We start from the raw sequence: 53,796 nt of genomic DNA on the forward strand, positions 1-53,796 counted from the left end.
TAATTTAAGTGATGCACCACTAAGCGTTAACTTTTGCGCCGCACCTACGTTCCAACTACCCGATAGCATGAACAAGCTAGTGAGCTTTGAAGGACGTTGGTCTAACGAATTTCAACGCCAATCGGTTGATTTAGTATTAGGCAGCTTTGTTCGCGAAAACCGCAAAGGTAAAACATCGCACGACGTATTCCCTGGTTTATTAGTTCATAGCGAAGGCGCAGGCGAGCAACAAGGTGAGTGTTATGGCTTTCATTTAGGCTGGAGCGGTAACAACAAGCTACGCGCTGAGCTACTACCAGAAGGGCGCCGCTATGTGCAAATGGGTGAGTTATTATTACCGGGCGAGCTAACCCTTGCTAAAGGCCAAACGTATCAAAGCCCAAGTATTTATGGCTCGTTTTCGAGCGATGGCTTTAGTGCACTGTCGCGTAATTTTCATCGTTTTGTTAAAGCTAACTTACTTAGCCAGGCGCAGCGCGAAAAAACACGCCCAGTACATTACAACACGTGGGAAGGTATTTACTTCGATCACGATGTAGACACGCTAAAGCAGCTAGCCGATAAAGTAGCGCCATTAGGTATTGAGCGTTTTGTACTGGACGACGGTTGGTTTAAAGGTCGCCGTGGTGATTATGCTGGCCTAGGTGATTGGACCGTAGATTACGAAATTTACCCAGACGGCCTATCGCCAGTGATTGACCATGTAAACAGCTTAGGCATGGAGTTTGGTATTTGGTTTGAACCTGAAATGGTAAACCCAGATAGTGACTTATACCGCGCTCATCCTGATTGGGTATTAGGCTCAGAAAATAACGAGCAACTTAGCTTTAGAAACCAGCTAGTGCTTGATTTAACGCGCACTGAGGTTGTTGAATACCTATACAAAGCGATTGATGACATTTTAGTTGAATACCCAACAATTAAGTACATTAAATGGGATATGAACCGCGATATAAACCACGCGGGTAACTTCTCAGGCAAGCCTGCGGTGCATCAGCAAACACTGGCACTGTATCGCTTAATCGACCGTATTAAAGCGGCGCATCCTGGCCTTGAAATAGAAAGCTGTTCGTCAGGTGGTGCCCGTGTAGATTATGGTGTGCTTGCACACACAGACCGTGTATGGACGTCAGATTCTAACGATGCACTTGACCGTCTTGAAATTCAACGTGGTTGTTCGTTCTTCTTCCCATCGTCGGTTATGGGTGCACACGTAGGCCCTCGTGATTGTCATATCACAGGTCGTAATGTCAGTATTGAAATGCGTGCTGCGGTATCTATGTTTGGTCACATGGGTATTGAAATGGACCCACGCGAGCTGACCGATCACGAATACAATGCGCTTAAAGCGGCTATTGCGCTGCACAAAGAGCACCGTGAATTTATTCATGCTGCCGATTTGTATCGCCTCGATAGCGACGATTTATCAATTAACTTTGGTTTAATCGACGAGCAAAAATCAAAAGCGTTATTTGCGTATAACAGTGTACGCGAAACACCGCGCACTGCGCCTAATAAGCTTCGTTTTGTTGGTTTAGATGCAGATACGCAGTACACACTTAATTTAGTGTGGCCTGTTAAATTTGAAGAATACCGACCTTCGTCTATTGCCGCTGTTAACGGGCAAACTTTTACGGGTGAGGCGTTGATGGAATTTGGCCTACAAATGCCAATTTCATTCCCGCAAACATCGCTTATTTTTGAGCTTAACAAAGCTTAAAATATAGCAAGCAGTAAAAAGGGAGCTAATTAGCTCCCTTTTTTAATAATGTTTTTTAAGCTATTAGTCGAGTTTAGACTCAATCAGCTCAAGCGCTTCTTCTAAAATGGTTTCTACTGCTTTTTTAGCGCGCTCTGGATTGCGCGATTTAATCGTATCTAAAATATCAGCATGCTTTGCAACGTCGGCCCCTGGCACACCTTTAATGTGGTTGGTGTAACGAATACTTACGCGCAGCGCGGTGCTAATAAATTCAGTGAGCTGTACAAAAAAGCGGTTATTACTAGCTACTAAAATACTGGTATGAAAGGCAATATCGGCCTCAAGCGGATCGTCTAAGCCTTGGTCTGCATCGGCCATGCGGGCAAGTGCGTTGTCTATTTCAGCAAGTTGTTCGGCGCTGGCATTTTCAGCTGCTAGGGCAGCGGCTTGTGGCTCAAGTGCGACACGTACTTGCGTAAACTCTTTTAATAAAGAAAGCGACGGTTTACTGCTTAAAATCCAGCGCAGTACATCTGTGTCAAACATATTCCAGCTGCTTTCTGGCAGTACGCGGATCCCTTGCTTAGGGCGAGAAGATATTAAGCCCTTAGCAGAGAGCATTTTTACAGCTTCGCGTGTTGCACTGCGGCTCACATCGTATTTTACGCATAGGTCAGCTTCTGAGGGCAGGCCTTCGTTAACAGGGTAAACGCCACGCACAATTGCAAAGCCTAAATCATGGGTTAATTGTTGTGTTAAATTTTGACGAGGTTGGCTTTTCATTGAGCGTTATCCGAATGAGTTATTGCTTTATTATATATCATATATCATATTAATGTACGAAAGGATATGTTATAAACTTTGTTAAAGGCAAGTATTTTAACACAGCTGTAACAGTAATCCTCTTTAGCAAATAATTATAAATATTAAGAGGGGCAGTCTGTATTATGGAGAAACGCATTTGAATAATCACGCTCACTACCCCAGTATTTCTGGCAAAGTTGTTTTTATTACCGGGGGCGCTTCAGGCATTGGCCGTGCAATGGTAAAGGCGTTCGCCGCTCAAGCTGCCAAAATTGCCTTTATAGATATTAATAACGAGGCTGCCCAATCTCTTATAGCCTCACTGCCTAATGCTAAATTATGGTTTAGGCAGGTTGATGTAACCGACTCAAATGCTTTACAGCAATCTTTGGTAGATGCATGTGCTGAACTAGGCGCTATTAATGTACTGGTAAACAATGTAGCCAATGACCGCCGCCAAGCCAGTGAAGACGTTACAGTACAAGATTGGGATCAATGCCTACAAATTAACTTAAATCCGGCGTTTTTTGCCTCGCAAGTCGCTATGTCTTTTATGAAGGGCGAAGGCGCGGGGAGCATTATTAATTTTAGCTCTATCAATGCCATCATGGGGCAGCCACAAATGGCGGGTTATGTAACGGCAAAGGCCGGTTTAATCGGCATGACTAAAGCACTGGCACGCGATTATGGTGAATTTGGTATTCGGGTGAATGCTATTTTACCGGGTTGGGTTGCCACCGACCGCCAATTAGCCAGTTGGTTTACCGAGCAAGAGCAAGTGAAGTGGATGGAAGCCATGGCACTTAAAAAGTTAGTAACCCCTGAAGATGTAGCTAATTTGGCACTTTTTTTAGCTGCCGACGAAAGCAGTATGATCACCGGTCAAGGTATTAAAATTGACGGTGGGAGGCTCTAAGTTGCAGCACTTAAACCTTTTTATAGCCGTAGATTGGGGCACGAGTCATTTACGCGCCTATTTATGCAGCGTAAATACCACAGGGCAGTTAACTTTAATTGCTCAGCGCGATGGCCCAGGTGTGATTAGAGATAAACAAAACTTTGAACATACTTTAATTGGTGTCGTTGCACCATGGACCAGCGAATACGGCGTTTTACCTATTTATATGGCAGGGCAAATCACCTCAAGTATTGGCTGGAAAGAAACCCCTTATTTAGCGTGCCCCATAAACCCCGAAAGCCTACTTAGTGGCGCAATTAATTTTGATTGTGCAGGTAACAAAGTCAGTGCTTTACCTGGTACAAAATGCACATTACAAAACAATTTATTTGATGTAATGCGCGGCGAAGAGCTGCAAATATTAGGTTTTTTAAAACAAAACCCGGCCTATCAGCACGGCAACGTACTCATTTGTTTACCCGGTACCCATACTAAATGGGTGCTGTTAAAAGATGGCCAAATCATCTGTTTTAAAACCGCAATGACCGGCGAATTATACGACTTGCTATGTCATCAAAGTGTACTTATTCCTAACGACTGTGAAGCGGGGGAGTTTGATTGGCATGCATTTGAGCAAGGCTGTGAACTCACGTTAGGCAGTGACAGCGGTAATTTGGCGCACGGTATTTTTAGTGTCCGTACGCGCCAGCTTTCAAAAGAGTTAACACCAGTGCAAGCCAAGGCATACTTGTCGGGCGTGCTTATTGGTAGTGATGTACGCGCTGCACGCCATGCCAGTGAATGGCAATTGGTGAATAATTCTAAAGTAGTGGTTATTGGCACAGAGCAACTAAATACCTGCTTTACCCATGCGTTAAATTGCATTGGTGTGCAATGTTTAGAGTTTGACGTAAAAGAGGCTACGTTAAGTGGTTTTAACTACTTATTTAATAGTAATAAAGCCAAGCAAATATAAAAAGCCCCCAATATTGATTGTGCAATTATTGGGGGCTAGTTCTTAAATTAAGTAAGGGTTAAAGCTGCTGTTAAGCTGTTTTAGCCGCTTGGCTTTGCGTAATATAATGATTAAGCGTTGCCACTTGTGCTTCATTAAAGCGCAGCCCTAGTTTACTTCTGCGCCATAAAATATTGTAAGCGTTACCCGCCCATTCTTCATTTAGTAAGTAATCGACTTCTGCTGCAAATAAGCCATGACCAAAGTCTTGGCCTAAATCACTGAGCTGGGTTGCACTGCCTAAAATTAGTTTTGCACGAGTCCCGTAGGTACGTACAAAGCGTTTAAGAGTGATTTCTGGTAACCAACTATAAGTCGCTTTAAGCTCATTGGTCAGCGCTTCTACCGAGCTAAAATCGCCACCAGGTAAGGCGCTGTGTTTGGTCCACGCTTCACTCATTTGCGGGTAAAATTCTTCAAGCTTATTCACTGCAGCTTCGGCAAGTTTACGGTAAGTGGTAATTTTGCCACCAAACACACTTAACAGTGGTGTGTGTTTGCCTTCACTTGAAAGTTCTAACTTGTAGTCACGCGTTACTTTTTGTGCATTCACTGATTCGTCATCAAGCAGTGGGCGCACACCCGAAAAGGTATGTACTATGTCTTCGCGTTTAATGTGGTTTTTAAAGTAGCTGTTAGTAATATCGATTAAGTAATCGATTTCTTCATCACTAATTTTTACATCTTGCGCTGCGCCTTTGTGTTCAACATCGGTGGTGCCTACTAGCGAGTAGTCATCTTCAAACGGTATAACAAACACAATGCGCTGATCTTTATTTTGTAAAATGTAGGCTTGTTTTTCATCGTGAATACGTGGCACCACAATATGGCTGCCTTTAACAAGGCGAATATTTTGTGGCGATTTTTCTATCAGTGCTTCGTCAAATAATTTTGCAACCCAGGGGCCTGCTGCATTAACAATACCTTTGGCTTTAATAGTCTGTTGCGCCTTAGTTTGTTGTTGCTCAAGCGTTACTTGCCATTGGTTATCGATGCGTTTTGCACTTACACACTTGGTTTGCGTAGCAATGGTTGCGCCTTTGTTTTGGGCTGCTAAGGCGTTTAAAATTACCAAACGTGAATCATCAACCCAGCCATCTGAGTATTCAAACCCTTTGGTAATTGAAGGTTCTAATACGCTGTTTTCACCAAACTTAATGCCACGCGAGCCAGCAAGTGTTTCGCGCTTAGCTAGGTTGTCGTACATAAATAAGCCAATACGAATCATCCATGCAGGGCGTAGGTGGGATTGGTGCGGTAGCCTAAAGGTAAGCGGCCACATAATATGCGGGGCATTTTTAAGCAGCACTTCGCGCTCAGCCAAGGCTTCTTTTACTAATCTAAATTCGTAATGTTCAAGGTAGCGTAAACCGCCGTGGATCAGCTTAGAACTATTTGAAGACGTTGCACTGGCAAGGTCTGATTGTTCACACAATAGAACTTTTAATCCTCTGCCTGCTGCATCAGCTGCTATTCCAGTGCCATTTACACCGCCACCGACGACGAGTAGGTCGTATTCGTTATCTGCTAATTCCACCGAGCTAACCTTTTTATTTGTAATATAAATAAGACATATAACATCATAAAGCTGCGGCTCTTATTTGACAATAGATAACCGCGCTTTTTGCTTGTTAATTTTTAATCCTGATCTTTTTAAAACATACAGCGTACAACGCGCCATTTAAGCGCTGTTGTCGGTGTTTTGTAAGCCGCTAATTTTAATTAGCGGCTGGGCGTATTACGTTTGTTTGCTATCATCACTAGAGAGACAAACTTGCGCTACACAGTGCTGCCACTTTGCGTATAAATCGTTACGTTCGTCAGCGCTCATTGTTGGCTCAAAGCGACGGTCGCAGGTCCACATTTTTGCTAATTGCTCAGTTGACTCATACACACCGGTTTGTAAGCCTGCTAAGTATGCTACGCCTAAAGAGGTGGTTTCGGTCACTGTTGGGCGCTCTACCGTTGCGCCTAAAATGTTTGATAAAAAGGTCAGTACCCAGTTATTTTTAACCATACCGCCATCTACCCGTAACACGCTTGGGCGTAAGCCATCACGCTCCATTGCTTTTTGTAAGTCTTTGGTTTGATACCCAACCGATTGCAGTGCAGCAGCAACTATGGTGCTAATGCCAGAGTCGCGGGTTAAACCTAAAATAGCGCCACGTGCATTTGGGTCCCAGTAGGGCGCGCCTAAACCTGTAAAGGAAGGCACTAAAAATACCCCATGATCAAGCGGTACATCTTTTACTAACGATTCGCTCTCTCCGGCATGGCTTAATAGTTTTAAGCCTTCAACAATCCACTGCATCGTGGCGCCTGCCATAAAAATGCTGCCTTCAATGGCATATGTTGGTTTGCCATTTAGCCTGTAAGCCACCGTGGTTAGTAAGCGGTTTTCAGAGGTAAGTGCTTTTTCGCCGGTATTCAGCATTAAAAAACAGCCCGTACCGTAAGTACTTTTTGCCATACCTTGCTCAAAACATGCATGTCCTACAAGGGCTGCTTGCTGATCGCCGGCAATACCACATACGCGTATTGGTGCGCCAAAAATCTCATCGCTGGTTGAGCCAAATTCGTCGGCTGAGTCCATCACTTGGGGCAGCATAGATTCAGGAATTTCGAATAAATCGAGTAGTTCTTGATCCCATTGCTGAGTATGAATATTAAATAACATAGTGCGTGATGCATTGGTGGCGTCGGTGCGGTGCTCTTTACCACCGGTTAACTGCCATAGTAAGTAGGTATCAACGGTACCAAACGCCAGTTCACCTGCAAGGGCTTGTTCGCGTGCGCCTTCAACGTTGTCTAAAATCCAGCGTACTTTAGTGGCCGAAAAATACGGGTCTAGCAGTAAGCCGGTTTTATCGCTTATGGTTTGGCAAAGCTCGTCAGTGCTTAGGCTTTCGCAGTAATCGCTGGTACGGCGGTCTTGCCACACAATGGCGTTATAAATAGGTTTGCCGGTTTTTTTGTTCCACACTAAAGTGGTTTCACGTTGGTTGGTGATACCAATGGCAATAATTTCTTCAGGCTTAACGTTTTTATCTGCTAATACTTCGCGGCTGGTACTTAGCACGGTTTGCCAAATATCGTTAGGGTCGTGTTCTACCCAACCATTTTGTGGAAAATGCTGCGAAAATTCTTGTTGTGCTGAGCCAAAAACGTCTGCATCTTTTGTAAACAAGATGGCCCGAGAGCTTGTGGTTCCTTGATCAATTGAGAGTATGTATTTTGACATGATATTTGTGTTATTTATCTTATCTTATATATGACTAGATTGCCTTTAACTTACATTAATGGCAATGATTTTTTCTTAAAATAGCCGTTTAAAAAATAAGCACGCTGTTTTTGTTTGCTAACTCTTTTAAATAACAGGTGTTTTATAGCAGCATTATTTTAAGTGCGTATGCGGCTAAATATAAAAATAGCCGCCAAAGTTTGTGTTACTTGGTGCGCGGTTTAGCTTGTTGCCAATCCATACCAGTAGAAAAACGATTATCAAACCCATGCCATGCTGGCAGTGGCTTACCATTAACCACAGCTTGGTCGCCATTTTGTGGTAAGTCTAGGTATTCACATTGGCTGGTAATGCCTTTTACGTGGCAGTCCATCATAGCAAGTACAAAGTGTTTGTTGGTCTCGTTTAAGGTGCGCATTGACCACGATGGCTCGTAGTAATGGCCTATATCTAATTCGCTGCTACTTTGTGCAATAGCAGGTGCAGGGTGCGGCGCAATATTATGGCGCGCACTTTTGTAAGTAAGCAGGTACTTGTCGGTGCTGCCCGTTTGGTTATATAGGTTTTTAATGCCTTCATAACCGGATATATCATCTAAGCTACCCGCTACATAAAGCGAAGGCACTTTAATGTTTTGCATAGCACTGGCATTAAATAAGTTATGTTGCCCGCCCCAAGGCGCAAAGGCCACCATGGCTTTTATGCGTGTATCTACTTGTGGATTTTTATATTGCCCACCTGCACAGCTATTGAGTAATTGCTGCACTTGTTTAATTTGCGCCGAATCTTTTATACCGGTAAACATTGCAGTCGTTTGCTCGTTAAAGTCATAACAGCCACCAATTGTATTAACCGCGCCAAAACCACCCATAGAGTAACCAATTACGCCTGCGCTTTTGTTATCTACTTGCTTGCTGGCAAAGTTGTTTTGCTCGTTAAAGTAGTTAAGTACAAATTGTTGATCGCGTGAGCGGTTTATAAGGGTACTAAAAAAGCCCGAAAACGGCGCATTTTTAAAATCAACATCTGCATTGGTTGAGTCGGTATGATCTATGGCTGCCACAATGTACCCGTGCGATGCTAAATGTTCGCCCAAGTAATACATAATTGTACGATAGCCGGTATAACCATGTGAGAGCACAATAACAGGGTAGTGCTCTTTGTTATTAATGGCTACATCGCGCATGGCATCGGCTTGTAAGGTAAACGCTTTACCTGTACGGGTTATGTTGCTGTAGCTGGTTAAGGGTGCGTTTGCACTGTTTGCTGCTGGGTACCACACTTCTACTTTTAAAGGGCGATCTTTTTCCCCTTGGGTTGCAGGGTCAAACTGCGCGGGATTTATTAAATCAAGCGTTTGTACGCCAACGTTGTAACTACCTTTAGCAGCAAGCTCAGGAAGTACTTCGCTGGTTAAAGGTGGGTAGAGTTGCTCTGGCGTTTTTTGATCTGCAAAAACAGTACTTGCTGTTAAGCAGCCCGTTGCTAGCAGCAAGGCTTTTGAAAACGCCTTTAACGTGTGTGTGGTTGTCATTGTGTATCCTTGTTGTGTGTATTTTTTATTATTAATCTAGCTCATGGGCTTCAACGCTATCGCTGTATTTAAGCTGCCACTGCGCCCGAAGCGTATCCATTATGTGCATTACCCGCTGGCTTGTGCTGAGCGGTAATACATTGCTTTGTGTTTGTTGTTGTAAAATACATTTGCTAACGTGGGCAATTTCAAATTTAAAGTTTTCATCGTCATTAAAACTAAAGTCAAACTGCTGTACTTGTTGTGCGTTTAAATGAAGCTCTAGCGATTGTGCACCAACAAATTCAGCAATGCGAATATACCCGTGCTCCCCTAAAATACAGGCTTCGGTAGGGCCATTTTGTTGTAACGCGCTACTAAGCTGCGCAAATTGCCCTTGGCCGTAATTTATAAGGGTTACACTGCGCTCATCTACGCCGGTCGTGCTTTTGTGTACTAATGATTTAATTTGTTCAGGGGCTTTATTAAATACCACATCGGCAATTGATATAGGGTAAATACCTAAATCAAGTAATGCGCCACCTGCGGTCGCTGGGTTCATTAAACGGTGTGAGTCAGCAAAGTTGCCCGCTAGGCTAAAGTTGGCATTAACACTGTGTACTTTGCCTATTACGCCCTCGCTTAATAACTGCTGCAGTTTTACTATGGCAGGTAAAAAGCGCATCCATACACCTTCCATTAAAAAGCAGTTTTGTTGCTCGGCTAACTGGCTAAGGGTTGTGAGTTGCTGTGCATTAACAGTTATGGGCTTTTCGCTGAGTACATGCTTATCGTGCACTAAGCATTGCGCAATAGTTTTAAAGTGTTGCTCGTGGGTATTAGCAATATATATGGCGTCAATGTGTGGGCATTGCATAAGGGCCTGGTAGCTCTCATAGCCTTTAACTGAATAGTGTGTGGCAAATTCTTTTGCGCGTTGCTCGCTGGTCGATGCAGCGCCAATAAGCTGTGCATTAGCGCAATGCGCAATGCTTTTAGCAAAGGTGTGAGCAATATTGCCACACCCAATAATACCCCAATTAACCTTTGCCATGCTTATTCCTTAATGATGTTTAAAAAGACGTAATTTGTAATCCTGAACCTGCTGAACATACGTAAATGTCGGCATTTAAATTAAAACGCTCAAAGTAGTGCTGCTCAACCGCTGCTTTGATAAGTGGTACTTCTGCATCACGGCATAAACACACAATCGCACCGCCAAAACCGCCGCCGGTCATACGTACTGCACCGCGTTCGCCCATCGCTTCTTTACAAATTTCTACTAGGCCGTCGGTTGCTGGCACGGTTACTTCAAAGTAATGTTTAAGCGATTGGTGCGATGCCGCCATTAGCTCGCGCAGCGTATCAATGTCGTTATTTTGCAGCGCTTTAGTTGCTGCAATTACACGCTCGTTTTCGCTAATTACATGGTGTGCACGTTTGTATTCGTTTTCGCTTAGTGCATCTTTGGTTGCTTCAAGCGTGTCCATGGTGGCTTTACGAAGCGTGGCTACATTCATTTTTGCAGCTGCTTGCTCACAGTCAACACGACGTTGGTTGTACTCGCTATCTACCAATTTACGTGGGTAGTTAGAGTTAACAATAACAATGTTTAAATCATCGGGTACTTTTACTGATTCAGTTGCTAGGTTTTCACAGTCAATTAAAAGCGCATGGCCGTTTTCGCCTTTTGCCGAAATAAGCTGATCCATAATGCCCGATTGGCAATGCATAAAGTCGTTTTCGGCTTCTTGGCCTAGTAAGGCAATTTTTTCTTCGCTTAAACCAAGCTGTGCAATATGGTTAAACATACCACCAATGGCCACTTCTAATGCCGCCGATGACGATAAACCACTGCCTTGCGGTAAGTTACTGTCAATAAGTAAATCGGCGCCGCGTAAAGTATGGCCCGCGCGCTTTAGTACAAATGACACGGCACGGATATAGTTACCCCATTGCGATTGTCCTTCGCTAATGTCTTCATCAACACTAAAGCTGTCTTTTTCGCCTGGGTAATTTAACGAATGCACAGTAATGATGTTGTCGTCGCGCTCTTTAAACATAACTTGAGTACGAAACTCTAACGAGCACGGGAATACAAAGCCGTCGTTGTAATCGGTAAATTCGCCAATTAGGTTTACACGCCCAGGTGCTGCAGCAATACCTTGAGCAGGCGCACCGTACAGTGATAAAAAGTGTTGTTGAAAATCGTTAAGCGTCATCTGTGTGTCCTGCTGTTTTTTTGTAGTGTGTGGTACTGGCTGCTTGTAAAATAGAGGCAGCTGTTTCTGCGCTTAAATCGCGCTGGCTTTCGCCTAACATTTCGTAGCCAACCATGTGTTTTTTAACGGTGGCAGAGCGAAGTAGCGGCGGGTAAAAATGGGCATGTAAGCGCCAATGTTGCTCATCTGAGCCACGATTAGCCGGTGCATTGTGCCATCCCATAGAATACGGGAAGCTACAATTAAATACGTTGTCGTATTTAGTGGTTAATACTTTAAGCGCTTGTGCTAAGGCGTCTGTTTGCGCATCGTTTAGCTGGCTAAAGTTTTGAATGTTATCTTTAGTTACAAGCAGTGTTTCAAACGGCCATGCTGCCCAAAATGGCACCACCACAAGCCAGTGCTCGTTTTCAAATACGACGCGGGTTTTATCTGTTTGCTCTTTTTGCACATAATCGGCAAGCATCGCACTGCCATGCTTTTTATAATAAGCAAGCTGCTGGGTGTCTTCGGCTTCTATTTCGGTTGATAAGTGCGAATGCGCCCATACTTGGCCATGTGGATGAGGTTGCGAGCAACCCATGATCTCGCCTTTATTTTCAAACACCTGAACACATTCATAGTGTTGTGCAAGTTCTGTGTAGTTGTCTTTCCAGGTTTTTACTACTTCGTGTAGGGCATCGTGCTCAAGCTCTGGCAGTGTTTTGTTATGCTCTGGAGAAAAACAAATTACACGGCATTCGCCGCTTGCTTCATCAGCAATAAATAAATCGCTGTCTGAGTCTAAGCTTTGCGATTGCTCGCTCTCATTAGGGGTAAGTGCGCCAAAGTCATTTCTAAATACATGGGTGTATTTGTAATCTGGGTTGCTGTCGCCATTTGCACGGGTGTTGCTTGGGCAAAGTGGGCAGCTTTCATCGTGTTTTGGTAGTACGCTTTCGTTTACTGCTTCTGTAGCGCCTAACCACGGGCGGTTATTACGATGCGGTGATACTAATACCCAGCGTCCCGTTAGCGGGTTTTTACGTCTGTGAGTACTTTCTAATAAAGCCATGTTAACTCTCCAACCCACTTGGGTAATTAGTTTGCCAGCGCCATGTGTCGTTAGTCATGTCGCTCAATGTTAGTTCTGCGTGCCAGTTAAGGGTGGTTTGCGCTTTTGTGGCATCGGCGTAATTACAGGCAATATCGCCTGCTCGGCGCGGTGCACTTTTATAAGGAATATCTTTATTGGCTGATGCGCTAAATGCTTTGATCATATCAAGCACTGAATAACCTTGGCCTGTGCCTAGGTTGTAAGCATGAAAGGCGGTATCTGTTTTATGTTGCATAAAGGCCGCTACATGGCCCTTAGCTAAATCTAAAACGTGAATATAGTCGCGCACGCCGGTGCCATCTTTGGTGTCGTAGTCGTCACCAAAAATATTAACCACTTCGCGTTTACCTACTGCAGTTTGAGCAATAAATGGCATTAAGTTATTTGGGATACCATTTGGGCTTTCGCCTAATAAGCCGCTTGGGTGCGCACCAACAGGGTTAAAGTAGCGAAGAGCAATGCCCATAAATTGGCTGTTGGCATTACATACGTCTTGCATGGCTTGTTCAACCATAACTTTGCTCCAACCGTAAGGGTTAGTAGCGCGTATAGGGTGTTTTTCATCAATAGGTAGGTAGTCTGGCTCGCCGTACACAGTGGCCGATGAGCTAAATATAATATGGTTAACGCCTACCTCTTGCATGTTTTGTAGCATGCTTAATGTGCCCGACACATTGTTTTGGTAATAACGCAATGGTTGCTCGGTTGATTCACCTACCGCTTTAAGTGCTGCAAAGTGAAATACAGCCTCAGCTTGGCTGTGTTTAAGGGCAAGTTTAAACTGCTGCTCGTCTTGAATGTCACCTAAAATAAACTCAAAACGGGTACCGGTAATTTTTTCGAGTTGATCAAGCACACGGGGGCTTGCGTTAGATAAGTTGTCGTAAATAACTGGGGTAATGCCTGCCTCATGGAGGGCAATACATGTGTGGCTACCTATATAACCCATACCGCCTGTAACTAAAACTTTCATATGTTTTCTCGAAAAGTGTATTTATATGATAAATACTACTATTAAGGTAATTTAAAAACAATAGTTATGATTGCCCGTTATTTCAAATAAACGCTTAAAATTCACCCAAGCAAAGGCACAATAGCTATACCTACTTAATAAGGGCGCATAGGTTTATCAATTAATTCTATAAACTGATTCTACTGAGCCACTAATTATTAGTCGCTAAAAGTGGTGGTACTATTAGTAAATAGCAGTGAGCTAATGCGTGTGTAATTTGTCGTTAATGCAATGGCCAAAGTCTTAATATAAAAAGGAACGTTCAACATGAAAAAAACAATTTTATTAACTGGTGCCACCGACGGTATTGGCCTAGAGACCGCTAAAATGTTGTTAGCGCAAGGGCATACTGTATTATTACACGGGCGCAACCAAGACAAGTTAAATATCGTACAAGCAAGCTTAAACGCTGATTACCCGCAAGCAAGCACAGCCACCTACATTGCCGATTTAAGCGATATGGCGCAAGTAAACACCTTGGCTCAGTCAGTGTTAGCCGACTTACAAAACGCGAATAAAATACTTGATGTAGTTATTAATAACGCCGGTGTTTATAAATTGGCAAATATTACTACTGTAAATGGGCTAGATGCACGTTTTGCAGTTAATATGTTAGCGCCTTATTTACTTACTAAAGCGTTACTGCCTGTAATGAACACGCAATCACGTGTGGTTAACGTGTCATCGGCTGCACAAACCAGCGTTAACTTTGACTCGTTAGTGGGCAAAAAGCCGCTATCAGATAGCGCAGCCTACGCGCAAAGCAAATTGGCTATTACTATGTGGTCGCGTCATTTAGGTTTAGCACTTAAAGGCAGCGGGCCATTAGTTGTTGCGGTAAACCCTAAGTCGTTACTAGGTAGTAAAATGGTAAAAGATGCCTACGGGCTTGCTGGTGGCGACTTAAAACTAGGCGCTGATATTTTTTGCCGCGCCGCATTAAGTGACGAATTTAAAGATGCCACTGGCCTTTATTTCGATAACGATGCAGAGCGCTTTGCACCGCCACATCCAGATGCGCTCAACCCTACTAAAAATCAGCAGTTAGTTGATACGTTAGATAGCCTGCTTGCTCAGCTAAATGTTGATAGCTAGTAGCAAATTAACGCGAAAAGATTTTACTCATGCCTTATAAAACCTAGTTGTTTTTTATAAAGCCGATATGTGTTTTAAATGTTTTACCCTTTGTTGATCGTCAAAGAGTTCACCTAACGGTGAACTCTTTTTTTTGCGTGCAACATTACTCTTGTTGTAAACGCTCGTACAACCAATCTTTTAATTCTGAACGCTCATGTTTTAGTTGATTCATTTGCTCATCGCTAATGGGCGCATCTTTAAGCTCTAAAACACGAATCTCTTTATCTAGCTTGTCGTATTTATCTGCCTTTTTAGCAAATTCTGTGTCGCTTTTATTTAGCTCTGCAATGGTATTTAGGTACTGTGGAAAGTCATTGGTAAGTGAGTGGTCTTCGCCTAACATATTCGCTCCTTAGTAGGATAAATGAGTTACTTAAGTGAATTACTACCTTTTCATATATTACTCTGGGGCTTGGACAATAATAAATCAACCATAGCTAGCTTAAATTGATATAGCGCAGCGACTGGGTAGCATTTTGTTTAATGCCTACTTTTAAACAGTGATGGAGGATTTTTAAACTCTATTATAAATATTATTTTGAAACTGATTGTATGTTTAGCCTTATTATCATTTGTAAAGGGTGTGTCTACAATGAAGCTTCATTACACAATTACTTATCAACAGATAACAGAGGCAATACCCATGAAAGCAATGACAATTAATAATTTTGGTGGCACTGAAGAGTTTGTAGCAGCTGAGGTTGCAAAACCACAAGTAACAGCAGGTAATGTGTTAGTTCGTATTGCCGCAACAAGCGTAAATACAATTGATATGATGATTCGTCAAATGGGTGCTGACTTACCCTTTGCTCCAAAACTACCGGGCATTTTAGGGATGGACTTTGCAGGCACTGTTGAAGCTGTTGGCGAAGGCGTAACAGACTTTGCAGTAGGTGATGAAGTATATGGTTGTGCTGGTGGCCTAGGCGATTTACCAGGTGCACTTGCTGAGTTTATTCTTGCTGATAAGCGCTTAATCGCTCACAAACCTAAAAACCTAAGCATGAAAGAAGCAGCCGCTATCCCACTTGTAGGTATTACAGCACTTGAAGGCTTAACACGTGCAAGTGTAAGTGCAGGCCAAAAAGTATTAGTACACGGCGGCGCAGGTGGTGTAGGCCATTTAGCAGTACAACTAGCTAAGCATTTTGGCGCTGATGTTTACTCAACTGGCGGTAACGCAGAGCAACTAGCACTCATAGAAAGCTTTGGCGCTACAGGCATAAACTTTAAAGACGAAACCGTAGAGCAGTACGTTGAAAAACACACAAGCAACGTTGGTTTTGACATGGTATTTGACACTGTGGGTGGTGGTAACCTGACTAACTCATTTGCTGCAGCAAAGCTAAATGCACAGGTATCTACAACGCTTTCTTTATTAGAAGTAGATTTAAGCCCAGTACACTTTAAAGGCTTATCGTTAAACGTAATCTTTATGCTTATTCCAATGATCCACGACTTTAACCGTCAAGACCACGGCGACAAACTTACTAAACTGGCACAAATTGTTGAAGCAGGTGGTATGCGCCCAGTACTTGATGAGCAAGACTTTAGCTTAGAAGAAGCAGCTAAAGCGCATGACCGCTTAGCAAGTGGCCAAGCTATGGGTAAAGTTGTTATTTCTGTACAATAAATTATACCAATCCGCATAATTAAGTGATCTATTTTGAGGATGGAAAAGCGTGTTGATAGCAAGGCAAAAAATTCGCTATTTGGTTGCTCTAAATGAGAATTTTTTAACGTAGATAGCGACACGTTTAGCCCCTGAAAATGATTAAGTATTATTGCGGATTGGTATCATTAAGGCCGGCATCCTCGCCGGGCTCTTTCTTTTTTATGCCCGCCTGATTAACGTTTGTATACCCTTTTTTATAACCAAATATAAACAATAGTGCTTTTATTAATTGTATATAATTACGTTTTAAAATGTGTTGTTAATATTTTAGGGTCAGAGCAAGCGTTTATATGAAAATATTCACTAATAAATTTGCCAGTAAAGCTAAGCAGTTTTATATCGGTATTGTGCTGGTAGGCTGTGTACTGTCTGCGATGGTTTATTATCAGGCAGAAACCATTAAGCGCACCTCATCGACCTTAATGGAACAGCAAATTCCGGCGCTGCGCGATATTCGATTAATCGAAACCTACCTAGTAAAGCAAGAGCGCTTATTATATGAGTATTACGCAACGAGTAAGCGTGAACTTTATTTAATCGACTTTTTAGAAAACCATGTACGTATACTTGCGCTAATAAAAAACCTAGATCAAAACCACAGCACATTAGCGCTAGAAAGCAGCTTAAGTGATGAGTTTAAAAGTGGTTTAGACTTAGCACTTAAATTACACGAAAACCTATCAAGCAGCAGCACTAGTTGGGATTTAGCCAGAGAACAACTAGAGCAACTCACCGAACTGCAAGCCCAAGTGATGGGACACTTAACAAATGCAGAAACGGTTATTTCAAATGCGGTTGATAGCGGCTACAAAGACACCGAAAGCAACCTGCACACCACAGTCAATATTGTGTTTTTGTTTACGTTTGCCATAGTACTGGTAAGCATTTATACAGGGCGTTACGCATCTAAATTTATAAAACTTAGTACCCGTAACGAACGTTTAGCGCTATTTCCAACGCGCAACCCTAACCCAATTGTGAGTTTAAGCGCCAACCTTGAGCTTAACTACTGTAACCCTGCCGCTATTGCTATGCATAAAGCGTATGTAAGCGATAAACACAGTACGCCCATTGCATTACTAAGCCCTAATATAAAGCAGCAACTAATAGACACTAAGCAGTCGGCTAGTCATGTTGAGCGTTTTTATACACAGCTAGATAACCATTACCTCACTTACCAAATTCATTGGCTGCAAGAAATAGATGCCTTTGATATACACATACGCGATGTAACAGAGCAATTTGAGGCAGAGCGCTCATTAGAGTATTTAGCCTTTCATCACCCGTATTCAAAGTTGCCTAACCAAGCCAGTTTAGAAACATACACCAATGAGCTAATTTCGCTTGAGCAGCCTTTTAGTTTAATGCTGATTGATGTAAGCCACTTTAAACTATTGCTTGAGCAATATGGTTTATCGGGCGCTAACGAGTGTATAAATGCCTTTGCTATGCACTTATCGCGCAGCGCTAATAAATTTTCTCAGCAGTTAAAAAGCAAAAACAAACTGACCTTCTACCACATTGCCGATGCTAACTTTGTGGTTATTTATACCGAGCAAGATTGCTCAACAACCCTAGATGACTTACTCAAAGGCGTACAAAGCCGTTTAAGCCAAGCTATTAGCACACCGTACGGTGAAATGCGCATGAGCTTTAACTGCGGTGTAACACGCTACCCAACCAGTAATAACTATAAAACGCTGCTACTGCACGCCAATATTGCCTTAGAAGAGGCGGTAAAACGTAATATTCCCTACGCTTATTTTGATACCGAAAGCGGAGTTAAGCATGCACAGCAGCTACATATTGCTCGGCGCCTTGATACCGCCATTGAAAAGCAGCAGTTTGAGCTTTATTTTCAGCCTAAAATGCACCTTAAATCGCAAACCATAAACAGCTGCGAATGTTTAATTAGGTGGTTTGATGATGGGAAGTTTGTCTCTCCGGCGCAGTTTATTCCTATTGCCGAGCACAGCGGGTTTATATTGTCATTAGGCGAATGGATACTCGATAGTGCCTTTGCCCAAGCTAAAAAATGGCATCAGCAAAACTTAAATATCCGCTTGGCTATTAATATATCGGCAAGGCAATTTACACAGCAAGACTTTGTGCAAAGCATAAAACAGCGGTTGGCACATTTTAACGTGCCCGCGCATTTAATTGAGCTAGAAATTACCGAAACCGCCATTATGGACGATGAAGAGTTTGGTATTTCAGTACTGCAGGCGCTGAGTGCACTGGGTATTAGCTTATCAATTGATGACTTTGGTACGGGCTATTCGTCGCTGGGTTACTTACAGCGTTTTCCGGTTAATAAATTAAAAATAGATCAGTCGTTTGTGCGCAATATGGCCACAGACACACGGGATCAGGCTTTAGTATTGAGTATTTGCCAATTAGCTAAAAACTTAGGGCTCGATATTATCGCCGAAGGCGTAGAAGAGCATGCCCAACTTGAAAAACTAAAAGAGTATAACTGCGACCTAATTCAAGGGTACTTGTTAAGCCGGCCAATACCAGCAAACGAATTTGAAGCATTTTTAGCTAAAGGCGTAAGTTTTTAAGGCGTTTTGCTAATGTATGTTAGGTAATTATTAGTGATAGAATGGCCTTATAAAAGCTTCTATCGCTCATTTTACAAGCCACACATGTGAGCAAAGAGCACTACATTATTAAATAAGGTCGTTGTGTAATGCTGTTGATGATCGACAACTACGATTCGTTTACTTATAACCTAGTACAATACTTTCAGCGCTTAAACCAAGAGGTGCTGGTAAAGCGTAATGACGAAATATCTGTTGCGCAAATTAAGCAACTTAACCCCAAGCATATTGTTATTTCTCCGGGGCCTTGTACGCCAAACGAAGCGGGTGTGTCACTCAATGTCGTTGAGCAGCTAAAAGGCATTTACCCTATTTTGGGTATTTGCTTAGGGCATCAAACCATCGCGCAAGCGCTAGGGGGCAAGGTTATACGTGCTAAGCAAGTCATGCATGGTAAAACCTCACCTATTGTTCATAATAATAAGGGGGTATTTACCGGTTTAGAAAACCCGCTTACTGTGTGTCGTTATCACTCGCTGGTGGTCGAAAAACACAGTTTACCGAGTGAATTAGCCATTACCGCATGGAGCCAAACCGAGCAAGGTGAGTTTGACGAAATTATGGGGCTACTTCACACAGAGCTTGCTCTTGAAGGCGTGCAATTTCATCCCGAGGCTATTTTAACAACTCAAGGGCTCGAATTGCTTGCTAACTTTTTATCTCGCTTCTAACCTTACAGTAACCACCGAATGGTAATACTTATACTGAATGGACTTTATGACTGAACTTGCGTCGCAAAAGCGAATAGCCTCAATGCTTGACCAGCGTGCTCACGACTTGCTGCTTGGCCATAGTTTTGCACATCAACAAATTGGCTTTATTCATACGCTGGAAATTGATTATGGCGAACCAATGAAGCAACGCACTTTATTAGAAGTAGAAGTTGCCGCACAGCATAAACGCCAGCAAAGTAGCACCGCGCATCATAAGTACCGAGCACAAGCGAGCAAACAACTTCATAAAGTAATAGAAACAGCCATATTTAAGCAATTAGAAGATATGGATGCTGTTATTCAAAACACCATAGGCATAGAAGATAACGTTGCTACCATGCTAGATATACTGGCGGTTAAGTCGGCAAGTGTTGGGCGTTTAGAGCCATTGGTAAATGATTCTAGTTGGCTTGGCCGCGAATTAGTGTCATTGGTAAACCTGCCTTACTACCGAAAGCAGCGCAGCAAAAGTACCTCAGTTAAAGTAGACAGCCCCGCACTTGCACTGCGCTATATTGGCCTTGATAACTTACAATTGGTAATTCCTACTTTTGCTATGCGCCATTGGATGCCACACAGCACAGAGCCATTTCCATTATTAAAACGCCGCCTGCGCGATGCCGCCATGGCCAATGCAATTGCGGCGCAAAAAATTGCAGAGCTTAATGATGTAAACCCCGTACATGCGTTTACACTGGGCATGCTTATAGATGTAGGGCGTATTGCCTTAGTGCGTTTGTACTTAAAAACCTTTGAACAGGTATGGCAACGCAAAGTGCAAATAGCACGCGAAGCACAGCAAAAAGATTTACACACGGCATTGATGGAGCTAAAGCCAGATCCCTTATTTTTAACCACATTGCTAACTAATAAGTCACTTGAATTAAGTGCTAAAGTTATTCGAAAAATGGCTTTTAAGTTTTTGCCGTTTAATCATGTCATGGCGCAACTTGTTCATGGTATTGAGCAAAGTAGTGATGTTTTCCCTATGAGTGAAGTCATGCTTAAAGCGCGATGTTATTCGCAGTATTTAAACCTAAAACAGCACCAACTTATTGAACAAGATGAAATGCAGGCGTGGTTTTCGTACCACCAATTCACTAAAAATGAGCTAAAAGCCCTCGAAACAAGCAATTTTACCAACCTTGCTATTCAAATTGACTAAAAAGCAGCTTACTCGCTGGTCCTTATATCGGTAATTTACCGCTGATGGCGGCAAATTTTCATTAACTATTGAATTTTTTGTTAATTTTTTTGCGACTATTCATTCATTAACATCTCCCCGAGCACACCTCGCTTTAAGCGCTTAATGTAAGGCGCGACTCACTGCGCAGGCGCATAAGTATTAAAAAATGGCATTTATTTTCTATGCAGATAGTTATTCACTATCTATGAAATAATATCCCAAGGCCTTTATTTTAAAGGCCTGCATGAAAGTTTTTAACGAGACAGCACCACAAATATCTGAAATAATGAGCGCCTGAAAATTGAACCACAAGGCAGTTTTACGCTCAACCTTTTGCTATTTAGTGCGTAAATATCTTGGTTACATTTATAACCAAACACCTATTTTGATGTTTTGTGTTGCTCACAATTAAGAGGAAAAAAAATGACAGTCAATCGCGAATTATTTGATCACGTAATGGTTCCTAACTACGCGCCTTCAAGCGTTATTCCTGTTCGAGGCGAAGGCTCTCGCGTATGGGATCAACAAGGTAAAGAATTTATCGACTTTGCCGGTGGTATTGCTGTTAACTGTCTTGGCCATTGCCATCCTGCATTAGTAGGTGCATTAAAAGAGCAAGGCGAAAAAATTTGGCACCTATCAAACGTAATGACTAACGAGCCTGCGCTGCGTTTAGCTAAAAAAATGGTCGATGCGACCTTTGCCGAAAAAGTTTACTTTGCAAACTCAGGCGCAGAAGCAAACGAAGCCGCGCTTAAATTAGCACGTCGTTTTGCACTTGATAAATTTGGTGCTGAAAAATCACAAATTATCTCATTTAACAAAGGCTTTCACGGTCGTACGTTCTTTACCGTAACCGTAGGCGGGCAAGCTGCATACTCAGATGGTTTTGGTCCTAAGCCAGGCGATATCGTACATTGTGATTACAATGACCTAGCTGCATTTGAAGCGCTAATTAGCGACAAAACATGTGCCGTAATGATGGAGCCACTGCAAGGTGAGGGCGGTATTATTTCGCCAACTGACGAATTTGCACAAGGCGTTCGTGAGCTATGTACTAAACACAATGCACTGCTTATTTTTGATGAAGTACAAACAGGTGTAGGCCGTACTGGTGAGCTATACGCATACCAAGGTCTAAACGTAGTGCCTGATATTTTAACGTCAGCTAAAGCACTTGGCGGCGGTTTCCCTATTGGCGCTATGCTAACGACTACTGAGATTGCACAGCACTTAAAAGTAGGGACTCATGGTTCTACTTACGGTGGTAACCCACTGGCGTGTGCAGTAGCTGAAGCCGCATTTGATACTGTAAATACCCCTGAAGTACTGGCGGGCGTAAAAGAAAAAGCAGCATTATTTAACGAGCTTCTTAACGCGGTAAACGAAAAATACAACGTGTTTAGCGAAATTCGTGGCCAAGGCTTATTAATTGGTGCAGCGGTTAACGAGCAATACAAAGGCCGTGCTAAAGAGTTTTTAGTAGCAGCTACCGAGCAAGGGCTTATGTCGCTTGTAGCGGGTGCTGATGTAGTACGCTTTACGCCATCGTTAGTAATCACCGAAGCGGATATTCGCGAAGGTATGGCGCGTTTTGAAAAAGCAGTAGCAAGCGTAGTAAACGCTTAAGCGCGTTAAACCACCTTATTAAGGGCAAGCCTGCTTGCCCTGCATATTCTATTTACCGTTATTGATAAGGGAGCAAGCGGACTCATGATGATCCTTCGCCCAATCCAGCAAAATGATTACGCAGCGTTATTAAAAATTGCCCACGAATCGGGTCATGGTTTTACATCTTTGCCGTTAAACGAAGAGTTACTGCAAAAGAAAATTGACCATTCTGTAAGTTCATTTGCTAAACAAACGTCACAACCTGGTGACGAAGGCTACCTGTTTGTTCTTGAAGATACCGAAACCGGTGAAGTAGTCGGTACTTCAGCTATTGAAGCTGCAGTAGGGCTTGATGATGCGTTTTATCATTACCACTTAAGTAAAGTAATTCACTCATCACGCACGTTAGATGTATACAAAGCGGTTGATATTTTAACCCTATGTAACGACTACACCGGCGCGACAGAACTATGTACCTTATTTTTGAAAGATGGCTATCGTAAAAACTGTAACGGTAAACTTCTTTCAAAAGCGCGCTTTATGTTTATAAAACAACATGAACAGCGTTTTGCACAAACAGTAATAGCAGAAATGCGCGGCGTGTCTGACGAAAACGGCAGCAGCCCGTTTTGGCAGTGGCTAGAAGAGCACTTTTTCTCAATGGACTTTCCTACCGCCGATTACCTAACAGGTATAGGCCAAAAAGTGTTTATTGCTGAACTAATGCCAAAGTACCCAATTTACGTAAACTTGCTTAGCAAAGACGCTCAAGCGGTGATTGGTAAAGTACACGACAACACACGCCCAGCTATTGAGCTATTAAAAAATGAAGGATTTACCTTCAACGGTTACGTCGATATTTTTGATGCGGGCCCTACAGTAGAAGCAAAAGTAGATAACATTGCCACTATTCGTAATGCAAAAGACTTTAAAGTAGAAATAGGCGAAGCATCGGGCGATACCATGGTACTGCTTGCTAACGGCAAGTTAGAAGATTACCGTGCAACGGTTGCAGCGCTTAGCTTTGATGAGCGTGCAAGCAGCCTTATTTTATCGCAACAAATAGCCGATGCCCTACAGCTACAATCGGGCGACACCGTAAGCGCAACCCCAGTTTAATTAAGGAGAAAGTATAATGACTCATCCTGCACAATTTATTAATGGTCAGTGGTCACAAGGCCAAGGCAACGCATTTAACTCAGTAAACCCTGCAAATAACGACGTTATTTGGCAGGCATCTTCAGCGACTGCAGAGCAAGTAGATAGCGCGGTAAATTCGGCGCGCGAAGCATTTTACAGCTGGGCAGATAAAAGCTTTAACGAGCGCCTAGAGATAGTTAAAACCTTTGCAGCAACACTTAAAGAGCACAGCGAAGAACTTGCTGTAGCGATTGCCCAAGAAACCGGTAAGCCACTGTGGGAAACGCGTACAGAAGCGGGCGCAATGGTAGGTAAAATTGCCATTTCTGAAAAAGCATTTTTAGAGCGCACCGGCGACGTTGAAAACGCTATGCCAGTAGGGCGTGCGATGATCCGTCATAAACCACATGGTGTAGTTGCCGTATTTGGCCCATATAACTTCCCTGGGCACTTACCTAATGGCCACATTGTGCCAGCGCTTTTAGCCGGTAACACCGTGGTATTTAAGCCATCAGAGCTTACGCCAATGGTTGCTGAGCTTACGCTTAAACTATGGGAAAAAGCCGGTTTACCTGCCGGTGTAATTAACCTTGTTCAAGGTGAAGTAGAAACAGGTAAAGCCCTTGCTGCGCATAAAGGCATAGATGGTTTATTCTTTACAGGTTCTTCGCGTACTGGTCATATTTTACATGAGCAGTTTGCAGGCCAGCCAGGTAAAATTTTAGCGCTTGAGATGGGTGGCAATAACCCACTGATTATTAAAGATGTGGCAGATACTAAAGCCGCGGTACACGATATTATTCAATCGGCGTTTATTTCAAGCGGCCAACGTTGTACGTGTGCTCGTAAAGTATTTTTACCTAAAGGCCAACAAGGCGATGACATTTTAGCGCGCCTTATCACTGCAACTAAAGCCATTAAAGTAGGCAACTACGATGATGAAGAGCAGCCATTTATGGGCTCTATGATCTCATCTGCGGCTGCAGCAGGCATGGTAAAAGCACAAAACGAGCTGGTTGAGCTTGGCGGTGAAGTACTAGTAGAGCTTGAGCACACAGCCAATACTGGTTTTGTAACACCGGGTATTATTGAGTGTTCAGCAATTAGCGACTTCCCAGATGAAGAGCACTTTGGCCCATTATTAAAAGTGTTCCGCTTTGATGACTTTGACCACGCAATTGATAAAGCAAACGATACCAGCTTTGGTTTATCAGCAGGTTTATTAAGCGACAGCGAAGCCGACTACAATCACTTTTTACGTCGTATTCGTGCCGGTATTGTTAACTGGAACCGCCCAATTACAGGTGCATCAAGTGCAGCCCCATTTGGTGGTATTGGCGCATCAGGAAATCACAGAGCAAGCGCATATTACGCAGCCGATTACTGTGCATACCCTGTTGCTTCGGTAGAACTTGAAAAAGTAACGATGCCAGCAACACTAAGCCCAGGCTTAAAAATAGATTAATTACTGTTCTATTTGTAGTTATAAAGAATGAGAAAAGCAGCTTAGGCTGCTTTTTTTGTATTGGTAACGCGCAAAGCTAGTAATTAGTGGCGCTTTCTGCTTAAATCTATGCAATTAGTTATTCAAAGGTGAAAATCACAATGGTTTTAGACAGGCAAGGGTACGATGACTTGATCATGTATCTAACTCAAAATTTAGCGTTATTTGAGAAGCCAGGCGAAATCAAACCCGGTGCCCCTACCGTTATGGAACTCATAGAAGACGTAATAGCGCATAACGTTATGCTAATTTGTGAACAACATACCAATCTTAATACCGAACAACGCAGCCAAATAGTGCGCGAGGTAGACGGTATTGTTTACGACTTACAAGAAGTGCTAAGCAGCATAACCTCACAACCCGTTACGGTTGAACAACACGCATTTATAGATGAGTTTGCTGGGCTTATTAAAAACTTATTTGATAACGCGGTAACACAAACCTCTTAACGTTACCCGTTAACACAGCGCAGTATGACCTAATAACTGCGCTCCTATTACTTCTCGCCTTATTAATAACACCACTAAATTTAATCTCAGCGCTCACGTATCGTTGCAGATTGTTATACAATCAACAAAATTTTTTTAGAGATAAACACATGCAAGCAAATGTAAAATGGGTTGAAGGCGACACCTTTATTGGCCGTTCTAATTCTAATCACAATGTAGTTTTTGATGCCGGTAGCGACAGCGCTGCACCAAGTCCAATGGAAATGGTACTTATGTCGGTAGGTTGTTGCTCGTCGGTAGATGTTGTAAGTATTTTAAAAAAAGCCAAACAAGATTTTTCTGATGTGCAAGTACAACTAAGCTCAGAGCGCGCCGAAACAGCGCCTCGTGTATTTACTAAAATTAATTTACACTTTGTTGTTACAGGCAATAATGTCTCGGAAAAACACCTTGCGCGTGCGGTTTCGCTCTCTGCTGAAAAGTATTGTTCTGTTGCTTTAATGCTTGATAAAACAGTAGAAATTACCCACAGCCACGAAGTTGTGCAAGAACAGGTAAAATAACGCTTTTTCCGTGAGGAAAATTCGTATAAAATCCGCGAACTTTTCATTCTGCAGGTGCAGATTTCACTAATTTATAGGTTGGTTTATCATGAACAAACCCTTCGATAAACTTAAACTTCATGGCTTTAATAATTTAACCAAAAGTTTAAGCTTTAGTATTTACGACATTTGCTACGCAAAGACCGAGCAACAACGTAAAGAATATATTGAATATATCGACGAGCAGTACAGTGCAGATAGACTAACCGACATACTAGGTGATGTTGTTGATATTATTGGTGCTAACATTTTAAATGTGGCGCGCCAAGATTATGAACCACAAGGCGCAAGTGTGACTATTTTGGTTTCGGAAGAGCCGGTAGAAGAGCAGCAAAATTACGATGCTGACGAAGCGCCAGGCCCATTACCAGATTCTGTTGTTGCGCACCTAGATAAAAGCCATATTTGTGTACATACCTACCCAGAAGCGCACCCTGATGATGGTATTTGTACATTCCGTGCTGATATTGAAGTATCTACCTGTGGCATTATTTCGCCACTTAAAGCGTTAAACTTCTTAATTCATAGCCTTGAGTCAGACGTAGTAACCATTGACTACCGCGTACGTGGTTTTACCCGCGACGTAAACGGTGTTAAACACTACATTGACCATGCAATTAACTCGATTCAAAACTTCATGACAGAAGATACCAAAGAAGCGTACCAAATGATGGACGTGAACGTGTATCAAGAAAACCTGTTCCACACCAAAATGATGTTAAAAGAAACCGACTTAAACACTTACCTGTTCGGCCTATCTACTGATGAGCTGTCGGATGAGGAAGAAGAAGAAATTCGCTCTAAACTAACCCGCGAAATGCAGGAAATATTCTACGGTCGTAACCTACCAGACGCAGAATAAATTAGTTTAAAAGCAATTTAGTTGTATTAAAAATGGCGCTCAGTGAGCGCCATTTTTTATGGGGGTATTTATAGCAATTCGCTTAATTAAGCATGCTGTAAATAAGCGCACATACGGCCAGTGAGCCCACAGCAAGTACAAACAAGGTACTTAAACGGTTGCGGTATTTACTCAGCGCAGGCACTTTGTATACGGCAATCATTGGCATAATAAATAAAATCATCGCAATGATAGGGCCAGAGAGCTGATCCATCATGTCTAAAATGCTTGGGTTTTTAACCGCGCAAAACCAAATAGCAAAAAACATAATGAGTACGCCAATTTTGTCGGCTACTTTTGCACTTAAGCTTGTTTGCTTAGTCACCAAACCGGTAAAGCTTTCGCGTGCACCTAAAAAGTGCCCTAAAAACGATGACGTAATCGCAATAAAGGCAACCAGCGGCCCAAGAGTCGCTATATACGAGTTACTGGTGATATTAGCAAGGTAAGATAAAATCGATACGTTAGCCGCTTTAGCAGCAGCCATTTGCTCGCTAGTAAGCGAAAGCACGCACGAAAACACAAACAGCAGTACAAATACAATAAGTAGTAAGCTAGTGCGCTTTAAAATAGCCTCAGCCTTATTAGTGGCCTGATTGCCATAATGCCCACGCTGCACGTTCACAAAGCTTGAAATAGCCGCCGCATGGCTAAACGAAAACACAATAATAGGAATAGATAACCACAGCGTTTTAGTAAAGCTGCCCGCCTCAGGAAAGCTCATATCTGGCATTTGCCAGCTAGGGATTAAATAGAGCGATAAGCAAAATAAAATACCTACAAGCGGATACACCAAAATAGCAAAGGCGCGCAGCATTAAGCGCTCGCCGCCCATCATTAGGCTAATCATACCGGCAACCAATACACCCGAAAGTAACACGCGAGAAGGTGACTCAAGGCCCATTTGGTTAACCATAAAGCTGTCAACGGTATTGGTTAAGCCTACGCCGTAAATAAGCAAAATGGGGAATATAGATAAAAAGTATAATAAAGAGATTAACCTACCCGCCGTTACACCAAAGTGCTCTTCAACAACATCAGTAAAATCTGAATCTTTGTTTTTAGACGACAACACAAAGCGGGCTAAGCCACGGTGTGCTAAAAAGGTCATTGGAAAGGCTAAACACGCCATAATAATAAGCGGCCAAAAACCACCTATACCAATGTTAATAGGTAAAAATAAAATGCCCGCGCCAACGGCGGTACCAAAAAGGCTTAACGTCCACTGCGTATCGTGCAGGTTCCATTTAGAAGTAGGTGTGTGTTCACCTGTTGTTGATGCATTTGAAAGCGTTGCATCTTGTGATGGTGTCATGTGTGTCCTCATCCATTATTTAAATAATAATCGCGCGCAAGAATATAGTTTTTAGCTAAAACTTTCATGTTTTGAGGGGTTTTGTAGACTAATTAATTAGACGCCGTTGCACCAAAAGTGTCATGAATACGAAACAGCGCTGTAAAAATAAACAAATACCTCAACCAGCACAGTTGTAGGTTGGGTAGAGCGAAGCGAAACCCAACACGCCATTGCTCCTCTAAATTCTTACTTTATTTTAGTTATAGTGTTTTAGATTTTAGTGAGTAGATGTGGCAACGGATATCTAAAAGCTTGAGTGTCCTTACTTATTGTAATGACTTCGTTAATAATTATTTCCTAACTAATTAAGGGGTAATAGTATGAGCAATAATTCTATAAAGTGGCACAAGAAACCAAGTGGTATATTAGCTTTAAATATTTTAGGTAGCATAATTGCTGCGCTTATTTTTACCGTAATATTTTAAGGGGCTGTTATGAAGAGTAAATACCTAGATATTAATGAGCAAACCATTAATGAATTAGAGGAGGCGTGGGAGTACCTTAATAAGCACTTTTATAGTGAGTTAAATTTAGAAAGAGACCGCCCTTTAGAGTCGGAAGATCCACTTGGTAAACTTGCATATTTCATGGAGCTTGGGATTTACCCACCACCTGAATTACTTCTCAAAATATCAGAGATTTATGAAGTGTATATGCTACAAGCTGGTAAAGTTGATCTTGAAGAATCATTTTATGGAAAGCCTATTAAAGGCATTGGAAACTTTTCTGGGCGAGAAGCAAAAAAGCAAGACGTTAAATTTTTAGAGATGACGTTATCTATGGAAGCTATTTGTAATAAAAAGAAAAAACGTTCGCAATATGAAGTAGCCGAAGAATATTTGAGAGCTAAAGGCTCAGACGAAGATCCTGAACACTTATTAAGAAAGTTGCGTAGATACAGAAATAAGCCTGCTAACTAAAGCATACAACAAGCGCTTTATACTAGGCAATGGTCTCCTCGATGTGTAGTACCCGTTAACCATCCTCGCTATTTCGCACTAAAAAACTTGTCTACCAATTGATAAAGCGTACTGAAACACAGCAACGTTATAAACATACCAAGTGATAATATAACCTTTTCTTTTAGGGGTTGTTCAGGCTTTTGGGCTAATATGCTTTTTAAGAAATAAAGAAAGTAAAATAGGTGCACGCACCGATGCCTATAATCAGCATAAAGAGCCGCTTTATTAAATTACCTTCAGTAGGAGGAATTTCCTCACCGGTATACGGTGTATAAATACTTATTTTTAATATAAATGCATAGATATATCTATAACAGAAGAAAAATACTAACACGCAGAACAACAGCTTTTCTACTGACTCAAAACCTATGAAAAAAGTAGCTCCTAACACAAACCATAAAATGCCAAACAATAAAACAATAACCTTCTTTTTATCCATACTGACTGCCTTTATTTTTTCTTTAAGTTCTTTATTTATAAACCTTAAAAGGCGTTTTAGTTAACAGATTAGGAGTGGTCATCTATTGATAATATACAGAGCTAAAGCTATCACTTATCTTGCTGACAACTGATAGCTAACCACTCAAAACTGCTCTTATCCCTCTAAAGCCGAAACAATAAAATACGGATTCAAATACTCATCTTTGGTGTTATAAATAAGTGGGCTGCCATCGAGCTTGGTTACTTTTGCACCGGCTATTTCAGCAATAGCATGGCCAGCTCCCGTATCCCACTCACAGGTTGGGCCTAAGCGCGGGTAAATATCAGCACTGCCTTCTGCTACTAAACACAGTTTTAGTGAGCTGCCTTTTGAGACCATTTCAACGTCGTCAAAGCGTTTTACAAACTCGGCTAAATCAGGTGATGGGTGCGAGCGACTACCTACAACACGTATTAGGCCTTTGTTGGGTTTGGTGGTTACTTTAAGCTCAATGCGCTCATCGCCTTTGTCTTTAAACGCGCCAATGTCGTTACTGGCTAAGTACGATACGCCAAGTGCGGGCGCATCAACGACAGCAAGCACGGGTTTGCCGTTTTCGATTAGGGCTATATTTACGGTAAATTCGCCGTTCTTTTTAATAAACTCTTTAGTGCCGTCGATTGGGTCTACTAACCAGTAGCTTTTCCATGTTTGACGAATGTCCCAGCTTATATCAGCGCTTTCTTCGCTAAGTATAGGTGTGTCGGGCGTGAGCTGTTTTAGCCCTGTCACAATGACTTTATGAGCTGCTAAGTCGGCGTCGGTTACTGGGCTTTCATCGGCTTTGTATTCAACGTTAAAGTCCTTTTCGTAAATCCCCATTATGGCTTGGCCTGCTTTGCGGGCAAGGATGAGGGTTTCTTCTAGTAGCTCGGTTTGGTTCATTGCGGTTAACCTATAATATGCTTTTGTTTTAGATACGTTATCAGTTGTGTAACCGATTGGTCTAGGGTGTTTTTACTGGTATCTAAAATTATTTCTGGGTTGTTGGGTACTTCGTAGCTTGAGTCGATACCGGTAAAGTGTTTAATCTCACCTGCACGGGCTTTTTTGTATAAGCCTTTAGGGTCACGGCTTTCGCATACATCAAGCGGGGTATCGATAAATACTTCAATAAACTCGCCGTCATCTACTAGGCTGCGCACCATGTCGCGCTCTGCTCTAAATGGCGAGATAAACGCGGTAAGCACTAATAGGCCGGCATCGGTCATTAGTTTTGCGGTTTCGCCAACGCGGCGTATGTTTTCGATGCGGTCTTCGTCGCTAAAGCCAAGGTCTTTACATAAGCCGTGGCGTACGTTGTCGCCATCAAGCAGGTAAGTGTGCGCACCTTGCTGATTAAGCGCCGCTTCTAATGCATTTGCTACGGTGCTTTTGCCAGAGCCAGAAAAACCGGTAAACCATAAAATGGCCGGTTTATGCTTTTTTTGCTCACTACGCTGTGCTTTTGTGGTTGCGTAGTTATGCCAAACAATATTTTCATCCATAGTGGTGTGTCTCTTGTACTGTAAGCGCCCGTATTAAAAAGGAAATACGAGCGGGATCAAGGTTAATACCGTGATTGAATAAATAATAGAAAGGGGCAAGCCCATTGTTATGTAATCTTTTAAGCGGTAGTTACCCGCGCTGTAAACCATAAGGTTTGTTTGATACCCAAACGGCGATATGAAACTGGCTGATGCACCAAACGCTACCGCCATAATAAAGGGTAGAGGGTCTACATTAAAACCCACTGCTAGCGAGTAAGCCACTGGGAATGACAGCGCTGCTGCGGCATTATTAGTAATAAGCTCGGTGAATAATACGGTCATTAAAAATATGGCGATAAACGCGCCATAAGGGCCAAAATCACCTAGTACCATAAATAGGGCATCTGATATTTGCCCGGCAAGCCCGGTTTCTATCATTAATTTAGCAAGCCCTATGGCACTGCCTACAACGGCGAGTAGCTCAATGGGGAAGCGACGTTTTACTTCGCTCAGTTTAACTGTACCGCTAAGCAATAAGCCAATGAGTAACACCAGCAGGCCTTTGACTAAAGGAACTATACCTACAATGCTTAACCCTAACACGGCGGCAAAGCCTGCCAATACAATATTAGATTGTTTAGGTTTTAGATGTGTTTGTAAGTCAAACCCCGATATATACACAAATTCGCGGTTTAAATTAGGTAAAGAGTAAAAGTTTTTACCTGGGGCGAGTATTAAGGAGTCGCCGGCTTGCAATTGAACTTGCCCAAGGCCGCCTTGTAAGCGATCGTGCCCTCGGCGAATGGCAATAACAGCGGCATGAAACTGCTCTCTAAAACGGGCCTCTTTTACGGTTTTGCCAATAAACTTTGATGATTGGCTTACAACCACTTCAACTAAGTGTTCTATGTCTTTTTCGTGGTTGTCGTGCACTACTTTTAATCCGTCAAAGCGTCTTAATAAGGGCACCGATTTAATATCGCCAACAAACAGCAGTACGTCGTTTTGTCTAATAATTTGCTGAGGTGTTACTGCGTATATGCGCTCATCGCCACGAATAATTTCGGCGAGAAATAAATCTTTTAAATCGCGTAGGCCGTTTTCTTCTACGGTGCGGCCAATAAGTTTAGAGTCTGCCTGCACTTTTCCCTCTAAGTAAAAGGGAATAACCTCTTGTGTGTTTTTGCCGTTGTCGGGCAGGTATTTGAGCATCACTAAAATAGTAATGAGGCCCACACTTAATGCGCCAATGCCCACTAAGGTAAAATCAAAAAAGCCCAGTGGCGCCATGCCTGCATCTACGGCAAAACCGTTCACTATTAAATTGGTTGATGTACCAATAAGTGTAATGGTGCCGCCTAATATAGCGGTGTACGACAGCGGTAATAGTAGCTTTGAGGGTGAATGATTTGGGTTGTCTTTTATGGCGGTGATAAGCGATGCCACAACCGCGGTATTGTTAGTAAATGACGATAAAAACGCGGTTGATAAACCAAGCTTTGTTACCGACTTTACTAAGCTTCCTTTAGATAACGATTGGGAAAGCTGTTGTATGAGTGTGGTTTTTTCAATAGCGATTGAAACCAGCACTAATAATACTAGGGTAATGAGCGACGGGTTTGCGTAGTTTACTAACATGCTTTCAAGGTCTATCAGGCCTGTTAAATAACCTGTACCAATAGCACTTACAAATAACCATGCTGGATTAATGCGGGTGCCAAAAAGGCACCCAACTAAGGTAAGCATAATGCCTGTTAAAACGAGCTGCTCTACCATGCTTTTATATTCCTAACAGACATTTTTATACTTACAGTTTTGAAATATCAAGCGCTTGCCAATGTGGGAAGTGCTTGCGTACTAAGCTATTAAACTCAATTTCAAAGTCGCTGAAATCGCTGTTTTGTTTTTCGCTTTTTAGTACTTGCTCAATCATACCTGCGGCAACCGTTAAATTAGATAAACGGTCGATAAGGATAAATGAGCCAGTTTCATGGTTGTTGTGGTACTCGTCAGCTAATATTGTTTCGCTTAGTTCAAGCGTGACAATGGCAATTTCGTTTAGCTGAAGTGAATCGGCTGTGCCGTGCTCTAAGGTATTTACATCAATAGTGTGGTCAATCTTTTTAACCACGGCTGATGTATTTTTGCTACCTAGTTTAATGTTGTAGCTTTTACCTAGTACCAGCGGCTCTTCGTGCATCCACACAAGTTTAGCTTGTATAAGATTAGTAACCGTTGCACTTGAGCTTTGCGGCACAATGACATCGCCGCGGCTAATATCAATTTCGCTATTTAGGGTAACGGTAATTGCTTGGCCGGCCTCTGCGTGATCTAGGTTGCCATTAAAGGTCACAATTTCTTTAATGCTTGATGTTTTACCCGACGGTAATACTTTTATTGCATCGCCAACTTGTAATTTACCTGATGCCAATGTGCCCTGAAAACCACGGAAGTTTAAGTTAGGGCGCACTACATATTGCACAGGCAAGCGTGCTTCAAAGCCGGTATCGGTTTCGGCCGCTGGTGAGTCTTCTAAAAGCTCAAGCAATGGCTTGTCGGTGTAATAAGGCGTATGAGCAGAGCGGGTTACTACGTTGTCGCCTTTAAGCGCCGACATAGGCACAAACTTAATATTTGATACGTTAAGTTGCTCAGCAAATTTAAGGTAATCGGCTTTGATTTTTTCATAAACGGTTTCGTCAAAATCAACGATATCCATTTTATTAATCGCTACCACAAACTGTTTAATACCTAGTGAGTCACAAATAAAGCTATGACGCTTAGTTTGTACTTGCACACCGTAGCGGGCATCAACCAAAATAATGGCTACATCGCTTGTTGATGCGCCTGTTACCATGTTGCGTGTGTATTGCTCGTGCCCTGGGGTGTCGGCAATAATAAATTTACGCTTAGCCGTTGAAAAATAACGGTACGCTACATCAATAGTAATGCCTTGCTCGCGCTCAGCTTGTAGGCCATCTACTAGTAGCGCTAAGTCTAGCTCTTCGCCTGCGTTACCTACTTTTTCGTTATCCTTATGAAGAGCAGCTAGCTGATCTTCATAAATTTGGTGGCTGTCGTGCAGTAGGCGGCCAATCAGTGTTGATTTACCGTCATCTACGCTGCCACAGGTAAGCATACGCAATAAGCTTTTATCTTGTTGGCGTGCTAGGTAGGCGTCTATGCCAATCTCTTTTACTTCGTTAATGGTGTCGTTAGTATTGGTAGACATTAGAAATACCCCTCACGTTTTTTCTTCTCCATTGAGCCTGCTGAGTCGTGATCTATTACACGGCCTTCACGTTCAGATGACGTAGATAGCAGCATTTCTTCAATAATTTCTGTTAGGTTACTGGCTGTAGATTCAACTGCACCGGTAAGTGGGTAACAGCCTAAAGTACGAAAACGTACCGACTTCATTTGTGGTACTTCGCCCTCAGCAAGTGGCATGCGCTCATCGTCGACCATAATTAAGGTGCCGTCGCGCTCTACTACTGGGCGCTCTTTCGCTAAATAAAGCGGAACCATTTCAATGTTTTCTTGGTAAATGTATTGCCAAATATCAAGTTCAGTCCAGTTAGACAGTGGGAATACACGAATGCTCTCACCTGGGTTAACTTGACTGTTGTAAGTATTCCAAAGCTCTGGACGTTGGTTTTTAGGGTCCCAGCGGTGGTGTTTATCGCGGAACGAGTAAACACGCTCTTTAGCGCGAGACTTTTCTTCATCGCGGCGTGCGCCACCGAATGCAGCATCAAAGCCGTATTTATCTAGCGCTTGCTTTAAGCCTTGGGTTTTCATGATGTCGGTATGTTTACCCGAGCCATGCTCAAACGGGCTAATACCCATTGCCATGCCTTCTGGGTTTTTGTGTACCAGCAGGTCAAAACCGTATTCTTTTGCAAGGCGATCGCGAAACTCAATCATTTCACGAAACTTCCAGTTGGTGTCTACGTGTAATAACGGAAACGGAATTTTTGCAGGGTAAAATGCTTTACGCGCTAAGTGCAAAAGTACCGATGAATCTTTACCAATAGAGTAAAGCATTACTGGGTTCTCAAACTCAGCGGCGACTTCGCGCATGATTTTGATACTTTCAGCTTCAAGTTGCTGAAGGTGAGTTAAAGCCATTGTTAGTCGTCCTACTAAAATGATTAAAAGTGATTAAGTAAAATATAATTATGTATTTGATACGCCGGTCAGGGGCTGAGCAAAGCTACTGGTTTGCTCGTTTTGGCCAAACCATGCAAGCTGCGAGTGCAGGGCGGCTACTTCGCCAATAATAAGTAATGCTGGCGATACCACACTGTTGCGCTCTATTAAATCTGCAAGCTCACCTAATTGCCCCGTAACAACACGCTGGTTTTTACGCGTGCCGTTTTCGATTATGGCAACTGGCGTATTAGCGCTGCGGCCATGTTTTAAAAGCTGAGCCTGTATATGTGGCGATTTAATAACGCCCATATAAATAGCTAAAGTTTGATGCGCTTTAGCAAGCGATTGCCAATCGAGCTCCTGGCCATCTTTTTTACAATGCCCTGTTACAAACTGGATGGCTTGTGCGTGGTCGCGGTGAGTAAGCGGAATACCCGCATACGCGCTACAACCAGCGGCGGCAGTTATACCCGGTACTATTTGATAATTAACATTATTGGCAGCCAGTACTTGTACTTCTTCGCCACCACGTCCGTAAATAAATGGGTCGCCGCCTTTAATGCGACATACTTTTTTGCCTTGCTTGGCAAAATCAACCAGCATTTGGTTGGTATCTTCTTGCGCTACACTGTGATCGCCCATACGCTTGCCTACGCAAACTAAATCGGCATCACGGCGTACTAATTCCATAATTTCATCAGACACTAAATAGTCGTATACAACGACATCGGCTTGCTGCATTAACTGCAATGCTTTAAGTGTTAAAAGCTCAGGGTCGCCTGGGCCTGCACCCACTACATACACTTCGCCTTCTGGCTCGGCTTTGGCATCAAGCATTTGCTCTAGTTGTGCTTGTGCTGCATCGGTATTACCTGTTTGCACTTTGCTTACGACTGATGAATCAAACACGCCTTCCCAAAATTGGCGGCGATCAGCAAAGTGCTTAAAGCGCTGTTTTACTTTGTCTCTAAAACTGCCAACTAAAGTAGCCAGTGGGCCAATGTGTTGTGGGATTAACGTTTCGAGCTTTTCACGTAGTCGCCGAGCAAGTACTGGCGCGGTGCCTGCACTTGAAATAGCTATGGTTATTGGGTCACGGTCTACAATTGATGGGAATATAAACGTACATTTAGGTTGGTCATCAACCACATTTACAAATACATTGCGTGCGTTAGCTAGCTCAAATACATTGTTGTTTACTTCGTCTAAGTCTGTGGCTGCTATAACCAGCATTTTGCCATCAAGGTGCGACTCATCAAAATAGGCATCAATAAGCGTTACTTCATTGTTTTGTGCATGTTCTTTTAGTTCATCACAAAACCAAGGTGCCACTAAGGTTACATTTGCGCGGGCTTTTAAAAACGCGCGACATTTGCGTAATGCGACCTCTCCACCGCCAACAACCAGCACAGGTTTGTTGTCGAGTTTGGTAAAGATAGGTAAATACTGCACGTGGTTAACACCTCTAAGTAAAATCTAAAATAAAACGCTATTGAGCAGGGGGCAGAATATAGCGCGCACTAGTAAGTAAAAAATAATTAAAACCAAGTTTATATAACCAAAAGTTATAATGGGTGGTTGTTTTAGGTTTAAGCCTTAATCTATAGGGGATTAACGCGCATTACACGCAAAATAATGTGCTTATAGTGTTTGGTTATGAGCTATAGCGAGATTACGTTAATTTGTTACTATGGCGCTAAACCTAATTTATCGCCTACTTAAAGGGATTACGTATGACTGAACAACACAACGATGCACACTTAGCTGTGTCGCTTATGGATTTAACAAGCCTAAACACCTCAGACACGGCCAGTGATATTCAGCAGCTTGTAAATAGTATTAACCCTAAATTGGGCACGCCTGCTGCAGTATGCGTTTACAGTGATTTTGTAGATGATGCAAAAATAGCACTGGCTGCGCGTGAGCTTAACCATGTAAAAGTAGCAACGGTTACAAATTTTCCTAGTGGTGATGTGCCACTGAGCGATGTGATAAACGAAACACTGATAGCAATTGAGCGCGGCGCGGATGAAATAGATTTAGTGATCCCGTATAAAGCACTTATTGCTGGCGAGCACAGCAAAGTGCTGGAGTATGTAACTCAAAGTAAAAAAGCCTGTGGTACAAAAGCGCAATTAAAAGTAATTATAGAAAGTGGCGAACTTAAAACTGCAGAGCTAATCACTAAAGCTACAAACTTGGCTATTCAAGGCGGGGCTGATTTTGTAAAAACCAGCACAGGTAAAGTGGCTGTAAATGCAACGCTTGACGCAACAAACATGATGCTCAGCACTATTAAAGAGTCGGGTAAGGTTGTTGGTTTTAAAGCCGCAGGCGGAGTTAAAACTGTTATTGATGCAAAGGAGTATTTAGCATTGACACGCTCAATTATGGGCGATGACTACTTACAAGCCGCTACATTTAGGTTTGGCGCATCAAGCTTACTAAGTGATGTATATAAAGTATTAGAAAAATAATCATTAAATTAAGCACTACGCCTTTATATAAGAGAGTAAATGATTGGCAGGCGAAACAATAATGGAATTAATTAATTAGATTTTCCTATGTGGGTATCTTTTAGGCTTGTGTTAATGATTTGCGTAAGTATAATAGGCATCCACTTTGCAGGGGCGTAGTTCCAATTGGTAGAACAGCGGTCTCCAAAACCGACTCCGCCCCTGCCATTTTTACTCATAAGTTGAGTAAGTCTGGGGTTAAAAATCGGTTTAAATAAGTCTGTTTTTAAGTTTAGATTTTAATGGATTAACCCTGCCGTTGTGTAGGGTTGTTGTGTCTGTAGTTAAGGTAATAATATTATGAGCACGAATGTAGAAACACCATCAAGTGCGATGGAGTCGGTAAAGTGGTTAGTAGCAATCGCGCTACTTGCAGGCGCAGTTGTTGGTAATCACATGTTTGCAGATCAGTCTGTATTACTACGTGCAATTGGCGTTGTGGTTGCTATAGCAGCAGGTTTAGGTATTGCCTCGCAAACCGCTAAAGGCCGTGACTTTTTAGCATTTGCTAAAGAAGCACGCATTGAAGTACGTAAAGTTGTTTGGCCAACGCGTCAAGAAACTACCCACACGACATTAATCGTAATGGTTGCAACAGTGATTATGGCGCTTATCCTTTGGGGATTAGATGGCATTTTATTCCGCGCTGTAGGCTTTTTAACTGGATTGGAGATCTGATCCCATGTCGGATGAGAACAAAGAAATTAAATTACGCTGGTACGTTGTACAAGCATTCTCTGGTTACGAAAAGCGTGTAGCGCAAACGTTATCAGAGCACATTAAAATTGAAGGTCTTGAAGAGAGCTTTGGTGAAATATTAGTACCAACAGAAGAAGTTGTTGAGATGCGCGCCGGTCAAAAGCGTAAATCTGAGCGTAAATTCTTCCCAGGTTACGTACTAGTACAAATGGATATGAATGATGCAAGCTGGCACTTAGTGAACAGCACTGAACGTGTAATGGGCTTTATTGGTGGTACTTCTGACCGCCCAGCGCCTATTAGTTCTAAAGAAGCAGAGCGCATTCTTAACCGTCTTCAAGAAAACGCTGAAGCACCTAAACCAGCTACATTATTTGAGCCAGGTGAAGTTGTGCGTGTTACTGATGGTCCATTTGCTGACTTTAGCGGTGTTGTTGAAGAAGTTGACTACGAAAAGAGCCGCGTGAAAGTGTCGGTACTTATTTTTGGTCGCTCTACACCGGTTGAACTTGAATTTGGTCAAGTTGAACAAGATAAGTAATTGATTAAAAAAGCTTCGCCATTATTTACTTAAATTTTGGCACGAAGCTTGAAAAAGGCCGCTGATTAACTTATAATCAGCGGCCTTTTTGTATTAAGGCAAAAATTTATTTTTGCTCGCAAAAAGTACGAAACCAATTTTTAAACTGGGAAGCCGTTAGAGTACGCGTCCTCGCGCGCACAAGGCTAAGACCCACCAAATGAGGTATTTATAATGGCTAAAAAAGTTGAAGCTTTAATCAAGCTACAAGTTGCCGCTGGTATGGCTAATCCTAGTCCTCCAGTAGGTCCTGCACTAGGTCAACACGGTGTAAACATCATGGAATTCTGTAAAGCGTTTAACGCGCGTACAGAGTCTATCGAAAAAGGCGCTCCAGTTCCTGTAGTGATCTCTGTTTACGGTGACCGTTCATTTACGTTCGATATGAAAACGCCACCTGCTGCTTACTTACTTAAGAAAGCTGCTGGTATCAAATCAGGCTCAGGCCGTCCTAACACTGAAAAAGTAGGCACAGTAACTCGTGCTCAACTTGAAGAGATCGTTGAGACAAAACGAGCTGACCTTACAGCGGCTGATATGGACGCTGCGGTTCGCACTATCGCAGGTTCTGCGCGTGCGATGGGCTTGAACGTAGAGGACTAAGAAATGGCTAAATTAACTAAACGTATGCGTACTATCCGCGAAAAAGTGGAAGTAACTAAAGATTACGAAATCAATGAAGCAGTTGCTCTTTTAAAAGAGTTAGCGACAGCTAAATTCGTAGAAAGTGTTGACGTTGCTGTTAACCTTGGTATTGACGCTCGTAAATCTGACCAGAACGTTCGTGGTGCAACTGTACTACCTAACGGTACTGGCCGTGATGTTCGTGTTGCTGTATTCACTCAAGGCGCTAATGCAGAAGCTGCAAAAGAAGCCGGTGCTGAATTAGTAGGCATGGAAGATCTTGCTGAACTAGTTAAGAAAGGCGAGATGGATTTTGACGTTGTTGTTGCATCACCAGACGCTATGCGTGTTGTAGGTCAACTAGGTCAAATCTTAGGTCCACGTGGTCTTATGCCTAACCCTAAAACTGGTACTGTAACACCTAACGTTGCAGAAGCAGTTAAAAATGCGAAAGCAGGTCAAGTACGTTACCGTAATGACAAAAATGGTATCATCCATACTACTATCGGTAAGGTTGATTTCACTGCTGAGCAACTTCAACAAAACCTTGAAGCTCTAATCGTTGCGCTTAAGAAGGCTAAACCTTCTCAAGCTAAAGGTGTTTACGTTAAGAAAGTAACCATCTCTACAACAATGGGCGCAGGTGTTGCTGTTGACCAAAACACTTTAAGCACTTCTGTAGCTTAATAGGTGTTTACATGGCGTGAAATTTGTACTATAATTTTGCGCCATTTTGTTGAATAATTTATTATTTAACAAGTAAAGAATTCGGGTTGAAGTCCATAATTTCGCTAAGCTCTTGAGTGATGCGATAAATTGGGCTTCCGTCCAAGACCGTAGGCGGCTTCGGCCTTAATATTACCTACGTAGACGGTGTGAATCCCCAGATAGATTTTTCCTAATCTCTTCTGGCTCTCGCCGTAAAAAGCATCTCTATCAAGTTTGTTGATAGGGAAGAGTAAAACAGGGAAGCCGAGTGTCGGTGACCCATTAAACCAGGAGTAACACCCATGGCTTTAAATCTTCAAGGCAAAAAAGCAATTGTTGCTGAAGTCAACGAAGCAGCCAATGGTGCTCTTTCTGCAGTTGTTGCAGATTCTCGTGGTGTAGCAGTAGGCGCAATTACAGCCCTTCGTAAAGAAGCTCGTGAAGCTGGTGTATGGATGAAAGTTGTTCGTAACACTCTAGCAAAACGTGCTGTTGAAGGTACTGAATTTGAATGTCTATCTGATTCGTTAGTTGGTCCAAGCTTAATCGCTTTCTCATCAGAGCACCCTGGTGCTGCTGCGCGTATCTTCGCAGATTTCGCGAAAAAGAATGAGAAATTTGAAGTTAAAACGGCCGCTTTTGAAGGAAATGTTGTAGATGCAGCAATGCTTGCTACATTACCTACATACGATGAAGCTGTTGCACGCTTAATGAGCGCTATGAAAGAAGCGTCTGCTGGCAAATTGTGTAAAACAATTGAAGCAGTACGTGTACAGAAAGAAGAGCAAGCTGCTTAATTTTAAGCTGTTTAACCTCTCTTTCGGTGTAAATTTATTTGGACCTAGAGTCCGTTAATTATTAGGAAATTTGTAATGTCTGTAACTAAAGACCAAATCCTTGACGCAATTGCTGAAATGTCAGTAATGGACGTTGTTGCTCTTGTTGAAGCAATGGAAGAAAAATTCGGCGTAACTGCTGCAGCTGCTATGGTAGCAGGTCCTGCTGCTGAAGCTGCTGAAGAGAAAACTGAATTTGACGTAATCCTTACTGGCGCTGGCGCTAACAAGGTTGCGGCAATCAAAGCTGTACGTAGCGCAACAGGCCTAGGCCTTAAAGAAGCGAAAGCTCTTGTTGAAGCTGCTCCTGCACCTATCAAAGAAGGTGTATCTAAAGAAGAAGCTGAAGCACTTCAAAAAGACCTTACTGAAGCTGGTGCTGAAGTTGAGGTTAAGTAATCTAGCTCACGCTAGGTTCGCTGCCTGAGTAATCAGGCAAGGGCTGGTGATTATTTAATCACCGGCCTTTTTGCGCTATAGAGTTATGTATTCCTGTAGCTCAAATAAAATCTGATTTTCTCTTTACTTTCAACGCTTTATAGTTTGCTAGTGTTGCTAAGGCGGAGTTAATTAGAACAACAATTAAATGTTGTAAATCTTGGCATAGATGCCAGTTAAGTCTGTTCTTACAAGAACAGGTCGGGTCAAAGATCAGCAAGCTGAGGAACCCCATGGCTTACTCTTATTCTGAAAAGAAACGTATCCGTAAGGATTTTGGTAAACGTCCACAAGTTTTGGATATACCTTTCTTACTGTCGACACAGTTAGAATCGTTTAAAAAATTCTTAGTCCCAGACGCTGATGGCGATCATGGTTTGGAAGCAGCCTTCCGTTCTGTGTTCCCTATTAAAAGCTACTCGGGAAATTCTGAGCTTCAATACGTAAGTTATCGTATTGGTGAGCCAGTATTCGATGTAAAAGAATGTCAAATTCGCGGTGTGACTTATTCTGCTCCACTTCGCGTGAAACTGCGTCTTGTAGTTATGGACAAAGAAGCTCCAGGCACAGTTAAAGACATTAAAGAGCAAGAAGTTTACATGGGCGAAATTCCGCTCATGACTGATACCGGTACTTTTGTAATCAATGGTACAGAGCGTGTTATCGTTTCTCAGCTACACCGTAGCCCTGGTGTATTCTTTGATAACGACCGCGGTAAAACCCATTCATCGGGTAAAGTATTATATAACGCACGCGTTATACCTTACCGTGGTTCATGGTTAGACTTCGAATTTGATGCAAAAGATAACTTATATGTACGTATAGACCGTCGTCGTAAATTACCGGCGTCTATTATTTTACGTGCACTTGAGTACTCTAGCGAAGAAATCTTAGATATGTTCTTCGATACTACCGCGTTTGAAGTAACTGACGGTAAAGTTCTTATGGAACTTGTGCCTTCACGTTTACGTGGTGAAACTGCCGCTTTTGATATCAAAGGCGAAGACGGTGAAGTACTTGTTGAAAGCGGTCGTCGTATTACGGCTCGCCACATCAAGAGCATCGAGAAAAAAGGCATTAATCAATTAGAAGTACCACATGAGTACATCATTGGCCGTATTGTAGCTAAAAACTATGTTGATGAGTCAACAGGTGAAGTTATTGCAAACGCTAATGACGAGCTATCACTAGAGTTGATGGCTGAATTGGTTAAAGCAGGTCACACTAAAATTGAGACGTTATACATCAATGAAGTGGACAGCGGCGCTTACATGTCAAATACATTAAATATTGACTCGTCTAGCAACCGTTTAGAAGCATTAGTAGAAATTTACCGCATGATGCGCCCAGGCGAGCCACCGACGAAAGACGCGGCTGAAGCCTTATTCGAGAACTTATTCTTCTCTGAAGAACGTTATGACTTATCTACTGTAGGTCGTATGAAGTTCAATAGCCGTGTTGGTTACGATACAGACACAGGCCCTGGCACATTAAGCAAAGAAGACATCGTGTCTGTTATGAAAGTATTAATTGCTATTCGTAACGGTCAAGGCGATGTTGATGATATTGACCACTTAGGCAACCGTCGTATACGTAGTGTTGGCGAAATGGCTGAGAACCAATTCCGTGTTGGTCTAGTACGTGTAGAACGTGCTGTACGTGAGCGTTTAAGCTTAGGTGACCTTGACGCGATAATGCCACAAGACCTTATTAACGCTAAGCCTATTTCGGCAGCGGTTAAAGAGTTCTTCGGCTCGTCTCAGTTATCACAGTTTATGGACCAAAATAACCCGCTATCAGAAGTAACGCATAAGCGTCGTATTTCTGCATTAGGTCCGGGCGGTCTAACGCGTGAGCGCGCTGGCTTTGAAGTACGTGACGTTCACGTAACTCACTATGGTCGCGTATGTCCAATCGAGACTCCTGAGGGTCCAAACATCGGTCTAATTAACTCGTTATCTACGTACGCACGTACAAATGATTACGGTTTCTTAGAAACACCTTACCGTAAAGTGGTAGATGGTGTAGTAACTGATGAAGTTGATTATTTATCAGCCATTGAAGAAGGTCAGTTTGTTATCGCACAGGCGAACTCAAACTTAACCGAAACCAATGAGTTTGTTGATGAACTTATTCCGTGTCGTCACAAAGGTGAATCTACCTTTATGGGTCGCATGGACCAGCAATATATGGATGTATCACCACAACAGGTGATCTCTGTAGCGGCAGCACTTATCCCGTTCCTAGAACACGATGATGCTAACCGTGCATTGATGGGTTCAAACATGCAACGTCAAGCAGTACCAACATTGAAAGCGGATAAGCCGTTAGTAGGTACAGGTATTGAGTTAACACTAGCGAAAGATTCTGGTGTAACGATTGTTGCTAAACGTGGTGGTGAAGTAATGTACGCCGATGCTAGCCGCATCGTTGTAAACGTACATGACGATGAGCGTATTCCTGGTGAAGCGGGCATCGACATTTACAACCTTACTAAATACACACGTTCTAACCAAAATACATGTATTAACCAAAAACCAACGTGCATGGTTGGTGAACCGGTTACTCGTGGTGACGTGTTAGCAGATGGTCCTTCGACTGACTTAGGTGACTTAGCCCTTGGTCAAAACCTTCGCGTGGCATTCATGCCATGGAACGGTTATAACTTCGAGGATTCAATCTTACTATCAGAGCGCGTAGTTGAAGAAGATCGTCTAACGACTATCCACATTCAAGAACTACAGTGTGTTGCCCGTGATACTAAATTAGGTCCTGAAGAGATCACTGCAGATATCCCGAATGTGGGTGAGTCTGCGCTAGGCAAGCTTGATGAATCAGGCGTTGTTTATATTGGTGCTGAAGTTAAAGGCGGCGATATCCTAGTAGGTAAAGTGACTCCGAAAGGCGAGACGCAATTAACACCTGAAGAGAAGCTACTGCGTGCTATCTTCGGCGAAAAAGCGTCTGACGTTAAAGACAGCTCTTTACGTGTACCAAACTCTGTAACTGGTACTGTAATTGACGTACAAGTTTTCACCCGTGATGGTGTTGAAAAAGATAAGCGTGCGTTAGAAGTTGAAGACATGCAGCTTCGCGAAGCGAAGAAAGACTTCAACGAAGAGTTCCGTATTCTAGAAGCTGGTGTATTAGACCGTGCTCGCAAGCTACTTGCTGCAGCAGGCTTCGATGAAGACAACTTAGCGTCACTAAATGCTGAAAAGCTACTTACTCAAAGCCTTGCACAAGAAGACAAGCAAGCTGAACTTGAGCAACTAGCTGCACAGTACGATGAGCTTAAAGCTGAATACGATAAGAAGTTTGAAAACAAACGTCGTAAAATCACTCAAGGTGATGACTTAGCACCAGGCGTACTTAAGATTGTTAAAGTATACCTAGCTGTTAAACGTCGTATCCAACCGGGTGATAAAATGGCGGGTCGTCACGGTAACAAAGGTGTTATCTCGACTATCGTACCAGTAGAAGATATGCCATACGATGATAAAGGTCGTACGGTAGATATCGTACTAAATCCACTAGGTGTACCATCACGAATGAACATCGGTCAGATCCTTGAAACACATATGGGTCTAGCTGCACGTGGTATTGGTGAGCGCTTAGAGGAAATGATGAAGGAACAACGTGAGCTACATGAGCTACGTGAATTCATCAAGCAAGCTTACGAAATCGGTGAATCTCGTCAAGAAGTAGATATTGCTAGCTTCTCTGATGATGAAATTCGTCGTTTAGCTGATAACTTAAAAGGTGGTTTACCAATCGCTACTCCTGCATTTGATGGCGCTAAAGAAGACGAAATCAAAGACATGCTAGAGCTTGGTGGATACCCAAGAAGTGGTCAGGTTACACTCTATGATGGCCGTACTGGCGATCAGTTTGAACGTCAAGTAACTGTTGGTTACATGTACATGCTTAAACTTAACCACTTGGTTGACGATAAGATGCACGCACGTTCTACTGGTTCTTATAGCCTTGTTACTCAGCAGCCGCTGGGTGGTAAAGCACAGTTCGGTGGCCAGCGTTTTGGTGAGATGGAAGTATGGGCACTTGAAGCTTACGGTGCTGCTTACACTCTACAAGAAATGCTAACAGTGAAATCGGATGATGTGAACGGTCGTACTAAGATGTATAAAAACATCGTTGATGGTAACCATAAAATGGAACCAGGTATGCCAGAATCGTTCAACGTATTGTTGAAAGAAATCCGCTCACTGGGTATCAACATCGAGTTGGAAGAAAATTAAGCCAATTAGATGCTGCAGTTAACCCTGTAGCATCTGTTACGGCTGAATAGAATGTAGGGGCGAGATTATCCGCCCTCAAGATTAACTCCGACAGGAGAGCTAAGGTGAAAGACTTACTTAAGTTTCTGAAGCAACAAAATAAGACCGAAGAATTCGATGCAATTCGCATTGGTCTTGCTTCACCAGACATGGTTCGTTCATGGTCATACGGTGAAGTAAAGAAACCTGAGACTATTAACTACCGTACTTTCAAGCCTGAGCGCGATGGCTTATTCTGTGCCCGTATTTTCGGCCCAGTGAAAGATTATGAGTGTTTATGTGGTAAATATAAACGCCTTAAACACCGTGGTGTGATCTGTGAGAAGTGTGGCGTTGAAGTTACACTTACAAAAGTGCGTCGTGATCGTATGGGTCATATCGACCTTGCGAGCCCAGTAGCACATATATGGTTTTTAAAATCATTACCGTCTCGTATTGGCTTAATGCTTGATATGACACTTCGTGATATTGAACGTGTTCTTTACTTCGAATCATTCGTAGTAACTGAGCCTGGTATGACAACGCTTGAGCGTGGTCAACTATTAGGTGAAGAAGAATACCTAGATGCACTTGAAGAGCACGGTGATGAATTTGAAGCTAAGATGGGTGCAGAAGCAGTATTAGACTTGCTTCGTGAACTTGATCTTGGCCAATTAATTGCAGAAATGCGTGAAGAGTTACCAACAATTAACTCTGAAACTAAGCGTAAAAAGATCACTAAGCGTCTTAAGTTAATGGAATCGTTCCACCAATCAGGTAATAACCCTGAGTGGATGATCATGACAGTACTTCCAGTATTGCCACCTGACTTACGTCCATTAGTACCGCTAGACGGTGGTCGTTTTGCGACATCTGATCTAAACGACCTTTACCGTCGTGTTATTAACCGTAATAACCGTCTTAAGCGTCTATTAGATTTAGCTGCACCAGATATTATCGTACGCAACGAAAAACGTATGTTACAAGAAGCGGTAGATGCGCTACTTGATAACGGTCGTCGTGGTCGTGCAATTACAGGTTCTAACAAGCGTCCGCTTAAATCTCTTGCTGATATGATCAAGGGTAAGCAAGGTCGTTTCCGTCAGAACTTACTTGGTAAGCGTGTAGATTACTCTGGCCGTTCTGTAATCACGGTTGGTCCTACACTTAAGCTTCACCAATGTGGTCTTCCTAAGAAGATGGCACTTGAGCTATTCAAACCATTCATCTATGGCAAATTAGAGCGTCGCGGCATGGCTACGACAATCAAAGCTGCTAAGAAAATGGTAGAGCGCGAAGTAGCGGAAGTATGGGATGTACTAGACGAAGTAATTCGTGAACATCCAGTATTACTTAACCGTGCACCTACACTTCACCGTTTAGGTATCCAAGCGTTCGAACCTGTACTAATTGAAGGTAAAGCAATCCATTTACACCCATTAGTATGTGCGGCTTACAACGCCGACTTCGATGGTGACCAAATGGCGGTACACGTACCGTTAACGCTTGAAGCTCAGTTAGAAGCTCGTGCACTAATGATGTCTACTAACAACATTCTATCTCCAGCGAATGGTGAGCCAATCATCGTTCCTTCACAGGATGTTGTATTAGGTCTTTACTACATGACGCGCGATCGCATTAATGCGAAAGGCGAAGGCATTGTATTTAAAGATCCTAAAGAAGCAGAAAAAGCATACCGTAGTGGTAACGCAGAACTTCACGCGCGCGTTAAAGTGCGTATTAGTCAGTCAATCACTAACGAAGCAGGTGTTGTTGAAGACACTGTGACGCTTATCGACACTACTGTTGGTCGTGCAATTCTGTCTCTAATTTTACCTAAAGGTATGCCGTTTGAGTCAATCAACCAAGCATTAGGTAAAAAGCAGATTTCTGGCTTATTAAACGAGTGTTACCGTCGTCTAGGTCTTAAAGACACTGTTGTGTTTGCTGACCAAGTTATGTACACCGGTTTCCACTACGCAATGAAGTCAGGTGTTTCAATTGGTATCGATGACTTAGTTATCCCACCAGTTAAAGCATCAATCATTGAATCAGCTGAAGCTGAAGTAACTGAAATCAACCAACAATTCCAATCAGGTCTTGTAACGGCTGGTGAAAAGTACAATAAAGTTATCGATATCTGGTCACGTGTAAATGAAAACTTATCACGTGAAATGATGGCCAACTTGTCTAAAGACACGGTTATCAATGCCAAAGGTGAAGAAGAAGAGCAACCGTCATTTAACTCAGTGTTTATGATGGCCGATTCAGGTGCTCGTGGTAGTGCCGCTCAGATCCGTCAGCTAGCAGGTATGCGTGGTCTAATGGCACGTCCAGATGGTTCAATCATCGAGACGCCAATCACGGCTAACTTCCGTGAAGGTCTAAACGTACTACAGTACTTCATCTCAACGCACGGTGCGCGTAAAGGTCTTGCCGATACAGCACTTAAAACAGCTAACTCAGGTTACCTAACGCGTCGTCTAGTAGACGTTGCACAAGATTTGGTAATCAATGAAGACGACTGTGGCACAGAAGATGGCTTAACAATGAAACCGCTTATTGAAGGTGGTGACGTTGTAGAAGCACTTCGCGAACGTGTACTAGGTCGTGTTGTAGCTGAGCCTGTGGTTATCCCTAATACAGACACTGTATTAGTAGAACGTAATATCATGCTTGATGAAAAACTGTGTGACCTTTTAGAAGAGCACTCAGTAGATGAAGTTCGCGTACGTTCTGTTATCACGTGTGATAACGACTTTGGTGTATGTGCTAAGTGTTATGGTCGTGACCTTGCACGTGGTCATATCATCAACGCGGGTGAATCAGTAGGTGTTATCGCGGCACAATCAATCGGTGAGCCGGGTACACAGCTTACGATGCGTACATTCCACATCGGTGGTGCGGCATCAAGAGCATCAGCTGAAAACAATGTACAAGTTAAAACTGACGGTACGTTAAAACTACATAACGCTAAGTATGTACTTAATACCGACGGTAAGATTGTAATTACTTCACGTTCAACTGAAATCACTATCATTGATAGCTTCGGTCGTGAAAAAGAGCGTTATAAAGTACCTTACGGTGCGGTACTAACAGTACAAGACAATGCAGAAGTTCAAGGTAACGACATCGTTGCTACTTGGGACCCGCATAGTCACCCAATCGTTCTTGAGCATAAGTCAAAAATCTCGTTCAGCGATGTTGATGACTCAAATACTGAAGCACAAACTGATGAACTAACCGGCTTAACCCGTGTAGTTGTTAAAGACCTTGCTAAAGTAAATGCGAAAGAGCCTAAGCTTATCATCGAAAGTGAAGAGCGCGGCTTGCAAGAAACACGTCTCCCTTCATTCACTACGATTGAAGTGACAGATGGCGTTACAGCAAACCCAGGTGACGTACTTGCACGTATTCCGCAAGAAGGTTCGAAAACTCGTGATATCACGGGTGGTCTACCACGCGTAGCCGACTTATTTGAAGCACGTAAGCCAAAAGATCCAGCTATCTTAGCTGAAATCACCGGTACTATTAGCTTCGGTAAAGAAACTAAAGGTAAGAAACGTTTAGTTATTACACCAGCTGAAGGCGATCATTACGAAGAGATGATTCCTAAGTGGCGTCAACTTAACGTGTTTGAAGGTGAGCAAGTGTCTAAAGGTGAAGTTATCGCCGATGGTCCTGAATCACCGCATGACATCTTACGCCTACGTGGTGTGACTCATGTTGCTAACTACATTGTTAACGAAGTGCAAGAGGTTTACCGTTTGCAGGGCGTTAAGATCAATGATAAGCACATTGAAACAATTATTCGTCAGATGCTACGTAAATGTACCATCCTTGACGGCGGTGATACTGAGTTCTTAGCGGGTGAGCAAATTGAAGTAGCTCGCGTTAATATCGCTAATCGTGACCTTGAAAAACAAGGTAAAATCCCAGCGAAGTTTGAAATACAACTTATGGGTATCACGAAAGCATCACTAGCAACCGAATCTTTCATCTCGGCAGCGTCTTTCCAAGAAACAACACGTGTTCTTACAGATGCCGCAGTGAATGGTAAGAGCGATGAGCTTCGTGGTCTGAAAGAAAACGTAATTGTGGGTCGTCTGATCCCAGCCGGTACTGGCTTTGCGTATCACCAAGACCGTATGGCTCGCCGCAAGCAGGGTGAAGTTGTTGAAGAGCAAACAGTAAGTGCAGAAGAGGCAACTCAAGCACTAACAGATGCTCTGAACGCAGATTTATCTGGAAATCAATAAACTCTTATTAATCAACAGATTAATAAATCGTAAGACAGTTATCTACTGTCTTACGATGAGTTTAGGTTGACAGGTTAAACTTTGCTCATTAAAATTCCGCCACCCATTTACTTGCATGTATGTTACAAGCTTGTAAAAAGGGCGGATTTTTTTATTTTTTTCAGTAGTAATTTTAATTTCAGGAGCTATTTAAATGGCAACTATTAACCAGCTAGTGCGTAAGCCACGTCGTAGCAAGGTTACTAAAAGTAACTCAGCTGCGCTTAAAGCGTGTCCGCAAAAGCGTGGTGTATGTACTCGCGTATATACAACTACACCTAAGAAACCAAACTCAGCGTTACGTAAAGTAGCTCGTGTACGTTTAACTAACGGTTTCGAAGTAACATCATACATCGGTGGTGAAGGTCATAACCTTCAAGAGCACAGTGTAATCCTAATCCGTGGTGGTCGTGTTAAAGATTTACCAGGTGTGCGTTTTCACACTGTACGTGGTGCACTTGACTGTGCAGGCGTTAGCGACCGTCGTCAAGCTCGTTCTAAATACGGTGCAAAACGCCCTAAAGGCTAATTGTTTTCCGTTAGTAAGGCCAAGCACTAAATATTATTAATTATTGTTTTGGGTGATTGTTCCAAAAGGACAAACCTGAATAAACCGGAGATACAAAATGCCTAGAAGACGCGTAATAGGTCAACGTAAAATTCTTCCAGATCCTAAGTTCGGATCGGAACTTCTTGCTAAATTCGTTAACATCGTAATGTTAGACGGCAAGAAATCTACTGCTGAAAAAATTGTTTATGGTGCGCTAGACGTGGCTGCTGAGAAATCAGGCAAGTCGCACCTAGAAATCTTTGAATCTGCACTTGATAACATCCGTCCACAGGTAGAGGTTAAATCTCGCCGTGTTGGTGGTTCAACTTATCAAGTTCCAGTTGAAGTACGTCCAGTACGTCGCAACGCATTAGGTATGCGTTGGTTAGTAGACGCTGCACGTAAGCGTGGCGAAAAATCTATGGGCTTACGTTTAGCTCAAGAAATCGTTGACGCTGCTGACAACAAAGGCACTGCGGTTAAGAAACGTGAAGACGTTCACCGTATGGCTGAAGCGAATAAAGCATTCGCACATTACCGTTGGTAATCTGTCCTTAACCTTTAAGAGGATCATATGGCACGTACAACTCCACTTGAGCGCTACCGTAATATCGGCATAGTAGCTCACGTAGATGCAGGCAAAACCACCACAACAGAACGTGTTCTGTTCTACACAGGTCTTTCTCATAAGATCGGTGAAGTACATGATGGCGCCGCAACTATGGATTGGATGGAGCAGGAACAAGAGCGTGGTATCACAATCACTTCTGCTGCAACAACGTGTTTCTGGAAAGGGATGGACGCGCAATTTGACGACCATCGTATCAATATTATTGATACTCCAGGACACGTAGATTTCACTATCGAAGTAGAGCGTTCTTTACGTGTACTTGATGGTGCGGTAGTTGTTCTTTGTGCTTCATCAGGTGTACAGCCGCAAACTGAGACAGTTTGGCGCCAAGCGAACAAATACGAAGTTCCAAGAATGATCTTCGTAAATAAAATGGATCGCACAGGCGCTGACTTCTTAACGGTTGTAGACCAGGTGAAATCTCGTCTTGGAGCAACGCCTGTTCCAATCCAGTTGCCAATTGGCGCTGAAGACGACTTTAAAGGTGTTATTGACCTTATAAAAATGAAAGCCATTAACTGGAACGAAGCGGACCAGGGTATGACTTTCTCTTATGAGGCAATACCGGCAGAACTTCAAGAGCTCGCTCAAGAATGGCACTCTCATTTAGTTGAAAGTGCAGCTGAAGCCTCTGAAGAACTAATGGATAAGTACTTAGAAGGTGAAGAGTTAAGTGAAGCAGAGATTAAATCTGCCTTACGTCAACGCACATTAGCGAACGAAATTGTTCCCATTACGTGTGGTAGTGCATTTAAAAACAAAGGCGTTCAAGCTGTGCTTGATGGCGTTGTTGAATACATGCCTGCACCAACGCAAGTGAAACAAATCCAAGGTATCCTAGAAAATGGAACTGAGGAAGAACGTCCAGCTGATGATAAAGCGCCGTTTGCTGCACTTGCATTTAAAATTGCAACAGACCCGTTTGTTGGCACTTTAACCTTTTTCCGTGTTTACTCTGGTACTGTTAAACAGGGTGACGCGGTTTATAACCCAGTTAAAAGTAAGCGTGAGCGATTTGGTCGTATCGTACAGATGCATTCAAACTCACGTGAAGAGATCAAAGAAGTTCACGCAGGCGATATTGCGGCAGCTATTGGTCTTAAAGACGTAACAACAGGTGAGACACTGTGTGATCCGAACTCTATCATTACGCTAGAGCGTATGGAGTTCCCAGAGCCAGTTATCTCTGTTGCGGTTGAGCCTCGCACAATCGCTGACCAAGATAAGATGGGTATTGCACTAGGTAAACTAGCCGCAGAAGATCCGTCTTTTCGTGTACAAACTGACGAAGAATCAGGCCAGACTATAATCTCTGGTATGGGTGAACTTCACCTTGATATCATTGTCGACCGTATGAAACGTGAATTCAGTGTTGAATGTAACGTTGGTAAGCCGCAGGTTGCATACCGAGAAGCTATTCGTTCAACTGTTGAAGTTGAAGGGAAGTTTGTACGTCAATCAGGTGGTCGTGGTCAATATGGTCACGTCTGGGTTAAACTTGAACCGATGGATATTTCGGATGATGAAGCACCAATTTATGAGTTCGTTAACGAAACTGTAGGTGGTTCGGTTCCAAAAGAATTTATCCCTGCGGTAGACAAAGGTATCCAAGAGCAAATGTCTCAAGGTGTACTGGCAGGCTACCCATTACTTGGCGTTAAAGCGACTTTATATGATGGTTCATTCCATGATGTAGACTCGAATGAAATGGCATTTAAAATTGCAGGTTCAATGGCAATGAAAGCTGGGGCGCTTAAGGCTGACCCTGTACTTTTAGAGCCAATGATGAAGGTTGAAGTAATCACTCCTGACTCAAACATGGGTGATGTAGTTGGCGACTTAAACCGTCGTCGCGGCATAATCGAAGGCATGGAAGATGCAATAGGTGGACTTAAGCAAGTTAATGCTCAGGTTCCTCTTTCTGAAATGTTTGGTTATGCAACTGCTTTACGATCTGCAACACAGGGCCGTGCTTCTTACTCTATGGAGTTTTTGAAGTACGCTGAAGCCTCTAAAAATGTTGCAGATACAATAATTTCAGCTCGCGCTGTTATATGATTTTAGCTTGTCTGGCTCAATAGTGAGTCAGGCTTTAATTTCTTAATTAGGAATTTTTTAAGATGGCAAAAGAAAAGTTTGAACGCGTAAAACCGCACGTAAACGTTGGTACAATCGACCACGTTGACCACGG

At 42.7% G+C, this 53,796-nt stretch carries 44 protein-coding genes and 1 pseudogene (1 of these 45 cut by a window edge); 28 read left to right on the top strand and 17 right to left on the bottom strand.

Annotation, left to right across the window (positions count from 1 at the left end):
- Positions 1 to 1,720, top strand: partial view of an alpha-galactosidase gene (locus AN395_RS14245; RefSeq protein WP_054983385.1) — the 3' portion only. 413 nt of this gene lie to the left of the window's left edge; 1,720 of the gene's 2,133 nt are visible here — the last part of the coding sequence; the start codon falls outside the window, past its left edge; it ends in the stop codon at positions 1,718 to 1,720.
- Positions 1,721 to 1,783: 63 nt separating this feature from the next.
- Here AN395_RS14245 and AN395_RS14250 read toward each other — a convergent pair whose 3' ends face one another.
- On the bottom strand, positions 1,784 to 2,485 hold the full coding sequence (locus tag AN395_RS14250) for a FadR/GntR family transcriptional regulator (RefSeq protein WP_004588172.1): 702 nt from the start codon (positions 2,483 to 2,485) through the stop codon (positions 1,784 to 1,786).
- Between the two features lie 178 nt (positions 2,486 to 2,663).
- Between AN395_RS14250 and AN395_RS14255 the strand changes: the two genes are divergently transcribed.
- Positions 2,664 to 3,422 (top strand): SDR family NAD(P)-dependent oxidoreductase, encoded by a 759-nt coding sequence (locus AN395_RS14255; protein ID WP_054983386.1) that lies wholly within the window; start codon positions 2,664 to 2,666, stop codon positions 3,420 to 3,422.
- A 1-nt stretch (position 3,423) separates the two neighbouring features.
- Complete coding sequence (locus tag AN395_RS14260; RefSeq protein ID WP_031289478.1) at positions 3,424 to 4,380, top strand: 2-dehydro-3-deoxygalactonokinase; 957 nt, start codon at positions 3,424 to 3,426, stop codon at positions 4,378 to 4,380.
- Between the two features lie 70 nt (positions 4,381 to 4,450).
- On the opposite strand, the gene glpD is transcribed toward AN395_RS14260, so the two are convergent.
- The 7 genes from glpD to galE all read right to left on the bottom strand — a co-directional run bounded on the left by glpD (position 4,451) and on the right by galE (position 13,464).
- A complete protein-coding gene (gene glpD / locus AN395_RS14265) occupies positions 4,451 to 5,956 on the bottom strand; it encodes a glycerol-3-phosphate dehydrogenase (protein WP_004588174.1) in 1,506 nt (501 codons plus the stop codon).
- Between the two features lie 201 nt (positions 5,957 to 6,157).
- Positions 6,158 to 7,660, bottom strand: coding sequence for a glycerol kinase GlpK (glpK, locus tag AN395_RS14270; protein ID WP_054983387.1), 1,503 nt, complete (start codon positions 7,658 to 7,660; stop codon positions 6,158 to 6,160).
- Between the two features lie 205 nt (positions 7,661 to 7,865).
- Positions 7,866 to 9,194 carry a dienelactone hydrolase family protein gene (locus AN395_RS14275; RefSeq protein WP_054983388.1) on the bottom strand — a complete coding sequence of 443 codons (1,329 nt, stop codon included), beginning with the start codon at positions 9,192 to 9,194 and terminating at the stop codon, positions 7,866 to 7,868.
- A 31-nt stretch (positions 9,195 to 9,225) separates the two neighbouring features.
- Positions 9,226 to 10,227, bottom strand: coding sequence for a Gfo/Idh/MocA family protein (locus AN395_RS14280; RefSeq protein WP_054983389.1), 1,002 nt, complete (start codon positions 10,225 to 10,227; stop codon positions 9,226 to 9,228).
- 19 nt (positions 10,228 to 10,246) lie between these two features.
- Positions 10,247 to 11,395 (bottom strand): galactokinase, encoded by a 1,149-nt coding sequence (gene galK, locus AN395_RS14285; protein WP_054983390.1) that lies wholly within the window; start codon positions 11,393 to 11,395, stop codon positions 10,247 to 10,249.
- Entirely contained in the window at positions 11,385 to 12,449 is a 1,065-nt protein-coding gene (locus AN395_RS14290) for a UDP-glucose--hexose-1-phosphate uridylyltransferase (protein WP_054983391.1), read from the bottom strand. Before AN395_RS14290 ends, galK begins: the two co-directional genes overlap by 11 nt.
- 1 nt (position 12,450) lies before the next feature.
- On the bottom strand, positions 12,451 to 13,464 hold the full coding sequence (gene galE, locus AN395_RS14295) for a UDP-glucose 4-epimerase GalE (protein WP_054983392.1): 1,014 nt from the start codon (positions 13,462 to 13,464) through the stop codon (positions 12,451 to 12,453).
- 306 nt (positions 13,465 to 13,770) lie between these two features.
- On the opposite strand from galE, the gene AN395_RS14300 reads away from it, so the two are divergent.
- A complete protein-coding gene (locus AN395_RS14300) occupies positions 13,771 to 14,598 on the top strand; it encodes an SDR family NAD(P)-dependent oxidoreductase (protein WP_054983393.1) in 828 nt (275 codons plus the stop codon).
- A gap of 145 nt (positions 14,599 to 14,743) precedes the next feature.
- On the opposite strand, the gene AN395_RS14305 is transcribed toward AN395_RS14300, so the two are convergent.
- Positions 14,744 to 14,983 carry a YdcH family protein gene (locus AN395_RS14305; protein ID WP_004588182.1) on the bottom strand — a complete coding sequence of 80 codons (240 nt, stop codon included), beginning with the start codon at positions 14,981 to 14,983 and terminating at the stop codon, positions 14,744 to 14,746.
- A gap of 300 nt (positions 14,984 to 15,283) precedes the next feature.
- On the opposite strand from AN395_RS14305, the gene AN395_RS14310 reads away from it, so the two are divergent.
- The 10 genes from AN395_RS14310 to speD all read left to right on the top strand — a co-directional run bounded on the left by AN395_RS14310 (position 15,284) and on the right by speD (position 26,985).
- The gene (locus AN395_RS14310; protein ID WP_054983394.1) at positions 15,284 to 16,273 is read left to right on the top strand and encodes a zinc-dependent alcohol dehydrogenase family protein; all 990 of its coding nucleotides are present in this window, start codon (positions 15,284 to 15,286) and stop codon (positions 16,271 to 16,273) included.
- Positions 16,274 to 16,605: 332 nt separating this feature from the next.
- Positions 16,606 to 18,879 (top strand): bifunctional diguanylate cyclase/phosphodiesterase, encoded by a 2,274-nt coding sequence (locus AN395_RS14315; protein ID WP_054983395.1) that lies wholly within the window; start codon positions 16,606 to 16,608, stop codon positions 18,877 to 18,879.
- Positions 18,880 to 19,007: 128 nt separating this feature from the next.
- Positions 19,008 to 19,589: an aminodeoxychorismate/anthranilate synthase component II gene (locus AN395_RS14320; RefSeq protein WP_004588186.1), complete on the top strand. Its 582-nt coding sequence runs from the start codon at positions 19,008 to 19,010 to the stop codon at positions 19,587 to 19,589.
- A 46-nt stretch (positions 19,590 to 19,635) separates the two neighbouring features.
- The gene (locus AN395_RS14325; protein WP_054983396.1) at positions 19,636 to 20,796 is read left to right on the top strand and encodes an HDOD domain-containing protein; all 1,161 of its coding nucleotides are present in this window, start codon (positions 19,636 to 19,638) and stop codon (positions 20,794 to 20,796) included.
- A gap of 444 nt (positions 20,797 to 21,240) precedes the next feature.
- Entirely contained in the window at positions 21,241 to 22,446 is a 1,206-nt protein-coding gene (locus tag AN395_RS14330; protein WP_004588188.1) for an aspartate aminotransferase family protein, read from the top strand.
- An 84-nt stretch (positions 22,447 to 22,530) separates the two neighbouring features.
- Positions 22,531 to 23,547, top strand: a complete 1,017-nt coding sequence (gene astA / locus AN395_RS14335; RefSeq protein WP_004588189.1) for an arginine N-succinyltransferase — start codon at positions 22,531 to 22,533, stop codon at positions 23,545 to 23,547.
- A 16-nt stretch (positions 23,548 to 23,563) separates the two neighbouring features.
- Positions 23,564 to 25,033, top strand: coding sequence for a succinylglutamate-semialdehyde dehydrogenase (gene astD / locus AN395_RS14340; RefSeq protein ID WP_054983397.1), 1,470 nt, complete (start codon positions 23,564 to 23,566; stop codon positions 25,031 to 25,033).
- 140 nt (positions 25,034 to 25,173) lie between these two features.
- Positions 25,174 to 25,521: a DUF3802 family protein gene (locus tag AN395_RS14345; RefSeq protein WP_004588191.1), complete on the top strand. Its 348-nt coding sequence runs from the start codon at positions 25,174 to 25,176 to the stop codon at positions 25,519 to 25,521.
- Positions 25,522 to 25,670: 149 nt separating this feature from the next.
- On the top strand, positions 25,671 to 26,084 hold the full coding sequence (locus AN395_RS14350; RefSeq protein ID WP_004588192.1) for an OsmC family protein: 414 nt from the start codon (positions 25,671 to 25,673) through the stop codon (positions 26,082 to 26,084).
- Between the two features lie 88 nt (positions 26,085 to 26,172).
- On the top strand, positions 26,173 to 26,985 hold the full coding sequence (speD, locus tag AN395_RS14355) for an adenosylmethionine decarboxylase (RefSeq protein ID WP_004588193.1): 813 nt from the start codon (positions 26,173 to 26,175) through the stop codon (positions 26,983 to 26,985).
- 82 nt (positions 26,986 to 27,067) lie between these two features.
- Here the strand turns inward: speD and AN395_RS14360 are convergent, their stop codons facing one another.
- Positions 27,068 to 28,339 carry an aromatic amino acid transport family protein gene (locus AN395_RS14360; RefSeq protein WP_054983398.1) on the bottom strand — a complete coding sequence of 424 codons (1,272 nt, stop codon included), beginning with the start codon at positions 28,337 to 28,339 and terminating at the stop codon, positions 27,068 to 27,070.
- Positions 28,340 to 28,815: 476 nt separating this feature from the next.
- Here AN395_RS14360 and AN395_RS14365 point away from each other — a divergent pair, with 476 nt between their 5' ends.
- Entirely contained in the window at positions 28,816 to 29,301 is a 486-nt protein-coding gene (locus tag AN395_RS14365) for a hypothetical protein (protein ID WP_054983399.1), read from the top strand.
- 199 nt (positions 29,302 to 29,500) lie between these two features.
- Here the strand turns inward: AN395_RS14365 and AN395_RS14370 are convergent, their stop codons facing one another.
- The 7 genes from AN395_RS14370 to cysG all read right to left on the bottom strand — a co-directional run bounded on the left by AN395_RS14370 (position 29,501) and on the right by cysG (position 36,900).
- Positions 29,501 to 29,782 carry a hypothetical protein gene (locus tag AN395_RS14370; RefSeq protein WP_029774141.1) on the bottom strand — a complete coding sequence of 94 codons (282 nt, stop codon included), beginning with the start codon at positions 29,780 to 29,782 and terminating at the stop codon, positions 29,501 to 29,503.
- 156 nt (positions 29,783 to 29,938) lie between these two features.
- Positions 29,939 to 30,709 carry a 3'(2'),5'-bisphosphate nucleotidase CysQ gene (gene cysQ, locus AN395_RS14375; RefSeq protein WP_029774142.1) on the bottom strand — a complete coding sequence of 257 codons (771 nt, stop codon included), beginning with the start codon at positions 30,707 to 30,709 and terminating at the stop codon, positions 29,939 to 29,941.
- 5 nt (positions 30,710 to 30,714) lie between these two features.
- Positions 30,715 to 31,311: an adenylyl-sulfate kinase gene (gene cysC, locus AN395_RS14380; protein WP_024032040.1), complete on the bottom strand. Its 597-nt coding sequence runs from the start codon at positions 31,309 to 31,311 to the stop codon at positions 30,715 to 30,717.
- Positions 31,312 to 31,344: 33 nt separating this feature from the next.
- A complete protein-coding gene (locus AN395_RS14385) occupies positions 31,345 to 33,069 on the bottom strand; it encodes an SLC13 family permease (protein WP_054983400.1) in 1,725 nt (574 codons plus the stop codon).
- 31 nt (positions 33,070 to 33,100) lie between these two features.
- Positions 33,101 to 34,525: a sulfate adenylyltransferase subunit CysN gene (cysN, locus tag AN395_RS14390; protein ID WP_024032042.1), complete on the bottom strand. Its 1,425-nt coding sequence runs from the start codon at positions 34,523 to 34,525 to the stop codon at positions 33,101 to 33,103.
- Positions 34,525 to 35,424, bottom strand: a complete 900-nt coding sequence (gene cysD, locus AN395_RS14395) for a sulfate adenylyltransferase subunit CysD (protein WP_004588199.1) — start codon at positions 35,422 to 35,424, stop codon at positions 34,525 to 34,527. The genes cysN and cysD overlap by 1 nt, the downstream gene beginning before the upstream one ends.
- Before the next feature lie 48 nt (positions 35,425 to 35,472).
- Positions 35,473 to 36,900 (bottom strand): siroheme synthase CysG, encoded by a 1,428-nt coding sequence (gene cysG, locus AN395_RS14400; RefSeq protein WP_024032043.1) that lies wholly within the window; start codon positions 36,898 to 36,900, stop codon positions 35,473 to 35,475.
- Between the two features lie 281 nt (positions 36,901 to 37,181).
- Between cysG and deoC the strand changes: the two genes are divergently transcribed.
- From deoC to AN395_RS19480, 13 genes and pseudogenes are all read left to right on the top strand, one after another.
- Positions 37,182 to 37,925: a deoxyribose-phosphate aldolase gene (gene deoC / locus AN395_RS14405; protein ID WP_054983401.1), complete on the top strand. Its 744-nt coding sequence runs from the start codon at positions 37,182 to 37,184 to the stop codon at positions 37,923 to 37,925.
- Between the two features lie 339 nt (positions 37,926 to 38,264).
- Positions 38,265 to 38,642, top strand: a complete 378-nt coding sequence (gene secE, locus AN395_RS14410; RefSeq protein WP_004588203.1) for a preprotein translocase subunit SecE — start codon at positions 38,265 to 38,267, stop codon at positions 38,640 to 38,642.
- A 4-nt stretch (positions 38,643 to 38,646) separates the two neighbouring features.
- Entirely contained in the window at positions 38,647 to 39,204 is a 558-nt protein-coding gene (gene nusG, locus AN395_RS14415; protein WP_024032045.1) for a transcription termination/antitermination protein NusG, read from the top strand.
- A 213-nt stretch (positions 39,205 to 39,417) separates the two neighbouring features.
- Entirely contained in the window at positions 39,418 to 39,846 is a 429-nt protein-coding gene (gene rplK, locus AN395_RS14420; RefSeq protein WP_004588205.1) for a 50S ribosomal protein L11, read from the top strand.
- 3 nt (positions 39,847 to 39,849) lie between these two features.
- Positions 39,850 to 40,554 (top strand): 50S ribosomal protein L1, encoded by a 705-nt coding sequence (gene rplA, locus AN395_RS14425; protein WP_004588206.1) that lies wholly within the window; start codon positions 39,850 to 39,852, stop codon positions 40,552 to 40,554.
- 323 nt (positions 40,555 to 40,877) lie between these two features.
- The gene (gene rplJ / locus AN395_RS14430; RefSeq protein WP_024032046.1) at positions 40,878 to 41,372 is read left to right on the top strand and encodes a 50S ribosomal protein L10; all 495 of its coding nucleotides are present in this window, start codon (positions 40,878 to 40,880) and stop codon (positions 41,370 to 41,372) included.
- A 75-nt stretch (positions 41,373 to 41,447) separates the two neighbouring features.
- The gene (rplL, locus tag AN395_RS14435) at positions 41,448 to 41,810 is read left to right on the top strand and encodes a 50S ribosomal protein L7/L12 (RefSeq protein WP_004588208.1); all 363 of its coding nucleotides are present in this window, start codon (positions 41,448 to 41,450) and stop codon (positions 41,808 to 41,810) included.
- Between the two features lie 272 nt (positions 41,811 to 42,082).
- Positions 42,083 to 46,108, top strand: a complete 4,026-nt coding sequence (rpoB, locus tag AN395_RS14440; RefSeq protein ID WP_004588209.1) for a DNA-directed RNA polymerase subunit beta — start codon at positions 42,083 to 42,085, stop codon at positions 46,106 to 46,108.
- Positions 46,109 to 46,212: 104 nt separating this feature from the next.
- Entirely contained in the window at positions 46,213 to 50,385 is a 4,173-nt protein-coding gene (gene rpoC, locus AN395_RS14445) for a DNA-directed RNA polymerase subunit beta' (protein WP_054983402.1), read from the top strand.
- A gap of 193 nt (positions 50,386 to 50,578) precedes the next feature.
- Entirely contained in the window at positions 50,579 to 50,953 is a 375-nt protein-coding gene (rpsL, locus tag AN395_RS14450; protein WP_002958885.1) for a 30S ribosomal protein S12, read from the top strand.
- A gap of 97 nt (positions 50,954 to 51,050) precedes the next feature.
- Positions 51,051 to 51,521: a 30S ribosomal protein S7 gene (gene rpsG / locus AN395_RS14455; protein WP_004588211.1), complete on the top strand. Its 471-nt coding sequence runs from the start codon at positions 51,051 to 51,053 to the stop codon at positions 51,519 to 51,521.
- 27 nt (positions 51,522 to 51,548) lie between these two features.
- Positions 51,549 to 53,663 carry an elongation factor G gene (gene fusA, locus AN395_RS14460; protein WP_054983403.1) on the top strand — a complete coding sequence of 705 codons (2,115 nt, stop codon included), beginning with the start codon at positions 51,549 to 51,551 and terminating at the stop codon, positions 53,661 to 53,663.
- A 62-nt stretch (positions 53,664 to 53,725) separates the two neighbouring features.
- Positions 53,726 to 53,796 (top strand): annotated as a pseudogene (locus tag AN395_RS19480) (elongation factor Tu); the annotation flags it as partial.

It is taken from the genome of Pseudoalteromonas sp. P1-30, from assembly GCF_001400005.1.
Classification (GTDB): domain Bacteria; phylum Pseudomonadota; class Gammaproteobacteria; order Enterobacterales; family Alteromonadaceae; genus Pseudoalteromonas; species Pseudoalteromonas atlantica.

Coding starts and splice junctions, on each gene's coding strand:
- cysC (WP_024032040.1), bottom strand. CDS start 31,311: ATGGATGAAAATATTGTTTGGCATAACTACGCAACCACAAAAGCACAG.
- astD (WP_054983397.1), top strand. CDS start 23,564: ATGACTCATCCTGCACAATTTATTAATGGTCAGTGGTCACAAGGCCAA.
- AN395_RS14310 (WP_054983394.1), top strand. CDS start 15,284: ATGAAAGCAATGACAATTAATAATTTTGGTGGCACTGAAGAGTTTGTA.
- AN395_RS14370 (WP_029774141.1), bottom strand. CDS start 29,782: ATGGATAAAAAGAAGGTTATTGTTTTATTGTTTGGCATTTTATGGTTT.
- AN395_RS14300 (WP_054983393.1), top strand. CDS start 13,771: ATGAAAAAAACAATTTTATTAACTGGTGCCACCGACGGTATTGGCCTA.
- AN395_RS14305 (WP_004588182.1), bottom strand. CDS start 14,983: ATGTTAGGCGAAGACCACTCACTTACCAATGACTTTCCACAGTACCTA.
- AN395_RS14350 (WP_004588192.1), top strand. CDS start 25,671: ATGCAAGCAAATGTAAAATGGGTTGAAGGCGACACCTTTATTGGCCGT.
- AN395_RS14250 (WP_004588172.1), bottom strand. CDS start 2,485: ATGAAAAGCCAACCTCGTCAAAATTTAACACAACAATTAACCCATGAT.
- cysN (WP_024032042.1), bottom strand. CDS start 34,525: ATGTCTACCAATACTAACGACACCATTAACGAAGTAAAAGAGATTGGC.
- AN395_RS14385 (WP_054983400.1), bottom strand. CDS start 33,069: ATGGTAGAGCAGCTCGTTTTAACAGGCATTATGCTTACCTTAGTTGGG.
- rplK (WP_004588205.1), top strand. CDS start 39,418: ATGGCTAAAAAAGTTGAAGCTTTAATCAAGCTACAAGTTGCCGCTGGT.
- secE (WP_004588203.1), top strand. CDS start 38,265: ATGAGCACGAATGTAGAAACACCATCAAGTGCGATGGAGTCGGTAAAG.
- rplJ (WP_024032046.1), top strand. CDS start 40,878: ATGGCTTTAAATCTTCAAGGCAAAAAAGCAATTGTTGCTGAAGTCAAC.
- speD (WP_004588193.1), top strand. CDS start 26,173: ATGAACAAACCCTTCGATAAACTTAAACTTCATGGCTTTAATAATTTA.
- AN395_RS14365 (WP_054983399.1), top strand. CDS start 28,816: ATGAAGAGTAAATACCTAGATATTAATGAGCAAACCATTAATGAATTA.
- AN395_RS14275 (WP_054983388.1), bottom strand. CDS start 9,194: ATGACAACCACACACACGTTAAAGGCGTTTTCAAAAGCCTTGCTGCTA.
- AN395_RS14330 (WP_004588188.1), top strand. CDS start 21,241: ATGACAGTCAATCGCGAATTATTTGATCACGTAATGGTTCCTAACTAC.
- rplL (WP_004588208.1), top strand. CDS start 41,448: ATGTCTGTAACTAAAGACCAAATCCTTGACGCAATTGCTGAAATGTCA.
- AN395_RS14325 (WP_054983396.1), top strand. CDS start 19,636: ATGACTGAACTTGCGTCGCAAAAGCGAATAGCCTCAATGCTTGACCAG.
- galE (WP_054983392.1), bottom strand. CDS start 13,464: ATGAAAGTTTTAGTTACAGGCGGTATGGGTTATATAGGTAGCCACACA.
- galK (WP_054983390.1), bottom strand. CDS start 11,395: ATGACGCTTAACGATTTTCAACAACACTTTTTATCACTGTACGGTGCG.
- astA (WP_004588189.1), top strand. CDS start 22,531: ATGATGATCCTTCGCCCAATCCAGCAAAATGATTACGCAGCGTTATTA.
- AN395_RS14280 (WP_054983389.1), bottom strand. CDS start 10,227: ATGGCAAAGGTTAATTGGGGTATTATTGGGTGTGGCAATATTGCTCAC.
- deoC (WP_054983401.1), top strand. CDS start 37,182: ATGACTGAACAACACAACGATGCACACTTAGCTGTGTCGCTTATGGAT.
- cysQ (WP_029774142.1), bottom strand. CDS start 30,709: ATGAACCAAACCGAGCTACTAGAAGAAACCCTCATCCTTGCCCGCAAA.
- glpK (WP_054983387.1), bottom strand. CDS start 7,660: ATGTCAAAATACATACTCTCAATTGATCAAGGAACCACAAGCTCTCGG.
- fusA (WP_054983403.1), top strand. CDS start 51,549: ATGGCACGTACAACTCCACTTGAGCGCTACCGTAATATCGGCATAGTA.
- cysD (WP_004588199.1), bottom strand. CDS start 35,424: ATGGCTTTAACTCACCTTCAGCAACTTGAAGCTGAAAGTATCAAAATC.
- AN395_RS14315 (WP_054983395.1), top strand. CDS start 16,606: ATGAAAATATTCACTAATAAATTTGCCAGTAAAGCTAAGCAGTTTTAT.
- rplA (WP_004588206.1), top strand. CDS start 39,850: ATGGCTAAATTAACTAAACGTATGCGTACTATCCGCGAAAAAGTGGAA.
- rpsL (WP_002958885.1), top strand. CDS start 50,579: ATGGCAACTATTAACCAGCTAGTGCGTAAGCCACGTCGTAGCAAGGTT.
- nusG (WP_024032045.1), top strand. CDS start 38,647: ATGTCGGATGAGAACAAAGAAATTAAATTACGCTGGTACGTTGTACAA.
- AN395_RS14360 (WP_054983398.1), bottom strand. CDS start 28,339: ATGACACCATCACAAGATGCAACGCTTTCAAATGCATCAACAACAGGT.
- AN395_RS14290 (WP_054983391.1), bottom strand. CDS start 12,449: ATGGCTTTATTAGAAAGTACTCACAGACGTAAAAACCCGCTAACGGGA.
- AN395_RS14345 (WP_004588191.1), top strand. CDS start 25,174: ATGGTTTTAGACAGGCAAGGGTACGATGACTTGATCATGTATCTAACT.
- AN395_RS14320 (WP_004588186.1), top strand. CDS start 19,008: ATGCTGTTGATGATCGACAACTACGATTCGTTTACTTATAACCTAGTA.
- rpoB (WP_004588209.1), top strand. CDS start 42,083: ATGGCTTACTCTTATTCTGAAAAGAAACGTATCCGTAAGGATTTTGGT.
- rpsG (WP_004588211.1), top strand. CDS start 51,051: ATGCCTAGAAGACGCGTAATAGGTCAACGTAAAATTCTTCCAGATCCT.